50 protein-coding genes and 2 pseudogenes (1 of these 52 only partly in view) are annotated in these 55,602 nt (G+C 70.5%); 22 read left to right on the forward strand and 30 right to left on the reverse strand.

Annotated features, from left to right (window positions below; translation table 11 throughout):
- The coding region (locus AC1DGE_RS07625; protein WP_476917223.1) for a C40 family peptidase at positions 1–507 on the forward strand (507 nt) is incomplete at its 5' end.
- A 27-nt stretch (positions 508–534) separates the two neighbouring features.
- Here AC1DGE_RS07625 and AC1DGE_RS07630 read toward each other — a convergent pair.
- The 5 genes from AC1DGE_RS07630 to AC1DGE_RS07650 form a co-directional block, all read right to left on the reverse strand.
- Complete coding sequence (locus AC1DGE_RS07630) at positions 535–1,380, reverse strand: ABC transporter permease (protein WP_441418174.1); 846 nt, start codon at positions 1,378–1,380, stop codon at positions 535–537.
- Positions 1,381–1,387: 7 nt separating this feature from the next.
- A complete protein-coding gene (locus tag AC1DGE_RS07635) occupies positions 1,388–2,326 on the reverse strand; it encodes an ABC transporter ATP-binding protein (RefSeq protein ID WP_441418175.1) in 939 nt (312 codons plus the stop codon).
- Positions 2,327–2,409: 83 nt separating this feature from the next.
- Positions 2,410–3,552 carry a LolA family protein gene (locus AC1DGE_RS07640; RefSeq protein ID WP_476892919.1) on the reverse strand — a complete coding sequence of 381 codons (1,143 nt, stop codon included), beginning with the start codon at positions 3,550–3,552 and terminating at the stop codon, positions 2,410–2,412.
- 60 nt (positions 3,553–3,612) lie between these two features.
- Positions 3,613–6,420, reverse strand: a complete 2,808-nt coding sequence (locus AC1DGE_RS07645; protein ID WP_476917224.1) for a PEP/pyruvate-binding domain-containing protein — start codon at positions 6,418–6,420, stop codon at positions 3,613–3,615.
- Between the two features lie 47 nt (positions 6,421–6,467).
- Positions 6,468–7,505, reverse strand: a complete 1,038-nt coding sequence (locus tag AC1DGE_RS07650) for a universal stress protein (protein WP_476917225.1) — start codon at positions 7,503–7,505, stop codon at positions 6,468–6,470.
- A 379-nt stretch (positions 7,506–7,884) separates the two neighbouring features.
- On the opposite strand from AC1DGE_RS07650, the gene AC1DGE_RS07655 reads away from it, so the two are divergent.
- Complete coding sequence (locus AC1DGE_RS07655; RefSeq protein WP_476893036.1) at positions 7,885–8,538, forward strand: FAD-binding protein; 654 nt, start codon at positions 7,885–7,887, stop codon at positions 8,536–8,538.
- A gap of 21 nt (positions 8,539–8,559) precedes the next feature.
- On the opposite strand, the gene AC1DGE_RS07660 is transcribed toward AC1DGE_RS07655, so the two are convergent.
- Complete coding sequence (locus AC1DGE_RS07660) at positions 8,560–9,237, reverse strand: copper resistance CopC family protein (protein ID WP_476892922.1); 678 nt, start codon at positions 9,235–9,237, stop codon at positions 8,560–8,562.
- A 112-nt stretch (positions 9,238–9,349) separates the two neighbouring features.
- Between AC1DGE_RS07660 and AC1DGE_RS07665 the strand changes: the two genes are divergently transcribed.
- Positions 9,350–10,792, forward strand: coding sequence for an NCS2 family permease (locus tag AC1DGE_RS07665; RefSeq protein WP_441417997.1), 1,443 nt, complete (start codon positions 9,350–9,352; stop codon positions 10,790–10,792).
- 170 nt (positions 10,793–10,962) lie between these two features.
- Entirely contained in the window at positions 10,963–11,934 is a 972-nt protein-coding gene (gene hutG, locus AC1DGE_RS07670; RefSeq protein ID WP_476892924.1) for a formimidoylglutamase, read from the forward strand.
- Between the two features lie 35 nt (positions 11,935–11,969).
- Here hutG and AC1DGE_RS07675 read toward each other — a convergent pair whose 3' ends face one another.
- Positions 11,970–13,274, reverse strand: coding sequence for a cation:proton antiporter (locus tag AC1DGE_RS07675; protein WP_476917226.1), 1,305 nt, complete (start codon positions 13,272–13,274; stop codon positions 11,970–11,972).
- A gap of 190 nt (positions 13,275–13,464) precedes the next feature.
- Here AC1DGE_RS07675 and AC1DGE_RS07680 point away from each other — a divergent pair, with 190 nt between their 5' ends.
- Entirely contained in the window at positions 13,465–13,701 is a 237-nt protein-coding gene (locus AC1DGE_RS07680) for a hypothetical protein (RefSeq protein WP_441418000.1), read from the forward strand.
- A 92-nt stretch (positions 13,702–13,793) separates the two neighbouring features.
- On the opposite strand, the gene AC1DGE_RS07685 is transcribed toward AC1DGE_RS07680, so the two are convergent.
- The 4 genes from AC1DGE_RS07685 to AC1DGE_RS07700 form a co-directional block, all read right to left on the reverse strand.
- Complete coding sequence (locus AC1DGE_RS07685) at positions 13,794–14,030, reverse strand: hypothetical protein (protein ID WP_441418001.1); 237 nt, start codon at positions 14,028–14,030, stop codon at positions 13,794–13,796.
- A 164-nt stretch (positions 14,031–14,194) separates the two neighbouring features.
- The gene (gene hutH, locus AC1DGE_RS07690; RefSeq protein WP_476917227.1) at positions 14,195–15,787 is read right to left on the reverse strand and encodes a histidine ammonia-lyase; all 1,593 of its coding nucleotides are present in this window, start codon (positions 15,785–15,787) and stop codon (positions 14,195–14,197) included.
- Positions 15,784–17,487, reverse strand: a complete 1,704-nt coding sequence (locus AC1DGE_RS07695; protein WP_441418003.1) for a urocanate hydratase — start codon at positions 17,485–17,487, stop codon at positions 15,784–15,786. The genes hutH and AC1DGE_RS07695 overlap by 4 nt, the downstream gene beginning before the upstream one ends.
- Before the next feature lie 159 nt (positions 17,488–17,646).
- On the reverse strand, positions 17,647–18,522 hold the full coding sequence (locus AC1DGE_RS07700) for an IclR family transcriptional regulator (RefSeq protein ID WP_476917228.1): 876 nt from the start codon (positions 18,520–18,522) through the stop codon (positions 17,647–17,649).
- Between the two features lie 203 nt (positions 18,523–18,725).
- Here AC1DGE_RS07700 and AC1DGE_RS07705 point away from each other — a divergent pair, with 203 nt between their 5' ends.
- Entirely contained in the window at positions 18,726–19,064 is a 339-nt protein-coding gene (locus tag AC1DGE_RS07705) for a hypothetical protein (RefSeq protein ID WP_441418005.1), read from the forward strand.
- Positions 19,061–19,435, forward strand: a complete 375-nt coding sequence (locus AC1DGE_RS07710; protein ID WP_476917229.1) for a hypothetical protein — start codon at positions 19,061–19,063, stop codon at positions 19,433–19,435. Before AC1DGE_RS07705 ends, AC1DGE_RS07710 begins: the two co-directional genes overlap by 4 nt.
- Here the strand turns inward: AC1DGE_RS07710 and AC1DGE_RS07715 are convergent.
- Positions 19,423–19,875: a DUF5956 family protein gene (locus tag AC1DGE_RS07715; protein ID WP_476917230.1), complete on the reverse strand. Its 453-nt coding sequence runs from the start codon at positions 19,873–19,875 to the stop codon at positions 19,423–19,425. The two genes, AC1DGE_RS07710 and AC1DGE_RS07715, sit on opposite strands and share 13 nt — an antisense overlap.
- Before the next feature lie 240 nt (positions 19,876–20,115).
- Here AC1DGE_RS07715 and AC1DGE_RS07720 point away from each other — a divergent pair, with 240 nt between their 5' ends.
- On the forward strand, positions 20,116–20,433 hold the full coding sequence (locus AC1DGE_RS07720) for a hypothetical protein (protein WP_441418008.1): 318 nt from the start codon (positions 20,116–20,118) through the stop codon (positions 20,431–20,433).
- A gap of 149 nt (positions 20,434–20,582) precedes the next feature.
- Here AC1DGE_RS07720 and AC1DGE_RS07725 read toward each other — a convergent pair whose 3' ends face one another.
- The 3 genes from AC1DGE_RS07725 to AC1DGE_RS07735 form a co-directional block, all read right to left on the reverse strand.
- Entirely contained in the window at positions 20,583–21,215 is a 633-nt protein-coding gene (locus AC1DGE_RS07725) for a flavin reductase family protein (protein ID WP_476917231.1), read from the reverse strand.
- Positions 21,216–21,357: 142 nt separating this feature from the next.
- Positions 21,358–22,107: a 3-hydroxybutyrate dehydrogenase gene (locus AC1DGE_RS07730; RefSeq protein ID WP_175322546.1), complete on the reverse strand. Its 750-nt coding sequence runs from the start codon at positions 22,105–22,107 to the stop codon at positions 21,358–21,360.
- A 59-nt stretch (positions 22,108–22,166) separates the two neighbouring features.
- Entirely contained in the window at positions 22,167–23,555 is a 1,389-nt protein-coding gene (locus tag AC1DGE_RS07735; protein ID WP_476917232.1) for an MFS transporter, read from the reverse strand.
- A gap of 133 nt (positions 23,556–23,688) precedes the next feature.
- On the opposite strand from AC1DGE_RS07735, the gene AC1DGE_RS07740 reads away from it, so the two are divergent.
- The gene (locus tag AC1DGE_RS07740) at positions 23,689–24,606 is read left to right on the forward strand and encodes a LysR family transcriptional regulator (protein ID WP_476917233.1); all 918 of its coding nucleotides are present in this window, start codon (positions 23,689–23,691) and stop codon (positions 24,604–24,606) included.
- Positions 24,607–24,634: 28 nt separating this feature from the next.
- On the opposite strand, the gene AC1DGE_RS07745 is transcribed toward AC1DGE_RS07740, so the two are convergent.
- Positions 24,635–25,630 carry a spermidine synthase gene (locus AC1DGE_RS07745; protein ID WP_476917234.1) on the reverse strand — a complete coding sequence of 332 codons (996 nt, stop codon included), beginning with the start codon at positions 25,628–25,630 and terminating at the stop codon, positions 24,635–24,637.
- Positions 25,631–25,811: 181 nt separating this feature from the next.
- Between AC1DGE_RS07745 and AC1DGE_RS07750 the strand changes: the two genes are divergently transcribed.
- From AC1DGE_RS07750 to AC1DGE_RS07775, 6 genes are all read left to right on the forward strand, one after another.
- Positions 25,812–26,675: a hypothetical protein gene (locus tag AC1DGE_RS07750; protein WP_476917235.1), complete on the forward strand. Its 864-nt coding sequence runs from the start codon at positions 25,812–25,814 to the stop codon at positions 26,673–26,675.
- A complete protein-coding gene (locus tag AC1DGE_RS07755) occupies positions 26,672–27,103 on the forward strand; it encodes a phage holin family protein (protein ID WP_441418014.1) in 432 nt (143 codons plus the stop codon). The genes AC1DGE_RS07750 and AC1DGE_RS07755 overlap by 4 nt, the downstream gene beginning before the upstream one ends.
- Positions 27,104–27,118: 15 nt before the next feature.
- Positions 27,119–27,715, forward strand: coding sequence for a DUF3618 domain-containing protein (locus AC1DGE_RS07760; RefSeq protein WP_476917236.1), 597 nt, complete (start codon positions 27,119–27,121; stop codon positions 27,713–27,715).
- 81 nt (positions 27,716–27,796) lie between these two features.
- A complete protein-coding gene (locus AC1DGE_RS07765) occupies positions 27,797–28,912 on the forward strand; it encodes a YihY/virulence factor BrkB family protein (protein WP_476917237.1) in 1,116 nt (371 codons plus the stop codon).
- Between the two features lie 86 nt (positions 28,913–28,998).
- Entirely contained in the window at positions 28,999–29,850 is an 852-nt protein-coding gene (locus AC1DGE_RS07770; protein ID WP_476908930.1) for a universal stress protein, read from the forward strand.
- A gap of 65 nt (positions 29,851–29,915) precedes the next feature.
- A complete protein-coding gene (locus tag AC1DGE_RS07775; protein ID WP_476917238.1) occupies positions 29,916–30,920 on the forward strand; it encodes a zinc-dependent alcohol dehydrogenase family protein in 1,005 nt (334 codons plus the stop codon).
- A 68-nt stretch (positions 30,921–30,988) separates the two neighbouring features.
- Here the strand turns inward: AC1DGE_RS07775 and AC1DGE_RS07780 are convergent, their stop codons facing one another.
- Positions 30,989–34,201, reverse strand: a complete 3,213-nt coding sequence (locus tag AC1DGE_RS07780) for an HAD family hydrolase (RefSeq protein WP_476917239.1) — start codon at positions 34,199–34,201, stop codon at positions 30,989–30,991.
- Between the two features lie 61 nt (positions 34,202–34,262).
- Positions 34,263–35,195, reverse strand: a complete 933-nt coding sequence (locus tag AC1DGE_RS07785) for a polysaccharide deacetylase family protein (RefSeq protein WP_476917240.1) — start codon at positions 35,193–35,195, stop codon at positions 34,263–34,265.
- A gap of 160 nt (positions 35,196–35,355) precedes the next feature.
- On the opposite strand from AC1DGE_RS07785, the gene AC1DGE_RS07790 reads away from it, so the two are divergent.
- Positions 35,356–37,290: a heavy metal translocating P-type ATPase gene (locus AC1DGE_RS07790; protein WP_476917241.1), complete on the forward strand. Its 1,935-nt coding sequence runs from the start codon at positions 35,356–35,358 to the stop codon at positions 37,288–37,290.
- Here the strand turns inward: AC1DGE_RS07790 and ppsA are convergent.
- From ppsA to AC1DGE_RS07825, 7 genes are all read right to left on the reverse strand, one after another.
- Positions 37,238–39,673: a phosphoenolpyruvate synthase gene (gene ppsA, locus AC1DGE_RS07795; protein ID WP_476917242.1), complete on the reverse strand. Its 2,436-nt coding sequence runs from the start codon at positions 39,671–39,673 to the stop codon at positions 37,238–37,240. The genes AC1DGE_RS07790 and ppsA overlap by 53 nt on opposite strands.
- A gap of 82 nt (positions 39,674–39,755) precedes the next feature.
- Complete coding sequence (locus AC1DGE_RS07800; protein WP_441418023.1) at positions 39,756–42,425, reverse strand: cation-translocating P-type ATPase; 2,670 nt, start codon at positions 42,423–42,425, stop codon at positions 39,756–39,758.
- A gap of 162 nt (positions 42,426–42,587) precedes the next feature.
- The gene (locus tag AC1DGE_RS07805) at positions 42,588–43,325 is read right to left on the reverse strand and encodes a glycosyltransferase family 2 protein (protein ID WP_476917316.1); all 738 of its coding nucleotides are present in this window, start codon (positions 43,323–43,325) and stop codon (positions 42,588–42,590) included.
- A gap of 65 nt (positions 43,326–43,390) precedes the next feature.
- Positions 43,391–44,803: a PIG-L family deacetylase gene (locus tag AC1DGE_RS07810; RefSeq protein ID WP_476917243.1), complete on the reverse strand. Its 1,413-nt coding sequence runs from the start codon at positions 44,801–44,803 to the stop codon at positions 43,391–43,393.
- Positions 44,797–45,888, reverse strand: coding sequence for a hypothetical protein (locus AC1DGE_RS07815; protein WP_476917244.1), 1,092 nt, complete (start codon positions 45,886–45,888; stop codon positions 44,797–44,799). Before AC1DGE_RS07815 ends, AC1DGE_RS07810 begins: the two co-directional genes overlap by 7 nt.
- Before the next feature lie 152 nt (positions 45,889–46,040).
- Positions 46,041–46,718 (reverse strand): O-methyltransferase, encoded by a 678-nt coding sequence (locus tag AC1DGE_RS07820; protein ID WP_476917245.1) that lies wholly within the window; start codon positions 46,716–46,718, stop codon positions 46,041–46,043.
- Positions 46,719–46,794: 76 nt separating this feature from the next.
- Positions 46,795–47,121, reverse strand: coding sequence for a thiamine-binding protein (locus tag AC1DGE_RS07825; protein ID WP_441418027.1), 327 nt, complete (start codon positions 47,119–47,121; stop codon positions 46,795–46,797).
- A gap of 122 nt (positions 47,122–47,243) precedes the next feature.
- Here AC1DGE_RS07825 and AC1DGE_RS07830 point away from each other — a divergent pair, with 122 nt between their 5' ends.
- The 3 genes and pseudogenes from AC1DGE_RS07830 (at position 47,244) to AC1DGE_RS07840 (ending at position 49,323) form a co-directional block, all read left to right on the forward strand.
- On the forward strand, positions 47,244–47,912 hold the full coding sequence (locus AC1DGE_RS07830; RefSeq protein ID WP_476917246.1) for a TetR/AcrR family transcriptional regulator: 669 nt from the start codon (positions 47,244–47,246) through the stop codon (positions 47,910–47,912).
- Between the two features lie 223 nt (positions 47,913–48,135).
- Positions 48,136–48,217: pseudogene (locus tag AC1DGE_RS07835) on the forward strand (YkvA family protein); the annotation flags it as partial.
- Between the two features lie 176 nt (positions 48,218–48,393).
- Positions 48,394–49,323, forward strand: coding sequence for an NADP-dependent oxidoreductase (locus AC1DGE_RS07840; RefSeq protein WP_476917247.1), 930 nt, complete (start codon positions 48,394–48,396; stop codon positions 49,321–49,323).
- 59 nt (positions 49,324–49,382) lie between these two features.
- On the opposite strand, the gene AC1DGE_RS07845 is transcribed toward AC1DGE_RS07840, so the two are convergent.
- The 4 genes and pseudogenes from AC1DGE_RS07845 to AC1DGE_RS07860 all read right to left on the reverse strand — a co-directional run bounded on the left by AC1DGE_RS07845 (position 49,383) and on the right by AC1DGE_RS07860 (position 51,244).
- The gene (locus AC1DGE_RS07845) at positions 49,383–49,658 is read right to left on the reverse strand and encodes a hypothetical protein (protein WP_476917248.1); all 276 of its coding nucleotides are present in this window, start codon (positions 49,656–49,658) and stop codon (positions 49,383–49,385) included.
- Positions 49,659–49,729: 71 nt separating this feature from the next.
- Entirely contained in the window at positions 49,730–50,041 is a 312-nt protein-coding gene (locus AC1DGE_RS07850) for an AzlD domain-containing protein (RefSeq protein WP_441418032.1), read from the reverse strand.
- Complete coding sequence (locus AC1DGE_RS07855; RefSeq protein WP_476917317.1) at positions 50,038–50,838, reverse strand: AzlC family ABC transporter permease; 801 nt, start codon at positions 50,836–50,838, stop codon at positions 50,038–50,040. The genes AC1DGE_RS07850 and AC1DGE_RS07855 overlap by 4 nt, the downstream gene beginning before the upstream one ends.
- Positions 50,790–51,244: pseudogene (locus AC1DGE_RS07860) on the reverse strand (DoxX family protein). Before AC1DGE_RS07860 ends, AC1DGE_RS07855 begins: the two are co-directional and overlap by 49 nt.
- A 144-nt stretch (positions 51,245–51,388) precedes the next feature.
- On the opposite strand from AC1DGE_RS07860, the gene AC1DGE_RS07865 reads away from it, so the two are divergent.
- The gene (locus AC1DGE_RS07865) at positions 51,389–52,384 is read left to right on the forward strand and encodes an ABC transporter ATP-binding protein (RefSeq protein WP_476917249.1); all 996 of its coding nucleotides are present in this window, start codon (positions 51,389–51,391) and stop codon (positions 52,382–52,384) included.
- On the forward strand, positions 52,377–53,969 hold the full coding sequence (locus AC1DGE_RS07870; RefSeq protein WP_476908916.1) for an ABC transporter permease: 1,593 nt from the start codon (positions 52,377–52,379) through the stop codon (positions 53,967–53,969). Before AC1DGE_RS07865 ends, AC1DGE_RS07870 begins: the two co-directional genes overlap by 8 nt.
- Before the next feature lie 30 nt (positions 53,970–53,999).
- On the opposite strand, the gene AC1DGE_RS07875 is transcribed toward AC1DGE_RS07870, so the two are convergent.
- Entirely contained in the window at positions 54,000–54,887 is an 888-nt protein-coding gene (locus AC1DGE_RS07875; protein WP_476917250.1) for a glycerophosphodiester phosphodiesterase, read from the reverse strand.
- Between the two features lie 50 nt (positions 54,888–54,937).
- Here AC1DGE_RS07875 and AC1DGE_RS07880 point away from each other — a divergent pair, with 50 nt between their 5' ends.
- On the forward strand, positions 54,938–55,602 hold the 5' portion of the coding sequence (locus AC1DGE_RS07880; RefSeq protein ID WP_476892954.1) for a DUF445 domain-containing protein. 646 nt of this gene lie beyond the right edge of the window; only the first 665 of its 1,311 coding nucleotides appear in the window; the start codon lies at positions 54,938–54,940; its stop codon lies off the right edge, out of view.

A 55,602-nucleotide genomic window follows, 5' to 3' on the forward strand; every position in this document is an offset into this window, starting at 1 on the left:
CGGCGCCCGGCGCCGACCGTCCCGGCGCCACGGGATCCCGCGCCCGTCCCGCCGTCCCCGGCTCCTCCGCGGGCCCCCGCGCCGGCCCCGCCGCCTCCGGCCCCGGTGGCCCCGGTCCCGGCCCCGGCCCCCGGCGGTTCCAACCAGACAGCGCTGTCCTCGGCCATGGGCAAGGTGGGCGCGCCCTACTTCTACCAATACGGCGGAACGGGCGCCTACGGCTTTGACTGTTCCGGTCTGGTCCAGAACGCGTTCGCCGCGGCCGGCAAGAGCCTGCCCCGCACCGCCGCCGAGCAGTTTGCGCAGGCGCCGGTGAAGGTGCCGCTTGCCGCAGCGCAGCCTGGGGATCTGCTGGTCTGGGGCTCGGCCCCGGGGTTCTACCACGTGGCCATCTACCTTGGCGGGGGCCGTGTAGTGCAGGCGCTGAACCCGGAGAGCGGGATCACCGTGACGGACCTCGCGTCCATGGCCGGGATGCAGCTCTACCCCTACGCCGCCCGGTACTGATGCCCGGAACGGCGTCGCCCGGATGCCCTAGGAGAGCACGTCCTTCGTAGTGAACCGGGCGTAGGCGAGGGCGCCGAAGACGGCCAGATAGCCGCCCTGCAGCAGGGCATTGGCGGCGAACGAGTCCCAGACGATGGGCTGGCGCAGTAAGTCGGCGAAGTCGAGCCAGCGGTGGGTAAAGAGCCACGGGTGCAGCCACTCCAGTTGGGGCAGCGCATCGGCGACCTGGGAGACGACGGCGAACACCACCGTTGCCGCCATCGCGCCGACGGGCACGTCCGTGAGGGTGGACATGAACAGGCCGATGGCGGACAGCCCCACGAGGGACACGGCCAGATAGGCGGCAATCAGCAGCAGCCGCCCCAACGCCTCGGCGGCGCCGATCGAGTCCCCTGACAGCAGGGTCACGGGACCCACCGGGAAGAGCGCGGCGCCGATGCCTGCCCCGACCAGGGCCACCGTGAACGGGGCCGCGACGGCGAACACGACCGCGCCCGCGAACTTGGCCACCAGCAGCCTTCCCCGCCCGGCCGGGGCCGCCAGCAGGTACCGCAGGGTTCCCAGTCCTGCCTCGCCCGCCACGGTGTCCCCGGCGACCACCCCGATCGTGAGCGGGAGGAACAAGGGGACGGCGACCAGCATGGCCGTGACGCCGGCGAACAACCCGTTCTGGCTGATCCGGTCCAGGAACGCGGGCCCGCGCCCGGGCGGCACCGCCGAGGAGAGCCGCACGGCCACGGCGATCAGCACCGGAATGGCGGCCAGGGCGAGCAACATGGCCCAGGTCCGGCGGCGCCGGAACAGGACCCCCAGCTCGGAGCCGAGCAGCCGCAGGGTCGGGGCCGTGGCAGGGCCCGCTGCCCCGCCCTGCACCGTCGAATCACTGGGCAACGTCGAACCCCTCCCCTGTCAGCTCGACGAAGCGGTCCTCGAGGCTGCCCTGTTCCACGGTGAAGCCGCGGACCCGGACGTCGGCCGCTACGAGGGCCGCCACCAGCTGTTCGGGCGTGGGGGCGCCTCCGGCGGGGCCGGAAGGCAGCGGCGCATAGAGCACCTCGCCCGCGGCTGCGGATCCCCCGCCGTCGGGCTGTCCGCTGCCAGAACCACCGCCGTCGGGGGTCAATCCCAGGCCGGCCATCACCCTGGCCGCGGCGCCGGGGTCGGGCGTCAGCAGCCGGACCCTGGACTGCCCGGCCTGCCGCAACCCCGCCAGCGGGCCCTGGGCCACCAGGCGTCCGGCACTCATGATGGCCGCGTGCGTGCAGATCTGTTCCACCTCGGCGAGCAGGTGGCTGGAGACGAACACCGTGGCGCCGTCCGCGGCCAGGGACCGCACCAGGTGCCGCACCTCGCGCGTGCCCTGCGGGTCCAGGCCGTTGGTCGGCTCATCCAGCACCAGGAGCTCCCGGGGTGCCAGCAGGGCATTGGCGATCCCCAGCCGCTGCTTCATGCCCAGCGAATAGGCCCGGACTTTCTTGTCCGCGGCGTGCGCCAGGCCCACCCGTTCCAGCGCGGTGCGCACCCGCGCGCGCCGCGTCCCGGCCTGGGCCTCCGGATCGGCGGCGTCGAAGCGCAGCAGGTTCGCGGCTCCCGAGAGGAAGGGGTAGAAGGCCGGCCCCTCGACCAGGGCGCCCACCCGCGGCAGCACGGTGCGCAGTTGCCGCGGCATCTCCTCGCCCAGGACGCGGACCGAGCCGCTCGACGCAGCTGCGAGGCCCAGCATGATCCGGATGGTGGTGGTCTTGCCGGAGCCGTTGGGGCCCAGGAAACCGAAGACCGAGCCCCGGGGTACGGCCAGGTCGACGCCGTCGACCGCCATTTGCCGGCCGAAGCGCTTACTCAAGCCCCGGGTCTCGATGCTCAGTTCGGCGGACGGCAGTTCGGGTACCGGCGCGACGGCGGTCACCGGGCGGCAGCCGCGGCCTGGAGCCGTTCCAGCGGGACCGACCCGGCGAAGACGCGGCCGTCGTCGAGGATCAGCACGTTCAGCAGGGCGGTCGAAAGGAGCCTGCCGCCGGCCACGGGCACCGTCGCCTGGGCCAGCAGCGACGCCGCGCTCCCGGGGCCGCCCTGCTGCTCCGGCCCTCCCTTGGCCGGTGCTGCCTTGGTCAGGGAGCCAGCCGGCAGTTCGACGACGGATTCCCAGCCGGTTCCGCTGACTTTGACCTTGTCCTTCGACGCCGTGCCGGGGGCCTTTGTGGCTGTGCCCGGGGCCTTCGTGGCAGTGCCGCGCTTTTCCTTGGCGCCGGTCGCTTTGTGGTCCGGGACCGGGAGCTCCTTGACGGTGGCACCCGGCGGCGGGCTGAACTGGAAGATCGCGGCGTCCGGCGCCTGCAGCGAAAGTTTAGTGAACGCKACGCTGAACGCCGGATCGGACTGGCCGCGGGCCTTCACTTCAACGCCGAGCGGCATTCCGCTCTGGCCGTCCACCGAAATCGAGACGGAGGCCAGCAGCGTGGCCGTGGACCTGGGGGTGAGCACCAGCTGGTAGGCGGCGCGGCCGGCGACCTCAACATCCGTCCCGACGCTCACATTGCTGCTCCGGTCGAGGGCGGCGAGCAGCTTGGCGGCCAGGCGGTCCGGGGTCGGCACGGATTCCTGTCCGGACGGGTGACGGCCGCCGGCCGGGAGGACCGCGTGCGCGGCGGTGTTGTCCTTGGAGTTGTAGAACCAGAGCTGGTCGCCGTGCCGGATGACGTCACGTTCGGCGAGCCGGTCCAGCACTTGGATGCGGGCGTTGTCCGCCCCGTCGCGGTAGACCCGGGCCGTGTGCGGTCCCGTCAGCAGCTCCAGCCAGGCGGTGTCACCGGACGCGGTTCCCGGGCCGGTTTGGGGAAGGTCCGGCAGGCCCAGGTCCGAGGTCTGTTCCAGGGTTCCGGAGAAGGACGGGTCGCGGTGCTGGGCGATCAGCTCCAGCACCTGCTCGGGTGATTTGGCGGGCAGCGGGTCCCCCGCGCTGGCCGGCAGGGATCCCGCCAGCACCCCGGCGGCGATCACGGCGGGAACGGTTGCGGCTGGCAGCCAGCGCAACCAGGTACGGGTCATTGCGACCGCGCTCCATCTTGGCAGCTCATGTTTCAACATTACGCCCGGATGCGGCCGGCATCACCGTGTCCCGGCAGATTCCTCCGGGGCAACGCCCGCCGCTGGCCCGCCGCCGTTCCGCGGCCTGTCCGGAACGACGGTGCCGGCGGCGCCGTCGACCGTGACGGCCTGCCCGGTGACGATCAGCGAGGTGGCGTCCGGGACCCCGACGATTGCGGGAATCCCGTACTCCCGGGCGACGACGGCGCCGTGCGAGTTGGGGCCGCCCATTTCCATCACGAGGCCGCCGGCAGTCAGGAACAGCGGCGTCCAGCCCGGATCCGTGGAGGGTGCCACGAGGATCTCGCCGGGCTCCAGCCGCGCCCCCTGCGGCTCAAGGATGACGCGGGCGCTGCCGGTGACGGTGCCGGCCGATGCGGGCGTGCCGGTCAGCACTCCGGGGGTTCCTGCCCCCGCCCCGGCGGCGCCGTCCTGCAGCGCCTCCGGTTCCGTCCCGTCCGAGAGCAGCACCCGCGGAATGTGGCGGCGGCCCAGTTCGCGGGCATAGGCTGCGCGGCGTTCCGCGACGAGGTGCTGCAGCTGGCTCCCGGCGAGGCCGTTACGGACCTCGATCAGGTCCAGGAAGAAGACGTCGTCCGCGTCCGTGAGACGTCCGGACGCCACCAGCTCCGTCCCGATGGCCTGGAGCTGTCCCCGCACCGCGGCCATCGCCTCGACGATGTGGTACTTCGGCAGTTCGCGCAGCCCGGCGAACATCCGGGTGCGCTTCAGTGCCGCCCGCACGAGCGCGGCCCGCAGCCTGCCCCGCTCCCCCGCGGCGGCGACCAGTCGCTCCACCTGGGCCTCGGCGTCGCGCGCCGCCTTGCTGAACTGCCGGTCCGGGGCCTGGCCCGGATCCTCCAGCCGCAGGTAGTTGGCCAGGACGCCGAGGAGGTGGGTCGGATCGTCGGACCAGCGGGGCATCCCGAGGTCTATTTCCGCCACCGCCCGGTGACCGTAGCGGCCCAGGAAGCCGGCGATCCCGGATTGCACGACGGCGGGCAGTGTCCGGTCGCGGTAGCGGCGGACGAGGTCCGGCACGACGGCATCATCGAAGCCTGCGCCGTCGAAGACGACGGTTGCGCTGGCGTCGGCCCGGATGGCCGAGGCGAGCCGCCAGAGGGCCAGGTCCATTTCGGTGGTGACGTTGTTGGGCAGCCCCCGCAGGACCGGCTGCAGCGCACCTGGGCCGCCGGCAGGTCCAAGCAGCCTGCCGGCGGCCGCGAGCAGGGCAAAGCCCAGGGCCGGCAGCGGGAGGACATTGGGCACCACCGGGAAGAGCTCCCGGCCCAGGATGCGCTCCACGTGGTCCAGCCGCTGCACCGCGGTGGACCCGGCGGGGACCACCAGGGTGCCCCGGAACCGTTCGCCGAACTGTTCCACCCGGCGCCGCGCGGCCTTGGGCCTGAACAGGGCACGAAGCAGCGACCCGGGCACCCTGGCCCGCGCCGCCACGGGGCCGATGTGCCGCAGCAGCCGCCACGGGGACCTGCTGGTGACGGAAAACCGGGGGTCCCCGAACAGCTCCCGCAGCACTGCCGCGGAGCGGGCTTCCATCACGTCGAAAACCCGGGGCACGATGGCCCGCCCGACGGTGCTGCGCACCACCGGGGTCAGGTCGAAGAAGAGCCGCTGCCCGGCCTGGACATACGGCGTCGGCCCGTCGTGCGGTGCGGGAACCTCGAAATGCGCCGCCCGCGCCACGGACGAGGCGATCAGCCGGAAGCCTGCCAGCCCCATCGGGGTCAGTGGCCGGGTCAGGCCCTGGGCCAGGCTGAAGCAAAGGTAGACGCGGGTTCCATCGCGGACCGGCGCCCGCTCCGGCCGCTCCGGCAGGGGGTAGAGCGTGGTGATGGGGCGCGACTGCGTCAGCCATGCCGCTCCGCCGCTGTCGATCGCCCATTCGAGGTCTTGCGGCGCCCCGAAGTGCACCTCCGCGCGGCGGCCGAGCAGCTCCAGGCCCAGGAGCTGGACGTCGTCGACACAGGGCTGCTGGCCCGCGCCGGACCGGAAGGTCCGCTCGGTTCCGCCGCCCGGCACCGGCCGGATCACCACCGCTTTGCTCCCGATCCGGCGCTCGAGAATTCTCCGGGTGCCGCTGTCAATGACGAAGTGGTCCGGGTTGACCGCCCCGGACACCACCGCCTCGCCGAGGCCCGGGCTGGCATCGATGACCGCCTCATGCCGCCTGCCGGTGACCGGATTGGCGGTGAACAGGACGCCGGCCACGGCTGCGTCCACCATCCGCTGGACCACAACGGCGAGCGACACGGCCGCCGGACTGATCCCCTGGATGGCGCGGTAGCTCACGGCGCGGTCGGTCCAAAGCGAGGCCCAGCACTGCCGGACGGCGGCCAGGACCGCGTCGGCGCCCACGACGTTCAGGAAGGTGTCCTGCTGTCCGGCGAAGCTGGCGAACGGCAGGTCCTCGGCGGTAGCGGACGAGCGGACCGCCACCGGGGTGTCCGGTCCCAGCGCCGAATAGGCCTCTCTGACGGCCTCGGCAATGTCGGCCGGGATGTCCACGGCCAGGACCAGGCGGCGGGCGGTGGCGGCCAGTCCGGCGAGTCCGGGAAGGTCCCCCGGTGCGGCCGCGGCCAACCCGGCGTGGATGGTTTCGAGCCCTGCACCCGAGGTGGCGCGCCGGTAGGCCTGTGTGGTCAGGCAGAAGCCGGCCGGCACCGGGAGCCGTGCGCGCAGCAGTTCGCCGAGGTTGGCGGCCTTGCCGCCGACGGCGCTTAGCAGCTCCGCGCCGACCAGCTCCAAGCCGAGCACCAGCCCCGGGTCCGGCTCATGCCGGGGCGCGTTTGGAACGGGTAACTGCTCCACCTGCCGGCCCTCCCTTCACTGGGGAAGCGCGTGCTCCCGGATCCGGGCTACGAGTCGCCGAGCATCGGTCCGAAGCTGGGCCGGTCGGCCAGCCGCGGGTCATCCCGGTCCGGAACCACCATGACGGGGCCCTTCGCGTGGTGCAGGATGCCGTCCGAGGTGGATCCCAGCAGCATCCCGGCGAAGCCGCCGCGGCCGCGGGTGCCCACCACCACGAGTTCCACGTGCCGGCTCGCCTCGACGAGGATGTCGATCGGCGACCCGTCGACGAGCTGGGTTTCGACGTCGAGCTGGGGGAAGTGGCTCTTAATCCAGGCCACGCCGGCGTCGAGCTGGACCCGGATATCGGCAAAGAGGGCCTCGCGGTCCATCGGGGCCGGAACCCAGGCAAGCGAGCCGCTGTACTGCGGAACGGCGCAGACCAGGCGCAGCGGCGCGGAGAGGCGTTCAGCCTGGGCGGCCGCTTCGAGGACCGCCACCCGGGCCTGCTCGGAGCCGTCCACGCCCACCACCACGACGTTTTCCACCGGCTGGTGGCCTGACTTTTCCCGTTCGGCCCTGACGTGTTTGTCCTGCGTGGTTTCGCCCAGCCGGTCGCCGCAGATCAGCGGCACCGTGACCGTGGGGCATTTGGCGTGGGCGGGAAGAGCGCTGCTGACCGAACCGAGGAGCCGGCCCACGAAGCCGCCCCGGCCGCGGGTTCCGAAAACCAGCAGCTCGGCGGTTTCCGTCATTTCCAGCAGGACACCGGAGGCGTCGCCATTCTCCACCGAGGCATCGACGTCGATGGAGTACCCGGCGACCTTGTCCAGCGCCTGCTTCAGGATGGCCTCCGCGCCCTCGCGGATTACCGAATCGTCCACCGTCGCGTACCCGCCGTCCAGCCCGGACGCGGCAAAAACCGGCACCGAGTAGGCGGTCACGATGTGCAGCGGACGGTGCCGGCGCTCGGCTTCCCGGGCCGCCCACACCAGGGCGCAGTGGCTGTGGTCCGAGCCGTCCACACCGACCACTATGCCCCGAGGAGCGGAGCCGTGGCCGGCGGCGTCCCCCGCCGGATCCGGATGCACCTGTTCTCGGGCCATGGGGTCCGCCTCCTCGCGTTACGTGGCTGTGTTGCGGCTATTCTGCCAGAAGAGTCAGGCCGCGGCTTCCACCCGGGACGCAGGCAAGGTTTACCCAGTGTTTGCACGGCCTCCGTGGCCCCGGAAACCCGCGGATCATTGGTTAATGCGTCTGCCGGAACCCGGACAAACCGGCGAAAACCCGCATAAATACAATGTCGGGCCGGCCCTGTTCACAGCCCGCAATCTTGGGTATCCTCTGAGGCATTGCTGAACCGAGACTCGTCTTTCAGATCGCAGCCTCCCCCTGTGGAGTGCGTCGGGACGGATCGCCGGAAAAGCGTTCCGGGCATGGGCCCGGAATCCGCATCATTCGAGGAGGGACCCCGCAGTGTCGAGCATGCCTGTGTACGGCGGAATCGAACGGACCAGCACTGTGGTCATCGGCACGGGCCTGTCCGGGCTGGCGGTCGCCAGCGAGCTGCAGCGCCGGGGGGTTGAAGCCATCGTGGTGGACGGCCTGGATCTGCTCGGGGCCGGGAACCCGGCCAACACTTCCTCGCTGCAGCGCTGCGACGCGGCGGACGCAGCCACCCTCCGGGAGCGCAACGAGATCCTGCGCCACCTGCGGAACTACGCAGCCAGCCACCACCTCGATGTCCGTAACAACGTCCGCGCGCTGCAACTGGACCACCTTGACGCGGATGGCCCGGCGGACGCCAGCCTGGACTTCCAAGGAACCGCGCAGCCGGCACAGCAGTGGGCCGTCAGCACCCCCAACGGAATCCTGTACGCCGACCATCTGGTCCTCACCCGCTGCGCGCACAGCCAACTGCGCCGCATGCTCGCTGAGCTGGGGGTTGCCGCGGGCCAGAACCTCATGGCGGCCATGCACGCACTCGGCATGTACCTCGTCGGCGTGGGCGAGCTGATTACCCCCACGCCGAAGGAAGTCCTGCGCCAGGCCAAGCTGGTGGGCCAGGCGATTTCCGCCAAAGTCCATCCGGAAGGCATGCCCGCGCTGTTGTCCGCGGGGCTGGCGCTGCCAGCCTAGGAGCCGTCTCCCGCCTCCAGCCTAGCTCCGGGGTCCCCCGGTGGATTCGTCCGGGTTGGTGGCTGTGTCGGCGTATGTCTCGGCGTCGCCATAGCCGTCTTCGTCGTCGCCGCCATTAAGCCGCCGCTTTGCCATCAGTCCCAGGGCCACCAGGATGCCGACTGCCACCGCCACGAAGATGACGATGCTCCACGGAAAGGGCTGCGAGGCGTCCGGCGCCGGCGAGGGGGCGATGGTCGCTCCCGGCTGGGCGGTACCCAGCGTCGGGACCGTGCCCGGCGCAGGTGCGCTGCCGGCCGCCGTCGCGCCTGCCGCCGCGGTAAAGGTGAAGGTGCCCTCTATCGGGTGGCCGTCCGAACTGGCCACCCGCCACTGCACCGTGTAGAGCCCGGCCGGCGCGCCCGCCTTGAGCTTTTGCGAGGCCACGTTGTCCACGATGTCCACACCGCCATCGGCCCAGTTGCTGCCGGTGGCGTCGCTGACCTTGATCTGTGTGCCGAGGGCGAGCGGATGATTGCTGAGCGTGATCGCAACCGCTGCCGGCGGGGTGGGCACCGTCGCGCCGGCGGCGGGGCTGGTCGACTCCACGGCGTCGTGGGCCGACGCCGGACCGGCAGCCAGGAGGGCTGAGCCCAGCAGGACCGTGGCCGCCACGATCAGGCCCAGCAGGGCGCCCGGAAGTTGTCGGATGAAACGCATGGCTGGCCTGCTCCTTGTGTTGGCTTCCTTACAGACTAGGCGAGTTTGGCGGGTGGGCGCCGTCACGCCTAATAGGATTTAGCTAACACCCCTTTTCCCTCCCGGAGGACCAATGCTTAAGCAGGGCTCTGCACTCGACCGGTATTTCAAGATTTCCGAGCGGGGGTCGAACTTCTCGCGCGAGATCCGTGGCGGGTTCGCCACGTTCTTCGCCATGAGCTACATCGTGGTGCTGAACCCGCTGATCCTTTCCGGCCCGGATTCGTCCGGCGGAACGCTCGGCTTCCCGGCCGTCGCCGCCGTGACCGCCCTCGTGGCTGGCATCCTGACCATCCTGATGGGAGCCTGGGCCAAGCATCCCTTCGCGCTGGCAACCGGCCTCGGCGTCAACGCCTTCGTGGCCGTCACCGTCGCCACCAACCCGGGCCTGACCTGGCCGGACATGATGGGCCTGGTGGTCCTCTCCGGCGTCACCATGCTGATCCTGGTGCTCACCGGTTTCCGGACCGCCGTGTTCCGGGCGGTCCCGGAAGGGCTGAAGACGGCGATCGTCGTCGGCATCGGCCTCTTCATCGCCCTGATCGGCCTGGTCAACGCCGGCTTCGTCCGCCGCATCCCGGACGTCGCGGGCACCACGGTCCCCGTCGGCCTCGGCTTCGACGGCAAGCTGCTGGGCTGGCCCACGCTGGTGTTCGTGATCGGCCTGGTCCTGACCATCGCCCTCGTGGTGCGCAAGGTCAAGGGCGCGATCCTGATCGGCATCATCACCTCCACAATCCTGTCCGTGATCCTGGAATTCACCCTGCACATCGGGCCCAGCTTCGATGGCAAGAACTTCAACCCGCAGGGCTGGTCCCTCGTGGCGCCCAAGTTCACCGAATGGGCCGCCCCGGACCTGTCCCTGATCGGCAAGGCCAACCCGTTCGGCGCCTTCGAGCACCTCGGCTTCGTGGCCGCGACCCTGCTGGCGTTCGTGATCCTGCTGAGCATCTTCTTCGACGCCATGGGCACGATGGTTGGCCTGGCCACCGAGGCCGGCACCATCGACAAGGACGGCAACATCCCCAACGTGGACCGCGTGCTGCAGATTGACGCCCTGGGCGCAATCGTGGGCGGCGGCGCGTCCGTCTCCTCCAACCAGATCTACGTCGAATCGGGCGCAGGCATCGGCGAAGGCGCCCGCACGGGCCTGGCCTCGATCGTCACCGGCCTGCTGTTCCTCGTTGCCATGTTCTTCACCCCGCTGATTAACCTGGTGCCGTTCGAAGCCGTGGCTCCGGCGCTCGTCGTCGTCGGCTTCATGATGGTCTCCCAGGTCGGCAAGATCGACTGGCAGGACTGGGGCATCGCGATTCCCGCGTTCCTGACCTTCACGCTGATGCCGTTCACCTACTCGATCGCCAACGGCCTCGGCGCCGGATTCATCTCCTTCGTGCTGATCCGCCTGGTCCAGGGCCGCGCCCGCGAGGTGCACCCGCTGATGTGGGCCGTGGCCGCCGCGTTCCTGCTGTTCTTCGGGATCGGCCCGATCGAGGCCGCGCTCGGCATCCATTAAGGATCCCGGACCGACTCCCATCCGCCGAGATGGCATTTCGCGGCAGTGTTTTTGGAAAACATTGCCGTGAAATGTCATCTCGGCGGCGTTTAAGCAGGGTTTCCGGGATTTCGGACACTCCGACGGCGGCGCTGCTGGTTTTCCGGCCCGGGCTGCGGTGAGCTAGGGACATGCCTTCTTCCGCCCGCACCGCCGACGTCCCGCCGCAGCCCTGGACCGGACGGTTCGACGGCGACGGCGCCGACCACCGCCGCTGGTGGCAGGCCGTGACGCCCTACACTGCCCACCCGCTCGGGCACCGGCAGCCGGCCGCGTCCGCCGGCGCGCGTCCCGCCGTCATCCTCGGCTTCGGCAGCGACGCCGGAGTGCGGCGCAACAAGGGCCGGGTCGGGGCCGCCGCCGCGCCCGCCGCCATCCGCGCCGCCCTCGGCCCACTGGCCTTCCATTTGGACCGGGAAGTGCACGACGCCGGCGACGTCACCGTCACCGGGGACGCGCTGGAGGCCGGGCAGGCACGGGCCGGGCTCGCCATCACCGGCCTGCTCGACGCCGGCGCCCTGCCGGTGGTCCTCGGCGGCGGCCACGAGACCGCCTTCGCCAGCTACCTGGGCGTGGCCGGCTCCGCCGCGGTCCGGGAGGGGCTGAAGGTGGGCGTGCTGAACCTGGATGCGCACTTCGACCTCCGCGACGAGCCGGTGCCCAGTTCCGGCACCCCGTTCCTGCAGATGGCCCGGGCAGAAGCCGCCGCGGGACGCGAACTAAAGTACGCCGTCGTCGGGATTTCCGAACCGAACAACACCAAGGCGCTGTTCCGGACCGCCGCGGAACTGGGCGTGGACTACCTGCTGGACGAGGAGTGTACCGCGGACGCCGCGCAGGCTTTCGTGGCCGCGTTCCTGGCCCAGGTGGACGCGCTGTACCTGACCATCGACCTGGACGTGCTGCCGGCGTCGGTGGCGCCCGGGGTGAGCGCCCCGGCGGCCTACGGCGTCCCGCTGCCGGTGATCAGCGCCGTCTGCCGGCAGGTGGCCGCGAGCGGGAAACTGCTGCACCTTGATGTCGCGGAGCTGAACCCGGACTTCGACGTCGACGGCCGTACCGCAAGGGTCGCCGCGAGGCTGATCAACACACTGCTGCGGTAGCTGGCCGGCGGCGCGGCACGGCTCGCCGGGGGCGCTCAGATGGCGGTGCGCGGCGCCTGCCCCTCGTCGCCGTGCTGCTCCACCGCGCGGCGCTCACGCAGCCGGTCCAGCCGGTTCATCACCGGCGCCGTCGTCGCGCCGTGCAGCACGATCGACATGGCCACGACCAGTCCCACAAGCGCCCAGAGTTCCTGCGCCTGGGCGCTGAAGTTGCCGCGGCCGAGGGCGTAGCCGAGGTAGTACAGCGAGCCGATGCCGCGGATGCCGAAGAAGGAGATGGCGATGCGTTCCCGCGGGCCGGTCTTGCCCCGGGCCAGCCCGAGCCAGCCCGCCAGCGGTCGGACCAGGAGCAGGAACGCCAACGCCACCAGCACCTCTGTCCAGCCGATCCCGGCCAGCAGGCCGCGTGCGATCGCCCCGCCCAGCAGCACCAGGATGACCACGGTCATGAGCCGTTCCAGCTGCTCCACGTACGAGTGCATCACCCGGTGGAAGCCGTGCGTGCGCTCGGCGGCCCGGATGGTGACAGCGCAGACGAACACTGCGACGAAGCCGTAACCCTCGACCATTTGCGTGACGCCGTAGGCAAGGAATGTCGCCGCGAGGGCCACAAAGCCCTCGGAGTGGTTGGAGAGCCGGACGCTCTCATGCCGGGCCGTGAAGAAAAGCCGCCCCAGCAGCTTGCCCGTCGCGAGTCCCAGCAGCACAGCGATGCCGATCCGCCAGAGCACGTCCACGGCCAGCCAGTGACCCAGCCAGCCCGACGGCGAGGCGCCCACGAAGCTGATGGCGATGGCCAGGTAGACGAAGGGGAACGCCAGCCCGTCGTTCAGGCCCGCTTCGGAGGTGAGGCCGAAGCGGATCTCGTCCTCGCGCTCGGTCTCGCCTTCCTCGTCCGCGGGCTCCCCCACCTGCACCTCGGAGGCCAGGACCGGGTCGGTCGGGGCCAGGGCGGCCGCGACCAGGAGCGCGGCCCCAAGGCCGAGCCCCAGGAACCACATTCCCAGCAGGGTCAGGCCGATGATGCACAGCGGCATGGCCAGGCCCAGCATCCGCCAGGTCGTGGACCACCGCCGGCGACCGACGGGCCGGTCCAGCGCCAGTCCGGCGCCCATCAGCGAGATGATGACGCAGACTTCGGTCAGGTGGGTGAAGAACTCCCCGTGCTGCAGGGGGTCGGGGTTCGGCAGGGCCGGCATCAGCGTGAACGCCAGCATCCCTGCCCCGAGGAAAACCATCGGCATCGACAGGGGCGCGTTGCGCAGCAGCTTGGGCAGCACCGCCGCGATGAAGACGGCGATTCCGGCCGCAAAAAAGACAATACTGGGAGCTTCGAACATGTGCACGCCCTCCTGCCACAACCGGGGTGCAGGCCCGGAATGGGTCGGGGCGCCGTTCCAACAGAACGGCGCCCCTCGCCTAAAAAGATATACCGCCACCTGCACACTATCGGCTCCGGACCGGGACGCCACGCCGGACAGACTAGAATAGCGGGTGGCCAACCGGCCAGATTCTAGGAAAGACCAGTCAATGAACACACACACCATGCGGACCCAGGCCTCTGACGCCACGTCCATCAAGCTCTCGTTTGCCAGGGCGGAGGAGGTCCACCACGGCCTCGAAAACGCCGTTAACACCCTGATCGCTTCGGCCGTCCAGGACCGCCGCTGCGGGATCCGGGTTACCCGCCACGAGCCGGGCGCCTACACCGTGGCGCTGGACGACACCGTGCCCTTCGGTGAGACCCACGAGGACGTCGCGGCCTAGTCAGCGCGGGCCGGAACAGGCCAAGGGCCGGTGAGGGATGCACCCCTCACCGGCCCTTCTTTGAGCTTGATTCTGCGCCGCGGCGCCGGCGCCTAGCTGCGCCGCACCTGCACACCGTCGGACTTCAGGAACAGCTGCGCCTCCGAGGGTGTACCCGGCACCAGCCAGAGCACATTTCCGCTGGACGACACTTCTTCGACTTCCCCGGCTGCCAGCAGCTGTGCGTGCTTGAGGATTTCCACCTGGTCCCCCGCCTTGAGGCTCCTCCAGTCGGAGACCGTGGCGGCGAACGCCGTGCGCCTGGACATGACCGTCCCGCGTGATTTCATGAACTTCTACCCCTTTGTAGGTTCGTTTTTTACTTTTCCGCCACAACGTCTTTGGTGTGGGCTACATCATATTCTTACTACATTTGCTGCGCCCCCGGCGGCCGTGTTGCCGAACATTTCGGGGGCTCCGGGAAATGCCCGGCCGGCTCGTATTTTCTTTGCCGTCAGGCCAGATTTCCGACGGCGGATTCGGCGGCGGCGCGCACCTTGCCTGAGGCCACGAGCAGGTCGGCTGCCTCCAGCTCAGGTGAGAGGAACCGGTCGGTTCCGGGCCCCTCGACGACGTCGCGCAGCACCGCGATCACCGCGGCCCCTGCCGGGCCCGGCGTGAGTTCGCCGCCGGAGAGCTGGGTGCGGATGTCCAGGGCCCGGGCGGAGGTCACCAGCTCGATCGCCAGGACGCGGCGCAGGTTCTCCACCGCGCGGCGCAGCTTGCGGGCCGCGTGCCAGCCCATCGAGACATGGTCTTCCTGCATGGCCGAGCTCGGGATCGAATCCACCGACGCCGGAACGGCCAGCCGCTTGTTGTCCGAGACCAGCCCGGCCTGGGTGTACTGCGCAATCATCAGGCCGGAGTCGACGCCGGGATCCGCGGCGAGGAAGGCCGGCAGCCCGTGCGAGCGGGCCGGGTCCAGCATCCGGTCGGTCCGGCGCTCGGCGATGGAGCTCATGTCCGCGACGGCGATCGCGAGGAAGTCCAGCACGTAGGCCACCGGGGCGCCGTGGAAATTGCCGTTGGAGCTGACCCGGCCGTCCGGCAGGACCACGGGGTTGTCGATCGCGGCGGCGAGTTCGCGCGAAGCGACCAGCGCAGCGTGGTCGACGGTGTCGCGGACGGCGCCGGCCACCTGGGGGGCGCAGCGCAGCGAGTAGGCGTCCTGGACCTTGGTGTCGTTGACCCGGTGCGAGGCCACGATCGGGGAGTCGGACAGCACCCGCAGCATGTTGTCCGCGGAAGCGGCCTGGCCCGGGTGCGGCCGGAGCGCGGCGTGCAGCTCCGGCAGAAACACCTGGTCCGTGCCGAGCAGCGCCTCGACGCTGAGCGCGGCGGTGATGTCCGCCGTCGTGAGCAGCTGGCGGATGTCCGCGATGGCCATCAGCAGCATGCCCAGCATGCCCTCGGTGCCGTTGACGAGCGCCAGGCCTTCCTTCTCGGCGAGGGTGACGGGTTCAATGCCGTGCGCGGCGAGGAGCTCGGCGACGGGGCGTCCGCCCTTGCCGCCGAACAGTTCGCCGTCCGGGCCCACCGCTTCGCCCTCGCCCATCAGGACCAGGGCGCAGTGCGAGAGCGGCGCGAGGTCGCCCGAGCAGCCCAGCGAACCGAATTCGCGGACCACCGGCGTGATGCCGGCGTTGAGCACGTCCACCATGGTCTGCAGCACCACGGGGCGGACGCCGGTGCGGCCGGAAGCGAGAGTCTTGGCGCGCAGGAACATGATGCCGCGGACCACCTCGCGTTCCACGGCCGGGCCCATGCCGGCGGCGTGGCTGCGGATCAGCGACTTCTGCAGCTGGGTGCGCAGCCCGCCCGGGATGTGCCGGTTGGCCAGGGCGCCGAAGCCGGTGGAGATGCCGTAGGCCGGCGTCTCGCTGTGCGCGAGGTCGTCGATGTGGGCGCGGACCTTGGCGACGGCGTCGAGGGCGTCCTGGGCGATGGTCACGTGGACGCCGTGGCGGGCGACGGCGACGACGTCCTCGGGGGTGACGCCGCTGGAGCCGAGGGTGACGGTGAGCGGTGAGTGGGTCGTAAGGGTCACTTTGTGGTTCCTTCGTTCATGGGGATGCGGACGCCGCGTTCCTTGGCGACCTCGACGGCGCGCTCGTAGCCGGCGTCGGCGTGGCGGATGACACCCATGCCGGGGTCGTTGGTGAGCAGGCGCTCAAGCTTCTGCGCGGCGAGCTCGGTGCCGTCGGCGACGGAGACCTGGCCGGCGTGGATGGAGCGGCCGATGCCCACGCCGCCGCCGTGGTGGATGGACACCCAGGTGGCGCCGGACGCGGTGTTGAGCAGGGCGTTGAGCAGCGGCCAGTCGGCGATCGCGTCGGAGCCGTCCGCCATCGCCTCGGTCTCGCGGTACGGGGAGGCGACGGAGCCGGAGTCGAGGTGGTCGCGGCCGATCACGATGGGCGCCTTGACCTTGCCCTCCTTGACCAGCTGGTTGAACAGCAGGCCGGCCTTGGCCCGCTCGCCGTAGCCCAGCCAGCAGATGCGGGCCGGCAGGCCTTCGAATTCGACGCGCTCCTGCGCGGCGTCGATCCAGCGGTGCAGGTGCTTGTTCTCCGGGAAGAGCTCCTTGATGGCCTTGTCCGTCACCGCGATGTCCTCGGGGTCGCCGGACAGGGCCACCCAGCGGAACGGGCCCAGGCCCTCGCAGAAGAGCGGGCGGATGTAGGCCGGGACGAAGCCGGGGAACTCAAAAGCGCGGTTGTAGCCGCCCTTGCGGGCCTCGTCGCGGATGGAGTTGCCGTAGTCGAAGACCTCGGCGCCGGCGTCCTGGAATTCGACCATGGCCTGGACGTGCTTGGCCATCGAGGCCTGCGCCTTCTTGGTGAAGCCTTCCGGGTCGGCGGCGGCCTCGCGGTGCCACTCCTCCACCGTGATGCCCTCGGGCAGGTAGCTCAGCGGGTCGTGCGCCGAGGTCTGGTCCGTGACGATGTCCACGGTGAGCTCGCCGGCGTTGTGGCGGCGCAGGATCTCGGGGAAGACGGTGGCGGCGTTGCCGACGTAGCCCACCGACCAGCCGCGGCGCTCCTCCTTGGCTTTGAGCACTTTGGCGATGGCGGTGTCGAGGTCGGTCTCCACCTCGTCGAGGTAGCGCTTGCCGGCCCGGCGGCGCAGGTGGCTCTCGTCGACGTCGACGATCAGGCAGGCGCCCTCGTTGAGGGTGACGGCGAGCGGCTGCGCGCCGCCCATCCCGCCGCAGCCGCCGGTGAGCGTCAGGGTGCCGGCGAGGGTGCCGTTTTCGTCCCCGGTGAGCTTGCGGGCGATCGCGGCGAAGGTCTCGAAGGTGCCCTGCAGGATGCCCTGGGTGCCGATGTAGATCCAGGACCCGGCGGTCATCTGGCCGTACATCATCAGGCCCTCCGCCTCGAGCCGGCGGAATTCGGGCCAGTTGGCCCAGTCGCCGACGAGGTTGGAGTTGGCCAGCAGCACGCGCGGCGCCCACTCGTTGGTGCGGAAGACGCCGACCGGCTTGCCGGACTGGACCAGGAGGGTCTCGTCCTTTTCCATGGTTTCCAGGGTGCGGGTGATCGCGTCGAACGCCGCCCAGGACCGGACCGCGCGGCCGGTGCCGCCGTAGACCACGAGGTCATCCGGGCGCTCGGCCACCTCGGGGTCCAGGTTGTTCATCAGCATGCGCAGCGGGGCTTCGGTCTGCCAGCTCTTGGCGGTGAGCTCGGTGCCGCGGGCTGCTTTGACCGGGCGGGCACCGGTGGTGAAATCGGCGGGTGCCATGGGGGCTCCTTCGTTGTTTCGGGTGGTTCCTGGGAGAGGTTCTGTATCAACTAAAGCCTGTCCGGAGCCCCGGAAACAGGGGCTTCGTGAGGGTGCTGTCCGGGATTCCAGACCCAACTGGCTCGCAGTAGTTGTCGTTTTGCGCAGCCATAACGACAACTACTGCGAGCTAGTTGGGCTGGGGCGGCCGTGGATCCGGACCGAGAGATCGTCCGCGACCTTCTTGACCCGCGCGGCCAGGACCGGCCACTGGTCCGTGGGCAGCTTGTCCTCCAGGAACGTCACGGCGACGGCGGCCGTCGGCCAGCCCGTGTGGTCCGTGACGGCGGCCGCGATCGAGCCGAAGCCGGGGGTCACTTCGCCGTGTTCGGTGGCGTAGCCCCGCTGCCGGACCTGGTCCAGATGCGAGGACAGTGCGGAGTACTTGGTGATCGGCGATTCGGTCTCGTGCCGGGCACTGAAGGCCGCGGCGTTCGGGTACAGCGCCCGGACCTGGGACTTCGGCAGCGCGGCCAGGATCGCCCGGCCGCTCGCGGTGAGGTGGCTGGGTAGCCGGACGCCGACGTCGGTCACGAGGGAGGGCCGGTTTTTCGCCCGCTCCTCGACGATGTAGAGCACGTCCCTGCCGTGCAGCACGGCGAGGTGGGCGCTCTCCCCGATCACGTCCACCAGCGTCGCAAGCATCGGCCGGCCGAGCCTGGAGAGCGGCTCCTGGCGGGAGTAGGCGGAGCTGAGCTCGAAGGCGCTGATGCCGAGCCCGTACCGCTGCTCCTCGTGCAGGTGCAGCACAAAACCGTTCGCCTCCATCACGCCGAGCAGATGGTAGACACTGGAGCGCGGCAGGCCCAGCGCGGTGGCAATGTTCGACGCCGCCATCGGCCCGCGCTTGGAGGCCAGCAGTTTCAGGATCCGCAGCGTGTTCTCGGCCGCCGGTACCTTGGACGCCGGCCTGGCGGCGGCCGGCCTGGCCGCAGCCGGCTTCGGCAGGGCACTGGGGGTTCCCACGGGCGGGGTGGTGGCGCTGGCGGCTGACATGTGGTCCTCTTCGTTTCGGGCGTGTCCGGTATCCCGTACTTAAGCATGCCCCCGGCTGTCCACCCTCAAGGACTCAGCGCATCTCACGTTGTCTGGAATACCAGACAATTATGCTAGACCGGGCGGGGGCCTTCCGCCCCTAGCCCGGCCACGGGAGAAGGTGCTTCGCTGAACGGAGCCGCCGGAACATCAGGAGGACCGCCGTGCGCTGGATCGCAGGACTGTTCTTAATCGCCCACGGCCTCGTTCATCTCGCCATCTGGCTGCCGCGGCCGGACGAAAAGGCGCCGTTCGACGTCGGCCGGTCCCCCTTCGCCGGGGAGGTGCGCCGTCTCGCTGTTGCCCTGGCCATCGCCGCCGCGGCGGTACTGGGGCTAGCGGGCCTGGGACTCCTGGTGGCGGCGCCGTGGTGGATCCCGGTCACGGTAGCCGGGGCCGGAATCTCGGCCGCCCTGCTGGTGCTCACGTTCAACCCGTGGTGGCTGATCGGGCTGGGCATTAACGCAGCCATCATCGTCCTCGCCCTGCAGCAGCCCGGGTGACGGGTGTGGTTACCCGGCGCACGGAGTTCCAGGGGGCGCAGCTGAAAGCGGTGAAGGCGGTCCACACCCTGGCGTGGTTCACGATCGAGGCGTCGATGGTCTATGTCCTGTACTCCGGGGTCCGGGGACGCTCCGACCGGAGGGCGGGCGTCGCCGGCGCCGTGGTCTTCGCCGAAACCGCGGTCTTTGCGGGCAACGGCTTCCATTGCCCGTTGACGGCGGTCGCTCAACGGCTCGGCGACAGCACCGGCTCCGTCACGGACATCTATTTGCCGAAGTGGTTTGCCCACAACCTCCCGGCGATCCACGTCCCGCTAATAGTCGCGGCGGTGGCGCTCCACTGGCGGAACCTTCGCCGTCAGCCCCGGTAGAGCCGGACCATCGCCGCCGCGGTGGCTGCCCTCAACCGCGACGGGTGCATTCCGTCGTTAGGCAGCCCCGCCGTCGCGCCTTCCCAGACGGCGGCCCAGAAAGCATCGGGACCATTAGCGGCAGCGGCCGGCGGGCGCAGGTACCAGTCGAAGCCGCGCGGGCGGGGCGGCAGGCCGGCATGAACCAGATAGGTGTCGATATCGTCGTCGATCGACTCCAGGTCCGCGTCGGTCAGGAGCGAAGGTTCCCGGGTCACGCGTCCGTCGCTGTATCTGATGACGACGACGGCCTCCCGGTTGCGGGGCGCGGCGGGGACCCGCACGACGTTTGGCGGACCCGCGGCCCACACCATAAGCGCACCCCAGCCGTTTTCGGGCGCCGGAATCCAGCCTTCGGGCGCGGTGGACGCCTGCCTGGCACCCCACGGGTCGTCACTCATGGGCCCACCCTAACCATCGCGCCGCAATCGCGCCGGAATTCGTTGCCCCGAGTATCCCGTGACCGGGATCCAAGTGGTGGTCGGCGAACAAGGGGTACGTGTTACGCGTGTTACTGGTGGGACGAGTTCGTACAGTGGGCGGACGGGGGCGCCGGAACGAAGACGGCGAGGCTGGGGAGTCCGTCCACGTCGTTTCGGTCCCCCGTGAAGGAACTTCGTTCGCTGGCAAGGAGCAGCCCGATGCGCATTTCCCCAGCACGGTCAATCAGCACAGCACGGCCAATCAGCACAGAACAGCCAATCAGCACAGCCCAGCCCGCACGCCCGCAGCCGGCTGTCCGTGTCGCCCGGGCCTTGCGGCAGGCTGCACGCCGCGTCTACGAAGGCCGCGTCCCTTTCCGCATCGGCCAACTGGTCGTGGGCGACGACCCGTTCAATGGGCGCAGGGAAGGGACGGTCGAGGTCATCCGCGCCCCGTTCGTCGGCCTGCGCGTCCCCGGGACTCCCGCCGGAACCCTGTTCTACTTTGATCACCGCAACGTACGGCAACCCGAATAGGCAGACCAGGACGTCCTTTGCAGTCCGCTCCGGGAAGTCCTTCCGTCTCCCCGGCTCGGCGCTGCAGGACGACATCCCACAGACCGCCACGACGACCTCCTGGCAGCATCAAGCCGGCTGCTCGCCGGCCCGGGCCCCTACGCGGGCGGCTAAGCCTGCCGTTCGGCCCTCCGCCGGAAATCGCCCGGCCAGTCGGACCTCCGGATCCGGCCCAGTTCCTGGACCGGCCCCAGGTGCCCCCACTCGTCGCGCCCGAGCCGGGCCAGCGGCCCGAGCAGGTCGATGCGCGGGTGGCTGCCATCCAGGACATCGGCAGAGACCGCAGCGTGGGTGACCTCGCCGAACACCAGCACGCAGTCACCCATGGCCAGCGTCGAATGCAGGCGGCACTCCAGGGCCGCCGGCGACTCCGCCACCCGGGGCACGCTGACCGTCAGGCTGGCCTCCCGGGTGAGATTGGCGGCATCGAACTCGCTGACCTCCGGCGGGAAGTTGGTGCCGGTCGCGTTGACCTCGGCGAGGAAGTCGGCCGGCGCAAGATTGACCACAAATTCGCCTCGCGCGGAGATGTTCCGCAACGTGTCCTTCCGGCCCACCGAGGTGAACTGGATGATCGGCGGTGTCACCGACGCGACAGTGAAGAAGGAATGCGGAGCGAGGTTGTCCACCCCCTCGACGGAGGTGCTGGAAACCCAGGCAATAGGACGGGGCACGACGACGGCTGTCAGCAGCCGGTAAAACTCTGCGGAGGGCAAGTCGGCGGGGCTGAAATCCTTGCGCATGCCCCCAGCCTAGCGGCACGCCCCGCGGCGAAGCCGCCACCAAACCTGGCCCGGCTGACAGACAACTGACCCGCCCGGGCAGAGATGCCCGGGCGGGTCAGGGCCAGCGCGTCAGAGCCAGCGGGTCGGAGGTGTGAGCGCCCTATCGGGCGGACCAGCCGCCGTCCATGGTGTAGCTGGCGCCGGTGACCATGCCGGCGTCGTTCGAGGCCAGCCACGCCACCAGCGAGGCCACCTCCTCGGGTTCGACCAGCCGCTTCACGGCCGCCTCGGTGAGCATGATCTTGGCCAGCACCTCGGACTCCGGAATGCCGTGCACCTTGGCCTGGTCCGCAATCTGCGACTCGACCAGCGGCGTCCGGACATACCCGGGGTTGATGCAGTTGGACGTGACACCGTGGGCACCGCCCTCCAGCGCCGTCACCTTGCTCAGCCCTTCCAGGCCGTGCTTGGCGGAGACGTAGGCGCTCTTGAACGGCGAGGCCCGAAGCCCGTGGACCGACGACAGGTTAATGATCCGGCCGAAGCCGTTGGCGTACATGTGCGGCAACGCGGCCCGGATCAGCAGGAACGGCGCCTCAAGCATGAGGGTGACGATGCGGCGGAAATCTGCCGGATCAAAGTCCTCGATCGGGCTGATGCGCTGGATCCCGGCGTTGTTGACCAGGATGTCGCAATCCAGGCTGAGCGTCTGCAGGGCCTCGACGTCGAGCAGGTTCACCGCCCACGCGGTGCCCCCGACTTCGTCGGCGAGGGCGGTGGCGGCGGCTTCGTCGACGTCGGCAACCACCACCTTCGCGCCCCTGGCAGCGAGGGCACGGACGCTGGCGGCGCCGATCCCGCCCGCGCCGCCGGTGACCAATGCCTTGCGGCCGTTGAGTGTATTTTCCATTACCCAGCCTTCCAGTTCAGAGATTCGAGGTCATCAGATTCAAGCAGTTCAGCAGACGTTCAAGCAGCTCGGCGGACGGCCGCTACTGCAAGGCCTTCACGTTCGGCGTCGGCCCGGTCCACGTCCTCGAGGGCGATGCCCTTGGTTTCCTTGAGGCTGAGCACTGCCACCGTGGTGATGGCGCAGGCCACCACTAGGTAGATGGCGGTGGGCAGCCAGGAACCGGTGTCCTTGAGCCACGCGGTGGCCAGCAGCGGCGCGAGCGAGCCGGCGAAGATCGAGGTGACCTGCGAACCCAGCGAGACGCCCGCGTAACGCATCCGGGTCGGGAACAGCTCCGACATCAGCGCCGGCTGGCCGGCGTACATGAAGGCGTGCAGGCACAGGCCGATCGTCACGGCGAGCACGATGACGACGGGGTTGCGGGTGTCGAACATCGGGAAGGCGAAGAACGGCCAGGTGGCTCCGGTGATGGCTCCGACCAGGTAGACCGGCTTGCGGCCCCAGCTGTCCACGAGCCGTCCGACCTGCGGGATGACCAGGAAGTGGATGAGGTGGGCAATCAACAGCGCCAGCAGCAGCGAGGACGTGTCGTACTTGTGGACGCTCTTGAGGTAGACAATCGCGAAGCTCACCACCAGGTAGTACATGATGTTTTCCGCGAACCGGAGGCCCATGGCCTGCAGGATGCCCTTGGGGTACTTGCGGATGACTTCGCGGACGCCGTAGCTGGCGGCCTGCTCCTGCTCCAGCTGCGCCTTGGCCTCGAGGAAGATCGGGGCTTCGGAGACGTTGGTGCGGATGTAGTAGCCGACGAACACGATCACCGCGGAGAGCCAGAACGCCACGCGCCAGCCCCAGCCGAGGAAGTCGGCGGCGCTGAGCACGTTGGACATGATGAACAGGACCAGGGTGGCCAGCAGGTTGCCGACCGGGACGGCCGCCTGGGGCCAGCTGGACCAGAAGCCGCGGGACTCGTTGGGGCTGTGCTCGGCAACGAGCAGCACGGCGCCGCCCCATTCGCCGCCCAGCGCGAAGCCCTGGATGAAGCGCAGCGCCACCAGCAGGGCCGGCGCGAGGTAGCCGATGTCGACGAAGCCCGGGAGGCAGCCCATCAGGAAGGTGGACACACCGATGATCACGATGGTCAGCTGCAGGGTGGGCTTGCGGCCCAGCTTGTCGCCGATCTGGCCGAAGACGATGCCGCCGAGCGGGCGGGCGACGAAACCGACGGCGTAGGTCAGGAACGCCTGGATGATGCCGTCCAGTTCATTGCCGGTGGCGGGGAAGAAGTACTTGCCGAACACCAGGGTGGCGGCGGTGGCGTAGAGGAAGAATTCGTACCACTCCACGACGGTGCCGACCATCGATGCGGCGACGATTTTCTTCAGGCCTGCACCCTTGGTGGCTGCGGCGGGGGGTGTTGCGGAGCGTTGGTCTACGCTCATCTCGGTCTCCTTAGTGTCCACGATGACACGCGCCGTGATGCACAGCACTGAAAATGGGCTTCATCGAGTATTGCCGCAGATTCCTTGCGGTTCAATGGCCAAACCGGCACGATGTATGTGCAGAATTGCAGATATGAATGCAAATCCCGACGACCTGCTTGTGCTGCTGGCGGTCTCGCGCTCGGCCAAATTTACGACGGCAGCCCAGGTCCTGGGCTTGAACCACACCACGGTCTCCCGCCGGATCGCTGCCCTGGAGAAGGCCCTCGGCGGCCGCGTGCTGTCGCGGGCCGCGGGCGGCTGGGAACTGACGGAACTCGGCGCCTCCGCGGTCGCCGTCGCCGAGCAGGTGGAAGGCGCCGTGCGCTCGCTCGAAAAGCCCGGCACGACGCCGGATCCCGTCACCGGCGTCGTGCGGATGACCGCCACCGACGGTTTCAGCGCCTACATCGCGGCCCCCGCGGTGGCCCGGCTGCGCCGCCACCACCCCGGGCTCAGCGTGGAGATCATCACGGTGACCCGGCGGGCGCTGCAGCAGCGCTCCGGCCTGGACATCGAGGTGGTGGTCGGCGAGCCGCAGGTGCATCGGGCCGAGGCGGCCCGGCTCGGCGAATACATGCTGGGGATGTACGCCTCGCGGAGCTACCTGGCCGAGTACGGGACGCCGCGCTCCGTGGACGAACTGGAGGCGCATCCGCTGGTCTACTTCGTCGATTCCATGCTCCAGGTGGACGACCTCGATGCCCCGCGGCGGCTGGTGCCGACCATGCGGGACGGGCTGAGTTCCACGAATGTCTTTGTCCACGTGGAGGCGACGCGGGCCGGGGCCGGAATCGGCTTCCTGCCCTGCTTCGCCGCGGACCTGCATCCGGACCTGGTCAGGCTGTTGCCGGATGAGTTCGCCGAACGGCTGCCCTACTGGATGGTCCTGCGGCCCGACTCGATGCGCCGGCCGGCCGTCGCCGCCGTGGTCCAGGCCCTGCGCGAGCAGACCGACGCTCACCGCGAGGCGCTGATGGGCCGGGGCGGGTACGCAGCGATTGTTCCGTAGGCGCCGTTTTGGGGCCGCAAAAGGGCCGTTACGGAGCTGTCGACGACGTCGGGACCGCGGCTTTCGGGTCCGCGGCTTTCGGGTCCGCGGCTTTCGGGTTCGCCGACGTCGGGACTACCGCCAGCGGGACCGCCGCCTCCGGGTCGTGGCGGACGGCGGCGCCGGCGGCGAAGGCGCGCACCTTGGCATCGTGCCAGATGTGCGCCGGCACCGCGCCGCCCAGCAGGCGCCGTGCGAGGCCGGGGTCGTCGTCGAACGGCGCGTCGCTGCCGGCGATGATCATGTTGCCGTAGCGCCGGCCCTTGAGCATGGCCGGGTCGGCGATGATTACCGTGTGCTCGAAGGCCGCAGCGATCGTGGCAGCGTCTTCGCGCGCGTTGGCCAGCGCCGGGGCGTCGCCGGAATTCACCAGGTAGATCCCGCCGGGCGCCAGGACACGCTTGGCGTGGCCGGTGAATTCGCTGGTGGTGAGCGGCCGCGGGGTGACGGAGCCGGCGAAGACGTCGCGGATGATGAGGTCCCGCGTCTGCGGCGTGAGGCTCTCGGTAACCTCGCGGGCCTCCCCCACGCGCAGGCGCAGCAGCGGCGCCTTGGGCAAGTCGAACCAGCCGCGGACGTACTCGGCAAGTTTCCCGTCCAGCTCCACCACCACCTGCCGGGCGTCCGGATAGGCGGCGTGGAAGTAGCGCGCCAGCGAGCAGGCTCCCCCGCCCAGGTGCAGGGCACGCAGCTTCGGCCGGGTCGGCGGCGGCCAACGCGACTCGACCAGCGCCGCAATCCAGCGCATGTACTCGAAGTCAAGGAACAGCGGGTCGGCGAGGTCGATATGGGAGCTCATCACGCCGTTGATCCGCAGCAGCCACCCGGTCGAGTTGTCCTGGTCCGGGATCAGCTCGCAGTCGCCGGTGTCGATGTAGTAGACGCCCGCGACCGGGCCGTCCGGGCGGCTGCCCTTCGGCACTTCCACCACTCCCGGCGTCGACGTCCCGGCGTTTCGCCCGGCCGCCCTGCCGCGCTTTGCCATCAGCTATCCGCCATTCCGCTCATGGACCAACCCTAGCTGGCCAGCGACGGCCGATTTTCAAAATTTCCTTGTAATCAAATGCGAAGCGTGCTTACTATCTAATAGTAATCATGCTTACTATTCGCGTTCGGCGCTGCTGGTTTGCTAACCGGCAGCAGATCTACAAGGAAAGAGAGCGACGATGACAGAGAACCAATGGCCCCAGGACGGTAGCTACGGAACCCCGACGGCGACGCAGGGCACGGAGCTAGGTACAGAGCCGGCACTGCGGCGGAGCTCGACGTTCCCGCCCGCCTCCACCGGGACGCCTTCGAAGACCGACACCGCCAAGGGCGAAGCCGGCGAGGTCAAGCAGCAGGCCGCGGAATCGGCCCAGAACGTCACCGAAACGGCAAAGGCCGAAGCGGCCAACGTGGCCGGCGAGGTCAAGAGCAACGCCAAGGACCTCATCAACCAGGCCCGGACGGACCTGACCGCCCAGGCCGGCACGCAGCAGCAGAAGGCTGCCCAGGGCCTGCGCTCCATTTCCAGCGAACTCCACACCATGGCTGAGGCCTCGGACCAGCCCGGCGTCGCGACCGACCTGATCCGCCAGGCCGCCGAGCGGTCACAGTCCGTGGCGACGTGGCTTGACAACCGCGACCCCGGTTCGTTGCTCAATGAGGTCAAGTCCTTTGCCCGCCAGCGGCCCGGCACCTTCCTGCTGGCCGCTGCCGGCGCCGGCATCCTGGCCGGACGCCTCAGCCGCAGCCTCAGCGCCGGGGCTCCGGATACGACGTCCACCGGCACCACCGGCACCCCGGCGCAGTACAGCGCCCCGGTCACCCGGGTGCCCGACGCCGGCGTCGCGGTCCCCCCGCCGCCGGTGACCTACCCGGAGACGACGACCGCCGGCGTTGCCGATACCTACCCGCCCAGCCCGATTGAGGGCACCGGCGCGCACGCCGACCAGTGGGCTAACGACCCGCTGGCCACCGATCCGTACCGCATTGATCCCACCGTCGACCCCGACCGTAAGGATCCGTTCGACGGAGGCCGTCGATGAGCAGCGAGATGCCCACGGGCGCCCCGATGCCTCCCACCGAGGCCCATGTGAAAGCGGAAACCAACTCCCTGGGCGATCTACTAGGTGACGTCACGCGGGACATGTCCACCCTGATGCGTCAGGAAGTGGAGCTCGCCAAGGCCGAACTGAAGCAGACCGCCGGCCGGGCCGGCAAGGGCGGCGGCATGTTCGCCGGCGCCGGCGTCGCAGGCCACTTCGTCCTGCTGTTCCTCTCCCTCGCCCTCTGGTGGGGTTTGGGAACGCTGATGGGGCTGGGATGGTCCGGCGTCGTCGTCGCGATCATCTGGGGCATCATCGGCGCCGTCCTGGCCTCGATGGGCCGCAAGGAACTCAAGGCGATGAAGGGCATGCCGCAGACCGCGGAAACCCTCCAGGAAATCCCCCCGACCCTCAAGCCCAGCCACTAGAGCGAGGAAAACACAATGACTGAAAACCCGGATGCCATCCGCGCCGACATTGAAGCAACCCGCGCCCGGCTCGGCACCAACGTCGACGCCGTGGCCGACAAGGTCACGCCGTCGCACATCGTCCAGCGCCAAACCGACAAGGTCAAGGACGCCGTCTTCGGAGTGAAGGAGAAAGTCATGGGAGCAGCCGACCACACCGCCGGCAACGTGCATTCCGCAGGCGGCAGTGCCGCCTCGCACCTGAACGACGCCGGCTCCGCCGTCGCCGACGCACCGCACCTGGCCAAGACTAAGACGCAGGGCAACCCGCTCGCGGCAGGGCTCATCGCCTTCGGCGCCGGCCTGCTGGTGTCCTCGCTGATCCCGGCGAGCCAGAAGGAACGCGAGGCAGCGGACGCCTTGAAGACGGCCGCCGAGCCGCTCACCACGGAGCTGACCGAAGCCGCGCAGCACGTGGCCGAGGGTCTGAAGGAGCCTGCCCAGGCCGCCATGGAGAACGTCAAGGCCACGGCCACCGACGCCGCTCAAAACGTCAAGGGTGAAGGCCAGACGGCCGTCGCCGACGTGAAGGACCGTGCGGCCGACGCCAAGGACAACGTCCAGCAGGCCTAGCCCGACCCGGAAGACGGCCGGTTGCCCTCGCTGACGCGCTGGGCAGCCGGCCGCTGCGCTTAACCACGAAAGAAGATTCCGATGGCCAAGAACCTCACCAAGGCGGACACTGGCTCCATGGACGACGCCGAAACCCCCGAGAGCAGCACCGCCAAGGCGCGCACTGCCCCCGCCCCGGACGACGCGCGCAAGCCGGACCGCCCCACCGATGTCACCAAGCCCTCCTGGAAGTACATCGCCAAGAAGACCCTGCGGGAATTCACCAAAGACCAGTGCCCCGACCTCGCGGCGTCGCTGACCTACTACTCGGTGCTCTCAATCTTCCCGGCGCTCCTGGCGCTGGTGTCCCTGCTGGGTCTCTTCGGAGACGCCCAGAAAACCACCTCGGCGCTGCTGGACATTGTCCAGGGCATCGCACCCGGCCAGACCGTGGACACGATCCGCCCGGTAGTCGAAGAACTGGCCAGCTCCTCGGCCGCGGGCCTGACGTTCATCGTGGGTCTCCTCACCGCCCTCTGGTCCGCCTCCGGCTATGTCGGGGCGTTCGGGCGGGCCATGAACCGGGTGTATGAGACCGACGAGGGCCGGCCGTTCCTGAAGCTGCGCGGCACCATGCTCGGTGTCACGGTCGTCAACCTGCTGATCGTCGTCGTGCTGGCCGCGATGCTCGTGCTCAGCGGCCCGGTGGCCGAGTCCGTCGGAAACATCATCGGTCTGGGCGGGGCGTTCCTGGTCGTCTGGAACATCGCCAAGTGGCCGGTGATGCTGGTGCTCGTGATCGTGGCTATTGCCATCCTCTACTACGCCACCCCCAACGTTAAGCAGCCCAAATTCCGCTGGATGAGCATGGGATCGGCGATCGCCCTGGTGGTCTTCCTGCTGGCATCCCTGGCGTTCGGCTTCTACGTGGCCTACTCCAACAGCTACAACAAGACCTACGGTGCAATCGGCGGCGTCATCATCGCGCTGCTCTGGCTGTGGATCCTGAACATGTCGCTGCTCTTCGGCGCCGAGTTCGACGCCGAAACCGAACGCGGCCGCCAGCTCCAGGCCGGCATCGAGGCCGAGGAAACCATCCAGCTGCCGCCGCGCGACACGAAGAAGAGCGACAAGCTGCAGGCCAAGGAGGAAGAGGACATCCGCCGCGGACGGGAGCTGCGGGAAGAACATAGCGGCCCCGAACGGGCGGGGGACTAAAGCCCCTAGCCGTCCCGTTCCCCGCACCGGTAGTACTGGGGGACGCACCGCTGGGGAGTGCTACGTCCGCCTACCCGGGAGGATCCATGCCGGCACCCGCAGCAGGTCCCCGGCCCGCCGCCGTCGCCGTGGGCTACGACGGCTCCGAATCCTCTCAACTCGCTGTCCGCTGGGCCGCCGACCACGCCGCCCTCCGGGGAGTCCCCCTGCGGGTGGTCCACGCCTGGGTCTGGCCGATGTTCACCAAGGACCTGGGACCCGTCAAAGGCGTGGCCGGCAGCGGCCTCCGGCATTCCGCCGAGACCATCCTCGCCGAGGGCGTGGGGCTGGCCCACGGCGTTGACCCCGGGCTCGCCGTCGACGGTGTCATGGAGGCCGGACTGCCCGCACAGGTCCTGCGCCGGGCCGCCGCGGACGCCTCCCTCCTTGTGGTGGGTAGCCGGGGTATAGGCGGCGTGCTCGGCCACCTCGCCGGCTCGGTCTGCCTGGAGCTGGCCGGCGCCGCCCCGTGCCCGCTGATGGTGGTCCGCCGTCCGCACCTGCCCGGCAGGCCCGTCGTCGTCGGCGTCGATGCCGCGGCCCACAGCTCGGCGGTGCTGGCCGACGCCGCCCGCCTCGCCGTCGCAATGGGCGCCGAGTTGCAGCTGATCCATGTTGATCCGGACCATGGCGGCGACCTGGCGGAGCACGGCCGCCACGCCCCGCTCCACGGCGCGGAACTGCTGGAGTACTCCCTCGGCGAAGCAGGGAGACTCGCCCCCGGGCTGGCAGTCTCCGGCACGCTGAAGGAGGGCCGGGCGGCGGCCAAGGAACTCGTGGAGGCAGCCGAAGATGCGGATGTGCTGGTGCTGGGCACCCACAACCGCGGCGGAGGCATTGGCAACACCGTCTCCGCGGTGCTGCACAAGGCGGCCTGCAACGTCATGATCACGCGCTGATTCCGACCCCGGGATCACGGCCGCCGCAGCCCGGGTCAGGAAGATGAGCCAGAAAGGGAGGCCCTGTGCGAGCCTGGTGGGTTGCGCAGCCCGGACCAATCGCGACGGGTCCGCTGGTATCCGGCGAGCGCCCGGACCCCAGCCCTGGGCACGGGGAAGTCCTTTTGCGCGTGCGGGTGTGCGGGGTGTGCCGCACGGACTTGCACCTGGCCGAAGGCGAGCTGGCCCCCAGACGGGCCGGCGTCGTTCCCGKGCACGAAGTGATCGGCGAGGTGATCGGCGCCGGCCCGGGCGCGGACCGGTTCCGCCCGGGCGAGCGGGTGGGAGTGGCCTGGCTCGGCGGCACCTGCCGGTCCTGCCGGTTCTGCCTGCGCGGGCAGGAAAACCTGTGCCTGTCCCCCACCTTTACGGGCTGGGACCGCGACGGCGGCTACGCCGAACTCATCACCGTCGCCGAGGACTTCGCCTACCGGGTGCCCGAAATCTTCCCGGATGAGGAGGCGGCTCCGCTGCTGTGCGCGGGCATCATCGGCTACCGCGCCCTGAGCCGGGCGGAACTGCCGATCGGCGGCCGGCTGGGCATTTACGGCTTCGGCGCCTCGGCCCACCTCGCCGCACAGATTGCGCTCTACCAGGGGGCCCGGGTCTACGTCATGACGCGGTCTCCCGAAGCCCGCCGCCTCGCCCTGGACCTCGGCGCCACCTTCGCCGGCGGAGCCGAGGATGAGCCCCCGGACCCCCTCGACTCCGCCATCCTCTTCGCTCCCGCCGGGACCCTCGTGCCGCCGGCGCTGCGTGCCCTCGACCGTGGCGGAACCCTCGCCGTCGCAGGCATCCACCTCAGCGACATTCCGCCGCTGCACTACGCCGCCGAGCTGTTCCAGGAGCGCCAACTGCGCAGCGTCACCGCCAACACCAGGGCCGACGGCGAGGAGTTCTTCCGGCTCGCCGCCGAGATTCCGCTGCGCCCCACCACGGTGGCCTACCCCTTCGACGCCGCAGACCAGGCGCTGCGGGACCTCGCCGGGGACCGGGTGACCGGCGCCGCCGTCATCCGCGTGGCCTCCTGAAGCAGGCCCCGCCCAACTGGCTCGCAGTTGTTGTCGCTTTAAGGGCTCAAAACGACAACAACTGCCAGCTAGTTGGGTGCGGAATCGGCGCGGAGGAATTCATGCTGTTCGCCGGCCCGCAGCAGCACCTTCCGGGGGCCAACCCGGACCAGCACGGGGGCGGCGTCCCCGGGGGCGGCGGAGACCATGAGCCGGTCCGTTTCCAGATGCACCGCCAGCAGCTGGTCGCGGTAGCGGACCTGGAACTCGACCCGGCGCAGTTCAGCCGGGAGCCTGGGCGTGAAGTCGAGGGCGTCCCGGGTGATCCGCAGTCCAGCGAAGCTGCGCTGGACGACGTCGATCGAGCCGGCCATGGCGCCCAGGTGGATGCCCGAGCTCGTGGTCCCGCCCTGGGTATCGTCCAGGTCCGCGTCCAAGGCTTCGCGGAACGTGGCCCACGCCCGCTCAGGATCCCGTTGCGCGAGGACCGAGGCGTGCGCCACCCGGCTGAGCGTGGAGCCGTGCGCGGTCCGGGCCAGGTAGAAGTCCACGGTCGCGGCCATCTGGGCGGCGGTGACGGTGTAGCCCATCCGGCCGAGGAATCCCACGAGCTGGTCCTCACCCAGGACGTAGAGCAGCATCAGGACGTCGGCCTGCTTGGCCAGCCGGTAGTGGTTGGTGCTGTCCCCTTCCGCTTCCAGGATCAGGTCCAGCCGTTCAATGTTGCGGTAGCTGCGGCGGTAGTGGGTCCAGTCCAGTTCCCGGAGCGCGCCATAGCCGGCGAACTGGCTGATGATGCCGTCCCCGTGGAAGGGCACGAACATGCGCCGGCTCAGCCGCTCCCAGCCAGCGATTTCCGCTGCCGTAATGCCGAGCCTGGCCCGGAGGTCCTCCATGTCGAACCCCTGGACGGAGCGCATAATCCACTCCGCCTGGTCGAACACCCACGCGGCCATGATGTTGGTGTAGGCGTTGTCATCGAGGCCTCCGCCCGGGTTGCCCTGGGTGCCGGTGTGGTACTCATCCGGCCCCATCACACCCCTGAGATGGAACCGGTCCTCGATGGCGTCGTAGTCCGCCATCGAGGCGAACAGGCGGGCGACGTCGACAATGAGTTCCGCGCCGTGCTGGGTCAGCCAGCCGCGGTCCTGGGTGGCCTCGAAGTACTGCCAGGCGTTGTAGGCCACGGCCAGGCCCACATGGCGCTGGAGGTGCGAGTAGTCCGGCATCCAGTGCCCGGACAGCTTGTTGAAGAGCAGCTTGGGCGTCTGCTCGGTGCCGTCGCTGCCGCTCTGCCAGGGGAACAGCGCGCCCCGCAGCCCGGCCGCCCGCGCCGCATCCCGGGCCGTGCCGAGCCGGCGCCAGCGGTAGTCGACGAGCTCCCGCGCGAGCGAGGGCAGCCGGGAGTTCAGCACCGGCAGGACAAACAGTTCGTCCCAGAAGACATGCCCGCGGTAGCCCTCTCCGTGCAGTCCGCGGGCCGGCACGCCCGCGTCCAGCTCGGCGGTGTGGGTCGTCAGTGTCTGCAGCAGGTGGAACACGTGCAGGTTCAGGATCAGCTGCGCCTGCGACGGGGCGTCGGACTCGATGATGAACGGAGCCAGCAGCAGGGACCAGGCCTTCTCATGCTCCGCCAGCAGCGCCTCGAAGCCGCCCGCGCGCGCCAGCACCGCCTCCGCCCCGGTCAGCGGAGAGGAAACCGCGTGGTCCCGGGAGCTGGCGACCCCCACCGTCTTGGTCACCGTCACCGCTGTCCCGTCCGCGGCCGCCACCTCGAAGCGGTGCGCGTACAGGCCGCCAAGCTGCTCGAAGGCGGAGTTAGCCGGCCCTGACACCTCGGTGCGGACCGCCAGGGCGATGCCGACCCGGCTCTGGCTGGTCTGCACCTGGACGTTCAGCACGACGGCGCCCCGTCGGGCAGTACTCTGCCCGCGGGCGGCGTGCCCCCCGGCGGACTGCCCACCGGCGGATTCCGTCACCTGCACCGCCGTCAGGTGCCGGTTGGACAGCTGAGCGTCCTCCGGGACGTTGGAGTTGGTCACGTCCGTGTCGCAGCCGCTGCGGACGCTGATGCTGCCGCTCCAGCCGTCCGCGGTCAGCACCGTCTCCAGCGCGGCTAGGTGCGGCTCCGCCATCGACACAAGCCGGCGCTGCACCAGCCTCAGCCGCCGGCCGGCGTCGTCCTCCAGCAGCGCCTCCCGGGTGAGCAGCGCGCGTTTAAGGTCCAGGGTGCGGCGCTCCTGCTTGAGCACCAGGCCTCCCTCCGACCACCAGGCGCCGCCCTCGATCCGCAGGTCCAGGTGCAGCCAGTCCGGAATGTTCACCATGTGCTCGTCCACCGTCTTCTGGCCCTCCACGACGCTGGCCAGCCGGTTGTAGACCCCTGCCAGGTAGCTCCCGCGGTAGTGGATCTCACCGCCGCGGTGCTCCGGCGCCGCACCCCGGGTGGCCATGTAGCCGTTGCCCAGCGTGGTCAGCGCCTCCCGGTGCCCTTCGTGGGCCGGGTCGAAACCCTCGTAGACCAGCATCCAGGGGTGCGTGATGACCAGGCCGATGTCCAGTTCGCTGACGTCTTCGACCACGATGTCGGCGCCGGCGGTTTCCAGTTCGGCCCGCCGGCCGGTCCGGTCGATCCCGACGACGAGCCCGAAGCCACCGCGGCGGCCCGCTTCGACCCCGGCGACGGCCGCTTCGATGACCATGGCCCGGCCGGGCGGGATGTCCAGCCGCCGCACCGCTTCGAGGGCCAGGGCCGGCGACGGCTTGCCGGGGATGGCCTGCCGCAGCGCCGCCTGGCCGTCCGCGACATGGTCGAAGAAGCCTTCCAGGCCGACGGTGGCGAGCAGCGCGCCCGCGTTGGGCGCCGACGTGGCCAGCAGCACCGGAATCCGGCCGGCCCGGAGCCGTTCCAGCAGGGCCAGGGTGCCGGGGAAGGCCCGGGGCGGCTGGCCGCGCAGCAGTTGGCCGAAGAGTTCGTCCTGGCGTTTCCCGAGTCCGAATGCCGTCCAGTCGCCCGGACCATCCGCCGGCGAACCCGGCGGAAGCGAGACGCCGCGCGAGGCCAGGAACGCCGAGGCAGCCTCGGCGGGCGTCCTGCCTTCGATGTAAAGGGTGTAGTCGGCGTCGGCAATCGGGTCCCGGCGGGCGCGCGACGGCAACCGGGGGTCCCGGAAGACGTCGTCGAGGAGCCGCTTCCAGGCAGCGGCACGGAGTTCCGCGGTATCAAGCACCACGCCGTCCAGTTCAAAGACCACCGCGTCGACGGGTGCCAGGGCAGCTGCAACTGTGGGCGACTCCGTCATGCGTTATTCGTAGCAGTCATCCCCGTCGGGGAACAGTGGCGGTCGGCCCGGTTACGGGCGGTCAGCCGAGGAGCGCGTCCAGGGTCGTGAAGCCGTAACCGGCCTGGCGGATCCGGTTGATGAGTTGCGGCAGCGCGTCGGCGTCCAGGGTGGTGCCGTCGTCGGGGTTGGAGCCGATGTGCATCAGGACGATCTCCCCCGGCTGCAGGCCGGCGAGCGCCCGGTCGGCGACGATCTGGACCGTAACGCCGCCGCTGGTGCCCTTCCAGCCGAGGGTGTCGACCGTCCAGCGCACCGGCAGGTAGCCCCGCGCGTTCACGGCGGCGATGGTCCGTGCGTCCCGCTCGCCGAACGGGAAGCGGAAAAGCGGCCGGGAATCCGCGCCTCCGGCCGTGATAGCGGCCTGCGCGCCGGCGAGCTGCTGGGCGATCTGGGCGTCGGTGAGGGAGGTGAACCCCGGATGCGTCATCGAGTGGTTGCCCACCCGGTGGCCGGCGGCCACGATCGAGGCAACGCCCGCGGGGTTGGCGCTGGCCCAGTTGCCCGTCAGGAAGAACGTTGCCCGCACTCCGGCGGCGCCGAGGGTGCGCAGAATGCTGGGCAGGGCCGCCGAATTGGCCCCGGCGTCGAAAGTCAGGGCAACCACGGGGCCCGCGCCGGGGATGACCTCGACGTCGGCGCCCCGGAGCGCCGCGGGGAACGGGGCCGCGGGTGCCGGGGGCGGCGGGGGCGGCGGAGGGATCGGAGCGGCGCTCGACGGCGGCAGGGGCGGCCGGCTTGGCGTCGCAGCGGGTGAGGGGGTGCTCGGCGCAGTGCGCGTCGGCGAAGAGGTAACGGAAGCCGACGCCGCGCCGGTGGCCGGGGCCGTCGACGGAGCGGCGGCAGGGGGTCCCCCGGAGAGCACAACTGCCGTCACCACCGCGCCGACCACCAGCAGCACCGCAGCCACCAGCGCAAGCACCCGGCGCCGGCGCCCGGCGAAGATCGACCACATGCCTCACCATGGCACCACAGGCCCCAGTGGGGTAGGGCTGAAAGGCCCGACGAACCCCCAGGTGTCCGTCCGGCCCGGAGCCCGGGAGGGGAGGGCCGCGCAGTAGGATGCAAGTAGGCGCAGACGCCGGGTCTTGCGCGAGGAACGAGGCGGGACAACCGTGAAAATTGCGCTCCGGTATCCGCTTGTCACGGGCACGGTCGCCGCCCTCCTGGCGGTGATACTGCTGCTTGCCTCCGGCCAGGAAGCTATCGCGCGGATCGCCGCCAGCATCTATGCGCTGGCTGTGGCGGCCTACCTCGCCGTCGGCATGGTCCGCCGCCTGGTCGGCGGCCAGTGGGGCATCGACATCCTGGCCGTAACCGCCATCGTCAGCACCGTACTGGTGGGCGAATTCGTCGCCTCGATGATCATCGTGCTCATGATGGCCGGCGGCACCGCCCTTGAGGACTACGCCGCCGGCCGTGCCAAGAAGGAACTGACGTCCCTGCTGGAGCGCGTCCCGCAGACAGCCCACCGGGAACGCAACGGCGGTGCCGCCGGAAGCCACGCCGCCGAAACCGACAGCCAGCATGAGGACGTGGCGGCCACCGACGTCGAAGTCGGCGACATCCTGCTGGTGCGGCCCGGCGAAGTGGTGCCGCTGGACGGGCTGCTGCTTTCCGAGTCCGGAACGTTTGATGAATCCTCGCTGACCGGGGAGAGCCTGCCGGTGGAGCGTGCCGCCGGCGAGGGCCTGATGAGCGGGTCGTTGAACGGCCAAGCGGCCATCCGGATGCAGGTCACGGCGCTGATGGAGGACTCGCAGTACAGCCGCATCGTCGCGCTGGTGAAAGAAGCGGCCGACAGCAAGGCACCCATGGTCCGCCTGGCCGACCGCTACGCCGTCCCGTTCACCGCCCTCGCCTACGTTCTCGGGGCGATCGGCTGGATCGTCAGCGGCAGCCCGGTCCGGTTCGCGGAGGTGCTGGTGGTGGCCACGCCGTGTCCCCTGCTGATCGCCGCCCCCGTGGCGTTCCTGGGCGGCATGAGCCGTGCCGCGCGTGGCGGCATCATCGTCAAGTACGCCGGGGTTCTCGAGCAGCTGAGCCGGATCAAAACGGTGGCCTTCGACAAGACCGGCACCCTGACCTACGGCCGCCCCTCCCTGGTGGGCATCCGGACTGCGGGGTCCTTCACCGAGGACCGGGTCCTCGGGCTCGCGGCCTCCGCCGAGCAATATTCTTCCCACGTGCTCGCCGCCTCGGTGATGGACGCGGCACGGTCCCGTGGCTTGGTTTTCGAGTCCGCCACGGAGGCCACCGAATTCGCCACGCACGGCGTCCGGGCGCGCTTCGACGGCCGGGACGTCGTCGTCGGCAAGCCAAATTTCGTGTCGGAATCGGCCGCCGGTGTCGTCGAAACCGAGCTGGCCAGCGGCGAGCTCGCCATCTACGTGGGTGTGGCCGGGGAGTTCGCCGGGGCCCTGGTGATGAGCGACCCGATCCGCGGGGAAACCCGCCGCACCGTGGCCGAACTCCGGGAACTCGGCGCCACCCGGACGGTCATGCTCACCGGCGACGCGCTCGCCACCGCCGAGCACATCGCGGCAGAGGCCGGGCTGACCGATGTCCGCGCCGAGTGCCTGCCGCCGGACAAGGTGGAGGCCGTGCGCTCTCTGCCCCGCCGTCCGGTCATGATGGTGGGCGACGGCGTCAACGACGCCCCCGTCCTGGCCGTCGCCGACGTCGGGATCGCGATGGGCGCGCGGGGTTCGACGGCGGCCGGCGAGTCCGCCGACGTCGTGATCATCCTGGACGACCTGTCCAAGGTGGCCTCGGCCGTGCGGATCGGCCAGCGCACCGTGAAGGTGGCGCTGCAGAGCATCTGGATCGGCATCGCGCTGAGCGTGGCGCTGATGCTGGCGGCAGCCGCGGGCTACGTTCCGGCCATCGCCGGCGCCCTCTCCCAGGAGGTGGTGGACCTCGCCACGATCCTGAACGCGCTCCGGGCGCTGGGCTCCGGGACGCGGACCCCGCGGCCGGGCGGGCCGGCCGGCCGGCCTAGCCCGCGGACGCCAGCTTCTCGGCTTCCGCGATCCGCGGGACGGTCCTGAGGTAGCTGTCCGGGTTCAGCGAGATCGAATCGATGCCCTCGCCAACCAGGAACGCCGCGAACTCCGGGTGGTTGCTGGGGCCCTGGCCGCAGATACCGATCTTGATCCCTGCCGCGTGCGCCTTCCGGATCGCCTCGCTGATCATCGCCATGACGGCCTCGTCGCGCTCGTCGAACAGCGCCGCCAGCTGCGCCGAGTCCCGGTCCACGCCGAGGACCAGCTGGGTGAGGTCGTTCGAGCCGATCGAGAAGCCGTCGAAGCGGGTGGCGAATTTTTCAGCCAGGACCACGTTGGAGGGGATCTCGCACATCATGTAGACCTGTAGGCCGTGCTCGCCGCGGACCAGCCCGTTCTCAGCCATCACCGCCAGCACCTTGTCCGCCTCCTGCGGTGTCCGGCAGAACGGGACCATGACGATGATGTTGCTGAAGCCGATCCGCTCCCGGACCCGTTTCAGCGCCCGGCATTCGAGCGCGAAGCCTTCCCGGTACCGCGCGTCGTAGTAGCGCGAGGCACCCCGGAAGCCGAGCATCGGGTTCTCCTCGGCTTCCTCGAAGGAGGCGCCGCCGATCAGGTGCGCGTACTCGTTGGTCTTGAAATCGCTGAGCCTCACGATCACCGGGTTCGGATGGTAGGGCGCGRCGATCTTCGCGATGCCCAGCGCCAGGGCGTCCACGAAGTAGTCGCCTGGATCGGCGTAGCCGCGCGTCAGGTCCCGGATCTGCGCTGCTTCCTGCGGGTCCGCGACCCGTTCCGGGTGGACCAGCGCCATCGGATGGATCCGGATCAGGGCGCTGATGATGAACTCCATCCGGGCCAGCCCGACGCCGTCCGCGGGCAGCCGCCACCACTGGAAGGCGGCCGCGGGGCTGGCGATGTTCACCATGACTTTGGTGCGCGTCGCCGGCAGCTCGCCCAGATCCACGTCCTCGGCTTCGAACGCGAGGCTGCCGGCATAGACGCGGCCCGTATCGCCTTCGGCGCAGGACAGGGTCACGGCCTGGTCCTCGGCCAGGACACTGGTGGCGTTGCCGGTCCCGACGACGGCGGGCACCCCCAGTTCCCGGCTCACGATGGCCGCGTGGCTGGTGGGGCCGCCGTGGTCGGTGACGATCCCGGCGGCGCGCTTCATGATGGGCACCCAGTCCGGGTCGGTCATTTCGGTGACCAGGATGGCGCCGTCCCGGAACTTGTCGATGTCAGCGGCGCTCCTGATCACGCACGCCGTCCCCTGCGCGATCGAGTCGCCGATCGCCGCCCCGGTCACCAGCACCGCCCCGGTTTCCAGCAGGTGGTGGAGCGTGAAGCGGGAACCGGTCTTTTGCGACTGCACCGTCTCCGGCCGGGCCTGGACCATGAAGAGCTCGCCCGTCACGCCGTCCCGGGCCCATTCCATGTCCATCGGCCGGCGGTAGTGCTCCTCGACGCTCACGGCCCAGCGGGCCAGGGTGAGGATCTCGGCGTCGGCCAGGACGAAGGACCGGCGTTCCGCTTCCGAGGTGTCGACGGTGCGGGTGCGGGCGTGGCCGCCGCGGCTGTAGACCATCTTCTGCGCCTTGGAGCCGAGGGTCTTTTCGATGATCGGGCTGGGCCTTTCCGCCACCCCTTCCGCCAGCCCTTCCGCCGGTCCTTCCGCCGCCGCGGCCTCGCTCAGGAGCGGCTTGAAGACGAGGTACTTGTCCGGGTTGATCGTGCCCTGCACCACCGTCTCGCCGAGACCCCAGGCGGCGCTGATCACGGCAGCCCGCGGGAACCCGGAGTCTGTATCGATCGAGAACATCACTCCGGAGGCGCCGACGTCGGAGCGCACCATCCGCTGGACCCCGATCGAGAGTGCGACGTCGAGGTGGTCGAAGCCCTTGACTTCCCGGTAGCTGATGGCCCGGTCCGTGAACAGCGAGGCGTAGCACCGCCGGCAGGCGTCCATCAGTTCCCGGTCGCCGGTGACGTTCAGGAAGGTTTCCTGCTGGCCGGCGAAGCTGGCATCGGGAAGGTCCTCGGCCGTGGCGCTGCTGCGTACCGCGACCGACAGCCGCTCCAGGCCGGCGCGCTGGCCCAGATCGCGGTAGTGCGAGCGGATGGAGTCGGCGATGTCCGGCGGGAAATCGCTGGCCAGGAACAGCTCCCGGATGGCTTCCCCGGTCTCGCGGAGCGTCGCGTCCCCGGAGCGGTAGGCCAGGATCCGCGAGCGCATCGCCGGTTCGATCCCGTTCGCCGCGACGAAGGTCCGGTAGGCCGCGGCGGTGGTGGCGAAGCCGTCGGGAACCCGTACGCCCCGGGCCTTGAGGGACTGGATGAGCTCGCCCAGGGAGGCATTCTTGCCGCCGACCTGCGGGACGTCCCCCATGCCAATTTCTTCAAACCACTTCACGTGCTCGGGCATGCCGGCGCTCCTTTGGGCGTTTGTCCATCCATGGTCCGATCCTGCGGCCCGGGGCGGTGTGGGGTCAGAGGCTTTGGACCTCTTAGCCGGCGCGTTGGGCGGGCCGCCCGGACGTGCCGTGCCGGGCCAGCTTGTAGAGCCAGTCCGCGACCAAGACCGCCGGAATGGCGGCGAGGGCCACGGCCAGCCCGCCGGGTGTCGGCGGGGCATGTCCCAGCAGGCCGGCGACAGGGCCAAGGAACAGGAAGACGGAGAGCAGCCCCAGCTCCGCCAGCACGGCCCAGAGCAGCAGCCGGTTGGTGAACCAGCCCAGCTGCCAGGGCGGGGAGGTGGCGCTGCGGCAGGCGAAGGCGTTGGCGAGCTGGGCCAGGACCACGGTGGTGAACGCGGCGCCGGAGGCCGCCATCAGCGCGTCCGACGGCGGCAGTGCGGCTCCGGGGCTCCAGCCGGCTCCGAAGAGAACGGCGGTGTAAGCGGTCATCTCCATCAGCGCCTCTACCGGGCCCAGCAGGCCGAAGACCCGGAACATCAGGGCCCGGTCCATCAGGTGCCGGCGCTCCGGCGGACGTTTCAGGGCCCCTTTGCTGGGCGCTTCGCTGCCGAGGGCCAGGGCCGGCAGCAGGTCGGTGCCGATGTCCAGGGCGAGGATCTGAAGCACGCTCAGGGCCAGCGGGAACCGGCCACCGGACAGGGCCCAGAACACGAACGGCGTCAGCTCGGCGACGTTGTCCGTGAGGTGGTACGTCAGGAAACGGCGGATATTCGCGTAGGTGGCGCGGCCCTGCTCCACGGCCGCGATGATCGTCGCAAAGTCGTCGTCGAGCAGCACCAGGTCCGCCGCCTCGCGGGCCACATCCGTGCCGCTGAGGCCCATCGCGACGCCGATGTCCGCCTGCTGCAGCGCAGGCCCGTCGTTGACGCCGTCACCGGTCATGGCCAGCACGTGGCCGCGGTGCTGCAGCAGCCGGGCCACCCGGAGCTTTTGTTCCGGCGTTACCCGGCTGACCACGACGCCGTCGCGGTCCAGCAACGCGGCCAGGACCTCGTCATCCTCCGGCAGGTTGTGGCCCTCCAGCACCAGCTCCGGGGAGCCGATCAGGCCGGTTTCCCGGGCAATGGCGGCGGCCGTGAAGGCGTGGTCGCCGGTGACCATACCCACCTTGATGCCAGCGTCGCGGGCCGCCTGCAGCGAGAGCCGGACCTCGGCGCGGGGCGGATCGTGCAGGCCGATCAGGCCCAGCAGCGTCAGCCCGCTCTCCACTTCGTCCGCCGTCGTGCCGTCCCGCACCGGTCCGGGCAGGCTCCGCTGCGCGACCGCGAGGACCCTGAGCCCGTGCGAGGCCATCTGGTCCACCATCTGCAGGGCACGGTCGGCGCCGCCGGCGCCGTCCACGTCGCCGTCGCCCTCACTGTCGCCGTCGCCCCGGCACAAGGGGATCACGGACTCCGGGGCCCCCTTGACGAACAGCGTCGTACCGACGATGGCGGACTCGCGCAGCCGTCGCGGATCGAAGGCGAAGCGGTGCGACGGCGTTGGCTCCGCCGGCCCGCCGCCGGGGCCGGCCAGCCGCGTGGCCAGCGCGTCGATGGCGGCCTCCATCGGATCTCCCTCGGCGATCCACTGCCCGTCGTGCGGCACCGCCCGGCCCACCGAGGCGGCACGGGCGGCGGCGCTGAGCCGCTGCCCCGCCTGGAACGCCGCCGCTCCGGCGTCCGCGCCACCCTCCCCCGTGACCTCGGCTTCCGGCGCGTAGCCGTTCCCGGTGACGCCGAGCAGCCCGGAGGGTGTCCAGACCTCGACGGCGTTCATCCGGTTCTGGGTGAGGGTTCCGGTCTTGTCCGTGCAGATGAACGTGGTGGAGCCAAGCGTCTCGACCGCCTGCAGGTTCCGCACCAGGGCCTTGCGCGCGGCCATCCGCTGGGCTCCGATGGCGAGCGAGAGGGTGACGGTGGGGAGCAGGCCCTCGGGCACCAGCGCCACCGCCACGCCGATCGCGAAGAGGAACGCATCGCGCCAGGAGATGCCCACCAGCAGCGAGAGGATGAAGAACAAGGCGCCGATGCCCAGGGCCACGCCGGCGACAATCCTGACAATCCGCTGCAGTTCCAGGGCCAGCGGGCTCGGCGGCGCCTCGACCTTGCCGGTCAGTGACGCGATCTCGGCGAGCCGTGTCTGTCCCCCGGTGCTGGCCACCACCCCTTCGGCCGTGCCGATGACCAGGAAGGTTCCACCGAACACGGTGTCCCCCGCGGCCTTGCTGACCGCTTCGCTTTCGCCGGTGAGCATCGATTCGTCCACCGTGCAGCCCGCAGCCAGGGCCAGGCGGAGATCCGCCGGCACCCGATCGCCGGCAACCAGCACGACGGCGTCTCCGGGCACCAGCTCGGTGGTGTGCACTTTGACGATGCGATTGTCCCGGCGCACCGAGACCATGGCGGGCAACAATTCGCGCAGCTTGGCGGCCGCGTGCTGGGCGCGCTCCTGCTGGATGTAGGCGAATACCCCGTTCACCACGATCACGACGATGATGGCGATGCCCAGTTGCGGCATGCCGGCGACAAAGGCGAGGGCGGCCGCCACCCAGAGCATGACGGCAAAAAAGTGGGTCAGTTCTGCCAGCAGCCGCCGCCAGCCCGGCACGGCACGGACCTCGGGCAGCCGGTTTGCCCCGGCACGCTCCAGCCTCAGGGCAGCCTCCGCCGAGCTCAGTCCGGAGATCCCGGGCAGCGGCCCGGCCGCGGCAGGGTTCACCGTCCGCCGCCCGTCATGCGCAGCACCTAACGCCGGCACTGCCCAGGTGCATCATGCCTCCGAGGATGCTCCGGCGCGGCACCCCTGGTTAGGGCCAAAGGTCACCGGGCGCCGGCGCGCGGCTGCGCTGCCCCGGAACGGCTTCGGTTGCCGGGCCCGCCCTCAGCTGCCAGTGGCGGCAGGCGGCCGCTGCCGTCCCAGCGAACGCAGGTACGTCCCGAAGCCGTGGGGCGCCCGTGCGTGGGTCCGGCCGGAGGTCAGCACCCGCATGCTGTCCGTTGCGAGGACGGTGAAGGCGAGGCTGCGCAGGCTCTGGACCAGGGTGCGGTCCTCGTGCGTTTCCAGGTGCGAGAACCCGCCCGCGGCCAGGTAGGCCGAGGCCCGGACGCCGAAGTTGGCGCCGTAGATGTGCGGGTGTTTTTCCTCGAAGGGGTGGCGGTCCAGCCAGCGGCGCAGCAGTTCCGGGTCCATCCCGACCGGGTCCGGTTCCACCGAGCCGAGCACCGCGTCGGCACCGGCTTCGGCGAATTCGAGCTGCCGCACCAGCCAGTTCACCGGGACCTGCGAATCGGCGTCGGTGTTGGCCAGCCAGGTCCGTCCCGGCCAGGGCCGCGGTTCGGAACGCTGGCCGGGGGCGCGCCGTTGCGGGCCGAGCACGGCGGCGCGGACGCCTGCCGCCCGGCTCGCGCCGGCGCTGCGCAGCCGGACGTCGAGCRCGCCGAAGCGCGGGTCGGCGTCGACGTAACCTGCGGTGATCTCGGCGGAGCGGTCGGTGCAGCTGTCCAGGACCACTGTCACCCGGACGGCGACGCCGGGCCGCTGCCGCTGCAGCTCGTCGGCGGCGCGCTGCACTGCCCGCAGCGCCCGGTCCAAGTGCTGTTCCTCGTTGTGGGCCGGCATCACGACGGCGACGGCGTCGATGCCGGGGCGTCGTTGCGGGGGCCCGGCCGGGGCCGCCACGTTGCTCACGCGAGCGGCTCCGGGGCGCGGAAGATTTCCAGCACGAAGTCGCGCTCCCGGTAGAGGCCGGCGTCGGCCCAGCGAAGTTGCCGGCGGGCTGCTGCGTGGACGGTGTCGCCGTCGAGCTCCCAGCCCTCGATCGGGTGCCGCCAGTGGCAGAGCGCCAGGGTGCCGCCGGGCAGCAGCGTGGCCTCGACCCGGTCGAACAGGGCCGCCAGCTCCTCCGGCGAGAGGTAGTAGCCCACCTCCGACACCACGATCAGATCGAACGCGCCCTCCGGCCAGTCCTGCGGCACCGTCAGGTGGCGGGTCCGCGCGGCCGGCAGGTGCGCGAGCCGCCGGGCGGCGTGGGCCAGTGCCGCGCTGCTCGCGTCGACGGCCAGGAAGCTGCCGCAGCGTTCGGCGAGTTCCACGCTGAGGGTGCCGATCGAGCAGCCGATTTCAAGGCCGGCGGAGTAGCTCCGGCCGGGGAGCGCCGCGAGCGTCAGCGCGCGCTTGCGGTGTTCGTACCAGCTGGTGGTGTACTCCCAGGGGTCCTCGCTCCGGGCGTGGACGGTGTCAAAGAGGCCCTCCGCGTCCGCCGCGGCGTAGGCGGAGGGCGCGACTGCGGCGTGTGCCGCCGCACCGGCCGATGGGACAGCCGGAGTGCCGGGCCGCTGCCAGGCGAAGGTCTCCCAATGCCGGGAAAAGTGCTGCAGGAAGGCCGGCGGGAGCAGCACTTCGTCCCCCGGCTGGTCCGAGAGCGCCCGGACCTGCGAGGTGTGCGCCGCCATGGCCTGCGCCTTGGCCTGCGCCTCGGCCGGGGTCAGCGGGAGCCGCAGCCAGGACTGCCAGGCCGGGTCCTCGGGGCCGGCCCAGAGCCAGTACCAGACCGGGTACTCCAGCAGCCCGTAGCCGGAGGCGGCTGCCGCTTCCGCGGCGGCGGAGCCCAGGGCGTCGTGGTCGGTATGGCCGTCGTTCCGGTAGGGCGCCACCAGGACGACGCGGTCCGCGGGCCGGCCCGTGGCAGCCGCGGCCTCGCGGATCGCGGCGAGGACCTGGTACCGGTGGCCCGCGAGCTTCCCGTCCGGCAGCCCGAGGTACTGCCAGCCGGCGTCCGGGACGAGCCGCCCGAGGGCGCCGGCGAATTCGCGCAGCCGCAGGTCGGCAAGCTGTTTGGGTGTGGTGCTGGGCGAATCGGGGTGGGAGGCCTCCCCTGCCGTGCACAGCAGCACCCGCACCTCCGCGCCGAGGCCGTGCAGCCGGGCCATCAGGCCGCCGGCGCCCAGGGATTCGTCGTCGGGGTGGGCGGCCAGGACGATGAATGCCCTGCCGGCCAGCTCCCCGGCGTCGAGCGGGAGCTCCGGCAGGGCGGCGGCGCCGCTGCGGGCCCAGTCTTCTTCGTTGGTCCCGGCGTCGTTGTGCGTGAAGCTCACCATGGGTGGTCCCCCTTGAACGTCAGGGCGCCGAGCTGGGCGTCGTCGCGCATGGCGTGGTGCTGCCGGATGTAGAGCGAGAGGTCGGCCATGCGTTTGCCGTAGCGTGCGTCGAAGGCCAGCGGGGCGGGCCCGAGGTTTTGGCTCACCAGCGACTGAATGCGTGCGACGGCGGCGGCCACGCTGCCGCGGACGCGCAGCGCCTCGCTCCACGCGCCGGCGCCGGAGAGCTCCCCGGCGTCGATCCGGGCCGCGGTCCGGGCGAGGTACTGGGTGAGCCCGGTCAGCGTGCGGTCGATTTCGCCGAGGTGGGCGAGGGCGAGCTGGTCCGGTTCGCGGCCGCCGTCGGCCGCTTGTTTCAGGGACTCAACATAGTTGCGGGCCACGGCGACGGCGCCGCCGAACCAGCAGGCGGCTACCCCCATGCCGCCCCAGGCGAACCCGGGACGCTGGTAGTACCAGCCGGCCGGACCGAGCGGTATGGCCGGCACGGCATCGAAGTGCACGGTGCCGCTGGGGACCTCGCGCAGGCCCAGGCTGGTCCATTCCGGGTCCGCGAAGCCGACCCCGGCGGCGTGCAGGTCGACGGCGAAGGCGGCGCGGCCGCCGCCGTCGAGGTGCGCGGTCAGCACCGCGTGGTCGAGCTGCGCGGCGATGGAGCACCACGGTTTCGAGCCGGTCAGCACGACCGCGCCGCCGGCGTCCTTGGCTTCCAGCTTCAGCCCGGGGGCCTCGGCGGCGAAAACGCCCCAGGTGCCGTCGAAGGGGAGATCGGCGGGGGCATCATCGAAATCCGCCGCAGCGGCCTGGGCGAGGATCGCGGCGGCGTCGAGGTGGGGTTCCAGGATCCGTCCGGCGGCGACGTCGACGGCGGTGACCGACGCGAGGATCTCCCACAGCAACGCGGTGTTGCCCGCCCCGGGCTTCGGGGCGCACTCCCCCGCGTCCTTGGCGAGTGCCAGCAGGGCCGGGACGTCCCCGACGCCCGCCTCGGCGGCGTCCAGCATCGGTGAGATCCCGGCCAGCTCGCCCGTCGTGGAGCTGATCCGCACGGCCTTGGGAGGGCGGGCTTCCTGGGTCGCGTTCATTGCCTCGTCCGTGTCCTTTGCGATGTGCGCCTGGTGTTGTCCGTGCCTGTAGCGGCCGGTCGAAGCCGCCGCTGGGTAAATCTAAGCATACTTAGCACTTCGCCCGGTCCTCGCCCGCCGGACCGGGACGCCGCACCGAGCACCATCCCGTGCTACCGCACGAGGGCGAGCGCGAAGCCGTCCCAGCCCTTCGATCCCACCGTCTGGATCACGGTGGCGTCCAGCCGCGGGTCCGCGCCCATCATCTCCAGCGCCGCGACGATCCCCGGGGCGTTGACAGGATCCAGGGCCGGGTCCAGCACCGCGCCCTCCCACACCACGTTGTCCATCACCACCGTGGTGCCGGGCCGGCCCAGCCTGATGGCCCAGTCCAGGTATTGCAGGTTGTGTTCCTTGTCCGCGTCGATGAACACAAAGTCGAAAGGCCCGGCGCCCTCGCTTTCCAGCACGGGCAGCGTGTCCAGGGCCGCGCCCACCCGGATTTCCACGAGGTGGCCCAGCCCGGCCTGGTCGAGGTTGGCGCGCGCCACCTCGGCGTGCCGGGGCAGGTATTCGCAGGTGACAAGCCGGCCGCCGTCGGGCAGGCCCTGTGCCATCCAAATGGTGCTGAACCCGGCCAGCGTGCCGATCTCCAGCACCCGGCGGGCGCCGGAAAGCTGGACCAGCAGCTTCAGGAGCTTGCCGGCGTTCGGGGCGACCTCGATGGGCGGCATCCCTGCTTCCAGGGAGGCGGCCACGGCGCGCCGCAGCGAGGTATCGGGCCGGACCACCACGCCGGAGAGGTACTCCTCGACGGCGATCCAGCGGGATGTGGGCTGATGCTCGATCATGCGGCCCAGTCTTTCAGCTGCCCCCGCCGGTGGGTAGGGCCGGCGGCCGCCCGGCCCAGGCCCGGGCCCGGAGCGGCTACTCGCCCAGGGCCTTCTCCAGCCGGTCCAGTTTCCCGGTCAGTTCGCCCGTGTAGCCGGGGCGGATGTCGGCCTTGATCACGAGGGAGACGCGGCTGCCGTAGCGGCCCACGGCTTCCGTGGCGCGCTTCACGACGTCGAACACCTCATCCCATTCGCCCTCGATGGTGGTGAACATCGAGTCCGTGTGGTTCGGCAGCCCGGACTCACGGACGATCCGCACCGCCTCGGCGACGGCATGGTGGACCGAGGCGTCGTCGGCTTCGGAGCCGGCGGGAGCGCCGCTGGGACGGCCGGAGGGTGCGACAGAAAATGCAAGCAACATGGCTCCAGTCTGCCACGCGGGATCCGGCCTGCCCGGGCCCGCAATCGCGGGCCGACACGTCACAATTGGGCGTACCCGCCGGTAACAGGTTTCCTCCACCTCCGCGTTGCTACCCTGAGCAAATGAACCGGGCAGTAGACCGCAGGCCGCTCCGTGCGGATGCAGCGCGCAACGTCAACAAGATCATTGCCGCGGCCCGCCAGTGCTTCCGTGAGCACGGCCCCGAAGTCCCGCTCCAGACCATCGCCGTCACGGCCGGGGTGGGCCCCGCGACGCTGTTCCGGAACTTCGCCGACAAGGAAGAACTCGTGCTCGCCGCGCTGCACCAGCAGCTGAAACTGCGGGTGAACCCGGTCATCGAAGAAGCACTGGCCGGCAAGGACGCGGCGGAGGGCCTGTTCCGCGTCGTCGACGCGCTGATGGGGGTTGCCAGCGACGAAGCCAACCTCCTCGGCGCGGTGGCGGGCCGCCGCGGCGTGCTGACCGGCATCACCGGCGACCTGATCGAATCGGTGGCCGTGCTGCTGGGCCGCGGCCAGGGCCAGGGCACGCTGCGCAGCGACATCTCCATGGCGGACATGATCCGGCTGCTGGCCATGCTGATCGGCGTGGTGGACACGATGGAGGCCGGTTCGGATGCCTGGCGCCGTCCGGTCGCCCTGGTCGAGGACGCCATCCGCGCAGAACGGCCCGATCGTCCGCTGCCACCGCAGTCGCTGGTGCCGGGGACCGCGTACGGCACCGCATTCGGCGTCGGCTTCGGCTCTACCTACGGAAACACGTACCGTTGAGCCCATGACATGGGAAACCGCTGCCGGCGTCCTCGGTGGCCTCTTGCTGGTGTACGCCGCGCTGCTGGTGCTGCTCTGGGGGTACGCGCGGCGGCACCCCGAAACTGTCACCATGAAGGACCCCCTGCGGCTGCTGCCGGACCTGCTCCGGCTGATCCGGCGGCTGGTGGCCGACCGCACCGTCGCGGTGGGCGTGCGCGTCCGGCTCGCCCTGCTGCTGGCCTACCTGCTCTCGCCGATCGACCTGGTGCCCGACTTCCTGCCCGTCATCGGCTACGCGGACGACGTCGTGATCGTCGCCCTGGTGCTGCGCTCCGTGGTCGCCCGGGCCGGCGCGGAGGCCGTCGAACGGCACTGGCCCGGGACGCCGGAGGGCCTGCAGCTGATCCTGAAACTGGCCGGCCTCGGCACCGCCCGGTGAGCTGGCCCACTCGTTGGCCGGACGCGGAATAGGGTCCCGGAAGCAGTCGTTGACGCCTGCATGAAGGCGATAACGTACAGCGAATATGGAAATCCGGACGTCCTCGAGTTGGCCGACCGCCCGATGCCAAAGGTCGGGCCGGGCATGGTCCTGGTCAAGGTCAAGGCAGCCTCGGTAAATCCGGTCGACTGGAAGATCATGGCCGGCTACCTGGATGCCGTCATGGACCTGCAATTCCCGGCAATTCCCGGCTGGGATGTGGCCGGCGTCGTGGAATCGGTCGGCATCGACGCGCCGCATTTCCAGCCCGGCGATGAAGTCATCGCCTATGGCCGCAAAGACTATGTCCACGGCGGGAGCTTCGCTGAATACATCGCCCTCCCGGAACGCCTCCTCGCCCGCAAGCCCGCCTCGCTGGGGTGGAACGAGTCCGCCGGGCTTCCCCTGGCGGGACTGACGGCCTATCAGGTCCTCACGCGCCTGGGCCTCAAGGCCGGCGAGACCGTATTGATCCATGGCGGGGCCGGCGGCGTCGGGTCCCTCGGAATCCAGATCGCCGCGGCGATGGGTGCCCATGTGATCGCGACGGCATCAGAAAAGAACCACGAGTTCCTGCGCTCCCTCGGCGCCGAACCCGTCAGCTACGGTGATGGACTCGCGGACCGGGTGCGGGCACTTCGCCCCGAAGGAGTGGAAGTCGTGGCGGACTTCGTCGGCGGGAACCTCGATACCACCCTGGCGGTGCTGGCCGACGGCGGCCGGCACGCCTCCATCGCTGACAGCGACGTTGAGCAGCACGGCGGCACCTGGATGTGGGTGAACCCCGTGGGCGCCGATCTGCGGGAGCTCGCCGAGCTGGTCGACGAGCGCAAGCTCCGGGTCGAGGTGGCGCAGACCTTCCCGCTGGCGCAGTCGGCAGACGCCTTCCGCCTCAGCATGGAAGGACACACCCGCGGCAAGATTGTCGTGACCGTCGACGTCGACGCCTGATGCGCGGCGTCAGCCGGAGTCCGGCTGCCGCCGTCCCGCCGGCCCCTGAAACTGAACCGTCAGTGGCCGCCCTGATCCTCGGCGGGCTTTTCCTTGGCCTCGTGCAGGTGGTGCGCCTCCTGCAAATGCTGTTGCAGCTTCTCTTCGGCCTCGCGGCGGCGGCGGGCCATTTCGCGCAGTTCCCGAGTGGATTCCGCGCCGGGGGAAACGAAGTGCTCATGCGGCTTGGAATGGTGCGCCTTGCCGGCGGCATCCGCTCCCGCGGCTTCCGGGGTCGCCGCGTCCGCATCGCCCGGCCCGGACGCAGCGGCATTCGGAACGTCTTTTTCGGTCATCATCGAATGCTCCCATTGGGCGCCCGGCCCGGCTAGGGGCTAAAGACCGTTGAGCGCCCGACGGCGGAGCGTCAGTTCCAGCCGAGCAACCGCAGCCCGGCCGCCGCGCCGGCGCCAGCCAGGACCACCACCAGGAACGGCGCCCGCAACCACAGGGCGACGGCGGCCGCGGCCAGGGCACCGAGCCGCGCGTCCAGCGCCAGGGACTGCCCGGACGCCACTGTGTTCACGACGGTCAGGGAGGCCAGCAGCCCGATCGTCATGGTGCCGGCGATCCGGGACATCCTCGGATTGCGCAGCAGGCTGGCGGGGACAAGGTATCCCACCAGTTTCCAGGCGTACGCCAGCACGCAGGACAGCAGGAGCCAGAGCCAGAGCGTCATGAGGCCTCCCCTGGGCTGTGTCCGGAGCGACGGACAGCCTCATGCTCCTCGGCATACGGGTCGACGTCGGGTTCGAGGCCCTCGTCGCTGCGGCCGTGACTGAACCAGCCGACCACCGCCGCCACGAACGCGGCGGCCAGGATGGGCACCCCGGCTGGCACGAGCGGGACGGCCAGGACGGTTGCCAGGGCGCAGACGACGGCGATCGCGACGGGTTCGCGGCCCTTGAGCCGCGGCCACAGCAGGCCGAGGAACGCCGCCACCGCGGCGCCGTCGAGCCCCCACTGCTTCGGGTCGCCAAGGGCGCTGCCGGCCAGCGCCCCAACGGCGGTGAACAGGTTCCACAGCACGAAGATGCCCAGCCCCGCCGTCCAGAAACCCCGGCGCTGCTCCGCCGGGTCGGTCTGGCCGGTGCTCGTGGCGGTCGATTCGTCGATGGTCACGTGGGCGGCGGCGAACCGGCGCCAGCCCCGCGGCTGGAGCAGCGCGTTGAGCTGCATGCCGTAGATGCCGTTGCGCATGCCCAGCAGGGTCGCGGCGCTCATCGCCGCGACGCCGGAGCCGCCCCCGGCCACGACGCCGATGAACGCGAACTGCGAGCCGCCGCTGAAGAGCAGCAGGCTCAGGGCCATGGTCTGCCAGAAATCGAGGCCCGAGGTCACCGACAGCGCCCCGAAGGACACCCCATAGAGCCCGGTGGCGATGCTGATGGAGAGCCCCACCCGGACGGCCGGGGATTGTGAGAGCTTCACCGGCGCCGCCGCTTCGGGACCGGCTTCGTCAGGCTCCACGCCCAGGCGATGAGCGGCGCCTGCAGCGGCAGCCGCAGGCTGTGGAAGCGGCGCTGCGCGGGCGTTCCCCGGGTCCGAACGCCCTGCGAAGCGCGTCCAGGTGTCCGGCGAGAAAGGCGGTGAACATTCCGGTGACGCAGCCGGCCGCCGCACGGCGGGTGGGCGGGATCAGGAGTCCGACGGCGGCGCCGACCTCCAGCAGACCGCTCGCCGCCACCCATTCCTCCCGGGACAGCACGGCGAGGGGTCCATTGCGCCGGCTGCCTGAGTCGTCGCGGCAGAGGAACTCCGGGACCACTGGGGTGAAGAAGTCCGGATCGCGGAAGTGTTTGGCCGCGCTGGCCAGCAGCAGCCCGCTCAGGGCGGCCGCGGAAAGTGTCTGGGTTGCCCGGGGGGACCAGCGGAAAGGCATGCAACCATGCAACCACAGCGGCGGGGCGCCCGGTAACCGGGGCCTTAACCTGCGCCGGGTGCGCTGCGCCACCCGGGCGTGGGCCGCGAAAGCAGGACCTTCCGCAGGGGTCCGGGAGCGGTGCCCGGGAGTACCTTGTTGACTATGAGCAGTGTCGTGCAGATGACCGGCGTCGTAAAGCGTTTCGGGGCCGTGACCGCCCTCGACGGCCTGGACTTCGAGGTGGCCGCCGGCGAAGTGCATGGCTTCCTGGGACCCAACGGTTCCGGCAAGTCCACCACGTTGCGGCTGCTGCTGGGCATGCTGAGGTCTAACGCCGGATCCATCCGGGTGCTGGGACTGGATCCCTGGCGCGACGTCGCGACGCTGCACCGCAGGCTGGCGTACGTTCCCGGCGACGTGGCCCTGTGGCCCAACCTGACCGGCGGCGAGGTGATCGGGCTCCTGGGCAAGCTGCAGGGCGGCCAGGACCGGGCACGGCGGGACCGTCTGCTGGAGCTTTTCGAGCTGGATCCGACCAAGAAGGCCCGCACCTATTCCAAGGGCAACCGGCAGAAGGTGGCCCTCGTTGCCGCGCTGGCCACCGACGCCGAATTGTTCCTGCTGGACGAACCCACGAGCGGACTGGACCCGCTGATGGAGGACGCCTTCCGCGGCTGCGTCCGCGAACTCCGGGCACAGGGGCGCACCGTGCTGCTGAGCAGCCACATCCTCAGCGAAGCCGAGGCGCTCTCCGACCGGGTGAGCATCATCCGCGCCGGTCGGGTGGTGGAGACCGGCCCGCTCGAGCAGTTGCGCCACCTGACCCGAACCGCCGTCACCGCCGACGTCGCCGCCGTGCCCCAGGGGCTGGAACTGCTGCCCGGCGTGCACGATGTGGTGGTGGTCAACCACCGGGTTAGCGCCCAGGTGGATCCCGCAGGGCTGGGCCCTTTCCTGCAGGCCCTTACCGCGGCCGGGCTGCGGGCGCTGACCAGCCAGCCGCCGACCTTGGAGGACCTGTTCCTGCGGCACTATGGCTCCGGGAACGGCGCAGTTAACGCTGGCGCCGGGACCGGGGCGGGCCCGCGTGACACCGGGGCCGAAGCGGTGGGTTCCGCGGCTGCGGGGCCCACCGGGCCGGGATCCGGCAATGCCTGAGACGCTGGCCGGCACCGGAACGCTGGTCCGGTTGGGGCTGCGCCGGGACCGCTGGCTGCTGCCGGTGTGGGTGCTGGGATTCGCCGTCGTTGCCTACTCGACGGCGGTGGCCGGCGCGGAACTCTACCCCGACGTCCGCAGCCGGATCGAAGCCGCCAATGCCGTGAATGCCACCGCGTCAATGGTGGCTATGTTCGGTCGCATCTACGACCCCGCCTCCCTTGGGGCGCTCTCGCTGATCAAATACACCGCGTTCATGACGGCCATCCTCGCGGTCCTCATGGTCATCCTGATCATCCGGCATACCCGGGCAGACGAGGAGGGCGGACGGCTGGAGCTGCTCGGCGGCGGCCGGCTGGGACGCGACGCCGCCCTGGCCGCCGCCCTCATGATCGGTCTGGGCGCCAGCCTGGGCGTGGGACTGCTGTCCGCCGCCGCCCTCGCCGCCGGCGGCCTGCCGGCCGCCGGGTCGCTGGCCTTCGGCCTCGGCTGGGCCGCCACCGGGATGGCCTTCAGCGCCGTGGCCGGCGTAGCCGCGCAACTGACCGCGAGCGCCCGCGCTGCCACCGGCTTGAGCGTTGGCGTCGTCGCCGTCACCTACGGCCTGCGCGCCGTCGGAGACCTTGCCGAACCGGGCCCATCGTTCCTCTCCTGGCTTTCGCCGATCGGCTGGAACCAGCAGATCCGCGCGTTCGCCGGGGACCGATGGTGGGTGCTGGCGCTGCCGGTCGCACTCTGCGTTCTCCTCATCCCGGCGGCCTTTGTGCTCCGGGCACGCCGGGACCTGGGCGCGGGGCTCCGCGACGAGCGTCCCGGCCCCGCCGTCGGCTCGCTCTCCGGGGTCTGGGCTCTGGCCGTGCGCCTGCAGCACAGGGTGTGGCTGGCCTGGGCCGCGGCGTTCGTCGTCTTCGGCGTCGTCATCGGCTCGCTGGTCAGCAACGTAGCGGAGATGCTCAGTTCCCCCAACGCGCAGGACCTGATCAAACTGATCGGCGGCGCCTCGGCGCTGCGGGACGCCTTCCTGGCCGCCGAGATCAGCATCATGGGCCTGCTCGCCGCGGCCTACGGGGTGGCGTCGGTGAACCATCTGCGCAGCGAGGAGTCCGCCGGGCACACCGAAGCACTGCTGGGGACGGCCACCACGCGCAGCCGCTGGGCAAGCAGCCACTACGTATTCGCGCTGGCCGGGGTCGCGGTGCTGATGGTGCTGGCCGGGGTCTCGATCGGTGTCGGCGCGGCAGCCGCCGTCCAGGACAGCGGGCTGGTGGGCAGCGCCACGGTCGCCTCGCTCGCGCAGATTCCCGCCGCGTGGGTGCTGACCAGCGTGGCGCTGGCGGTGTTTGGCTGGGTGCCCCGGCTGGCTGGCGCGGTCTGGGGCGTGCTGCTTGCCTTCGTGGCGCTCGGAGAGTTCGGCGTGCTCTGGAACGCCCCGGGATGGCTGATGGACCTCTCCCCGTTCCGGCACTCCCCGCTGCTGCCGGTGGGCACCGACGCGGTGCCGGCACTGCTGGGCCTGACCGCCGTCGCCGTCGGGCTCGCCGCGCTGGGTTACCTGGGCTGGCGACGGCGGGATCTGGCCGCCTAGCAGGAAGCGCCGTCAGCAGCGGGCAAGGCCCTAGAGCGGGGCGAGCAGCTGGGCGCGGACCTCGGCGGGCCGGTTGGTGGTGATCTCGTGAATGCCCAGTTCACGGCAGAGGTCGACATCGTCCGCCGAGTCCACGGTCCAGACCCGGAAGCGGCGGCCCGATTCGAGCCAGCGCCGGACGGTGCGGGAGTGTCCGCGCAGGTAGCCGATGCCGGGCCCGGCCAGACCCACCTCGCAGTCGTCCAGGATCCGCTCCCCCTCGGTCTGCGCAGCTTTCATGACGTTGGCGAGGGCGCCGCCGGTGATCGCCCCGAGGCCGAGTTCTTCGCGGATTTCCTCCACGTTCACGTCGTCCACGAGCTGGCAGATGGCCGCGGCGGGCACGGTCTGGAGCAGGTGCTTCACCGAGTCGGGGCTGAAGCTCATGAAGGAGACCCGGATGTTGTCCAGCATCGAGGTGGTCCGGTCCCAGCCCTCGGACTCGAGGACAGCCAGGACCCGGTCCTCGAGCTTGAGCTGGTAGGGGCTGGGGTGCTTGAGTTCGATCGCCAGGCCGATCTCGCGGCCGGCCAGGCGGAGGATGTCGAGCAGTTCGGGGAGGGTCAGGAACTGCTCGGACCGGGCGCCGTACTCCTCGGGAATCCGGGCGCCCTTCCAGGAGCAGAAGTCCAGCAGCCGCAGCTCCGCCAGGGTGTGGTCCGCGACCGGGCCGGTGCCGTCCGAGGTGCGGTCCAGGTTGGCGTCGTGCAGCAGCACCGCGTGCTGGTCGCGGGTCAGGTGGATGTCGCATTCGACGCCGTCGGCCCCATCGGCGATCGCCTGCAGGTAGGCGGCACGGGTGTGCTCGGCGAAGGCTCCGCTGGCGCCCCGGTGGGCGTAGACCAGCGGGCGGGCGGCGGCGGACTCCTCGGTAGTCATGCTGACACGTTAGCGGACGTCGGTTACGGATGCGCGGCTAGGCTGGGCACATGCAGGTGAACACTGAACGACCCGCCCGTCCCGCCGTCCCCCCGGCCGGCGTCGAACACCGACTCTCCGCCGCGGACGCAGAAAAGGCCGCGGCGCTGCGGAAGATGAAGCTGCTGGCGGTGTCGCTGCTGATCGGCATGGCCGTCATTTTCGTGCTCGCCTTCGCCCTGCAGAAGCAGTACCCGTGGCTTGAGTACGTCCGGGCAGCGGCCGAGGGCGGCATGGTGGGCGCCCTCGCGGACTGGTTCGCGGTGACGGCCCTGTTCAAGTACCCGCTGGGCTTGAAGATCCCGCACACCGCGATCATCCCGCGGCGCAAGGACCAGATCGGAGCGTCGCTGGGCGAATTCGTGGAGACCAACTTCCTCTCCGAACAGGTGGTGAAGGAGAAACTGGCCAGCGTTGACATTGCGCGCAAGGTCGGCGGCTGGCTGTCCGGGGCCGGCGGAGCCGAGCGGGTGGCCAAGGAAGGTGCCGCCGTGATCCGCGGCGCCTTCACGGTGCTGAACGACGACGACGTCCAAGCCGTCATCGAGGGCATGGTCCGCCGGCACCTGCTGGCGCCGCCGTGGGGACCGCCGGTGGGCCGGCTCGCCCAGCGCGTGTTCGACGACGGCCACCACCACGCTCTCGTGGACCTGCTCGTGGACCGTACGGTGGACTG

It is taken from the genome of Arthrobacter sp. 05N425, from assembly GCF_056397125.1.

What these genes read in the sequence shown, in the direction of transcription:
- hutG (WP_476892924.1), top strand. Translation starts at nt 10,963, where the DNA reads ATGCCTTCTTCCGCCCGCACCGCCGACGTCCCGCCGCAGCCCTGGACC.
- AC1DGE_RS07865 (WP_476917249.1), top strand. Translation starts at nt 51,389, where the DNA reads ATGAGCAGTGTCGTGCAGATGACCGGCGTCGTAAAGCGTTTCGGGGCC.
- AC1DGE_RS07715 (WP_476917230.1), bottom strand. Translation starts at nt 19,875, where the DNA reads ATGAGTGACGACCCGTGGGGTGCCAGGCAGGCGTCCACCGCGCCCGAA.
- AC1DGE_RS07845 (WP_476917248.1), bottom strand. Translation starts at nt 49,658, where the DNA reads ATGACCGAAAAAGACGTTCCGAATGCCGCTGCGTCCGGGCCGGGCGAT.
- AC1DGE_RS07660 (WP_476892922.1), bottom strand. Translation starts at nt 9,237, where the DNA reads ATGCGTTTCATCCGACAACTTCCGGGCGCCCTGCTGGGCCTGATCGTG.
- AC1DGE_RS07685 (WP_441418001.1), bottom strand. Translation starts at nt 14,030, where the DNA reads ATGAAATCACGCGGGACGGTCATGTCCAGGCGCACGGCGTTCGCCGCC.
- AC1DGE_RS07785 (WP_476917240.1), bottom strand. Translation starts at nt 35,195, where the DNA reads ATGTGGTCGATCTTCGCCGGGCGCCGGCGCCGGGTGCTTGCGCTGGTG.
- AC1DGE_RS07680 (WP_441418000.1), top strand. Translation starts at nt 13,465, where the DNA reads ATGAACACACACACCATGCGGACCCAGGCCTCTGACGCCACGTCCATC.
- AC1DGE_RS07675 (WP_476917226.1), bottom strand. Translation starts at nt 13,274, where the DNA reads ATGTTCGAAGCTCCCAGTATTGTCTTTTTTGCGGCCGGAATCGCCGTC.
- AC1DGE_RS07635 (WP_441418175.1), bottom strand. Translation starts at nt 2,326, where the DNA reads ATGGCGGTCGACGGCGTCGACCTGGCCGTACCCCGGGGCTCGGTCTTC.
- AC1DGE_RS07695 (WP_441418003.1), bottom strand. Translation starts at nt 17,487, where the DNA reads ATGGCACCCGCCGATTTCACCACCGGTGCCCGCCCGGTCAAAGCAGCC.
- AC1DGE_RS07650 (WP_476917225.1), bottom strand. Translation starts at nt 7,505, where the DNA reads ATGGCCCGAGAACAGGTGCATCCGGATCCGGCGGGGGACGCCGCCGGC.
- AC1DGE_RS07755 (WP_441418014.1), top strand. Translation starts at nt 26,672, where the DNA reads ATGAGCAGCGAGATGCCCACGGGCGCCCCGATGCCTCCCACCGAGGCC.
- AC1DGE_RS07665 (WP_441417997.1), top strand. Translation starts at nt 9,350, where the DNA reads ATGCTTAAGCAGGGCTCTGCACTCGACCGGTATTTCAAGATTTCCGAG.
- AC1DGE_RS07840 (WP_476917247.1), top strand. Translation starts at nt 48,394, where the DNA reads ATGAAGGCGATAACGTACAGCGAATATGGAAATCCGGACGTCCTCGAG.
- AC1DGE_RS07830 (WP_476917246.1), top strand. Translation starts at nt 47,244, where the DNA reads ATGAACCGGGCAGTAGACCGCAGGCCGCTCCGTGCGGATGCAGCGCGC.
- AC1DGE_RS07760 (WP_476917236.1), top strand. Translation starts at nt 27,119, where the DNA reads ATGACTGAAAACCCGGATGCCATCCGCGCCGACATTGAAGCAACCCGC.
- AC1DGE_RS07750 (WP_476917235.1), top strand. Translation starts at nt 25,812, where the DNA reads ATGACAGAGAACCAATGGCCCCAGGACGGTAGCTACGGAACCCCGACG.
- AC1DGE_RS07720 (WP_441418008.1), top strand. Translation starts at nt 20,116, where the DNA reads ATGCGCATTTCCCCAGCACGGTCAATCAGCACAGCACGGCCAATCAGC.
- AC1DGE_RS07820 (WP_476917245.1), bottom strand. Translation starts at nt 46,718, where the DNA reads ATGATCGAGCATCAGCCCACATCCCGCTGGATCGCCGTCGAGGAGTAC.
- AC1DGE_RS07780 (WP_476917239.1), bottom strand. Translation starts at nt 34,201, where the DNA reads ATGACGGAGTCGCCCACAGTTGCAGCTGCCCTGGCACCCGTCGACGCG.
- AC1DGE_RS07655 (WP_476893036.1), top strand. Translation starts at nt 7,885, where the DNA reads ATGCCTGTGTACGGCGGAATCGAACGGACCAGCACTGTGGTCATCGGC.
- AC1DGE_RS07810 (WP_476917243.1), bottom strand. Translation starts at nt 44,803, where the DNA reads ATGGTGAGCTTCACGCACAACGACGCCGGGACCAACGAAGAAGACTGG.
- AC1DGE_RS07745 (WP_476917234.1), bottom strand. Translation starts at nt 25,630, where the DNA reads ATGGCAAAGCGCGGCAGGGCGGCCGGGCGAAACGCCGGGACGTCGACG.
- AC1DGE_RS07765 (WP_476917237.1), top strand. Translation starts at nt 27,797, where the DNA reads ATGGCCAAGAACCTCACCAAGGCGGACACTGGCTCCATGGACGACGCC.
- AC1DGE_RS07740 (WP_476917233.1), top strand. Translation starts at nt 23,689, where the DNA reads ATGAATGCAAATCCCGACGACCTGCTTGTGCTGCTGGCGGTCTCGCGC.
- AC1DGE_RS07700 (WP_476917228.1), bottom strand. Translation starts at nt 18,522, where the DNA reads ATGTCAGCCGCCAGCGCCACCACCCCGCCCGTGGGAACCCCCAGTGCC.
- AC1DGE_RS07875 (WP_476917250.1), bottom strand. Translation starts at nt 54,887, where the DNA reads ATGACTACCGAGGAGTCCGCCGCCGCCCGCCCGCTGGTCTACGCCCAC.
- AC1DGE_RS07825 (WP_441418027.1), bottom strand. Translation starts at nt 47,121, where the DNA reads ATGTTGCTTGCATTTTCTGTCGCACCCTCCGGCCGTCCCAGCGGCGCT.
- AC1DGE_RS07770 (WP_476908930.1), top strand. Translation starts at nt 28,999, where the DNA reads ATGCCGGCACCCGCAGCAGGTCCCCGGCCCGCCGCCGTCGCCGTGGGC.
- AC1DGE_RS07870 (WP_476908916.1), top strand. Translation starts at nt 52,377, where the DNA reads ATGCCTGAGACGCTGGCCGGCACCGGAACGCTGGTCCGGTTGGGGCTG.
- AC1DGE_RS07850 (WP_441418032.1), bottom strand. Translation starts at nt 50,041, where the DNA reads ATGACGCTCTGGCTCTGGCTCCTGCTGTCCTGCGTGCTGGCGTACGCC.
- AC1DGE_RS07815 (WP_476917244.1), bottom strand. Translation starts at nt 45,888, where the DNA reads ATGAACGCGACCCAGGAAGCCCGCCCTCCCAAGGCCGTGCGGATCAGC.
- AC1DGE_RS07735 (WP_476917232.1), bottom strand. Translation starts at nt 23,555, where the DNA reads ATGAGCGTAGACCAACGCTCCGCAACACCCCCCGCCGCAGCCACCAAG.
- AC1DGE_RS07730 (WP_175322546.1), bottom strand. Translation starts at nt 22,107, where the DNA reads ATGGAAAATACACTCAACGGCCGCAAGGCATTGGTCACCGGCGGCGCG.
- AC1DGE_RS07725 (WP_476917231.1), bottom strand. Translation starts at nt 21,215, where the DNA reads ATGCGCAAGGATTTCAGCCCCGCCGACTTGCCCTCCGCAGAGTTTTAC.